This window comes from Kribbella sp. NPDC000426, from assembly GCF_040300265.1.
Classification (GTDB): Bacteria; Actinomycetota; Actinomycetes; order Propionibacteriales; family Kribbellaceae; genus Kribbella.
Map to the genome: position 1 here is coordinate 575,248 of NZ_JBEPDK010000003.1, position 53,516 is coordinate 628,763.

Annotated in this window: 64 protein-coding genes, 2 tRNA genes and 1 pseudogene (2 of these 67 only partly in view); 38 read left to right on the forward strand and 29 right to left on the reverse strand. The window is 67.9% G+C overall.

All coding sequences use genetic code 11. The features are described from left to right. Positions 1–557: the 5' end (the start) of a DUF6986 family protein gene (locus ABT313_RS16505; RefSeq protein ID WP_350853626.1), read on the reverse strand. The gene continues 631 nt to the left of window position 1, outside the view; 557 of the gene's 1,188 nt are visible here — the first part of the coding sequence; its start codon is at positions 555–557; the stop codon falls past the left edge of the window. 112 nt (positions 558–669) lie between these two features. Between ABT313_RS16505 and ABT313_RS16510 the strand changes: the two genes are divergently transcribed. Continuing rightward, positions 670–1,434 (forward strand): IclR family transcriptional regulator, encoded by a 765-nt coding sequence (locus ABT313_RS16510; protein WP_350853629.1) that lies wholly within the window; start codon positions 670–672, stop codon positions 1,432–1,434. On the opposite strand, the gene ABT313_RS16515 is transcribed toward ABT313_RS16510, so the two are convergent. Together ABT313_RS16515 and fgd are read right to left on the reverse strand one after the other, a co-directional pair. Next, entirely contained in the window at positions 1,431–2,012 is a 582-nt protein-coding gene (locus ABT313_RS16515; protein WP_350853632.1) for a GNAT family N-acetyltransferase, read from the reverse strand. The two genes, ABT313_RS16510 and ABT313_RS16515, sit on opposite strands and share 4 nt — an antisense overlap. Positions 2,013–2,043: 31 nt before the next feature. Further along, positions 2,044–3,048, reverse strand: a complete 1,005-nt coding sequence (gene fgd, locus ABT313_RS16520) for a glucose-6-phosphate dehydrogenase (coenzyme-F420) (protein WP_350853635.1) — start codon at positions 3,046–3,048, stop codon at positions 2,044–2,046. A gap of 91 nt (positions 3,049–3,139) precedes the next feature. Here fgd and ABT313_RS16525 point away from each other — a divergent pair, with 91 nt between their 5' ends. From ABT313_RS16525 to ABT313_RS16535, 3 genes are all read left to right on the forward strand, one after another. After that, the gene (locus ABT313_RS16525) at positions 3,140–3,508 is read left to right on the forward strand and encodes a hypothetical protein (protein WP_350853638.1); all 369 of its coding nucleotides are present in this window, start codon (positions 3,140–3,142) and stop codon (positions 3,506–3,508) included. 384 nt (positions 3,509–3,892) lie between these two features. Further along, positions 3,893–4,726, forward strand: a complete 834-nt coding sequence (locus ABT313_RS16530; protein ID WP_350853641.1) for a carbon-nitrogen hydrolase family protein — start codon at positions 3,893–3,895, stop codon at positions 4,724–4,726. 37 nt (positions 4,727–4,763) lie between these two features. Continuing rightward, positions 4,764–5,264 carry a methylated-DNA--[protein]-cysteine S-methyltransferase gene (locus ABT313_RS16535; RefSeq protein WP_350853644.1) on the forward strand — a complete coding sequence of 167 codons (501 nt, stop codon included), beginning with the start codon at positions 4,764–4,766 and terminating at the stop codon, positions 5,262–5,264. Positions 5,265–5,282: 18 nt separating this feature from the next. On the opposite strand, the gene ABT313_RS16540 is transcribed toward ABT313_RS16535, so the two are convergent. Then, positions 5,283–5,741 carry a hypothetical protein gene (locus ABT313_RS16540; RefSeq protein ID WP_350853647.1) on the reverse strand — a complete coding sequence of 153 codons (459 nt, stop codon included), beginning with the start codon at positions 5,739–5,741 and terminating at the stop codon, positions 5,283–5,285. A gap of 19 nt (positions 5,742–5,760) precedes the next feature. Further along, positions 5,761–6,603, reverse strand: a complete 843-nt coding sequence (locus ABT313_RS16545; protein WP_350853650.1) for a DUF72 domain-containing protein — start codon at positions 6,601–6,603, stop codon at positions 5,761–5,763. An 18-nt stretch (positions 6,604–6,621) separates the two neighbouring features. Between ABT313_RS16545 and ABT313_RS16550 the strand changes: the two genes are divergently transcribed. After that, positions 6,622–7,560, forward strand: a complete 939-nt coding sequence (locus ABT313_RS16550; RefSeq protein WP_350853653.1) for a phosphotransferase — start codon at positions 6,622–6,624, stop codon at positions 7,558–7,560. Here ABT313_RS16550 and ABT313_RS16555 read toward each other — a convergent pair. After that, on the reverse strand, positions 7,557–7,931 hold the full coding sequence (locus tag ABT313_RS16555) for a hypothetical protein (protein WP_350853656.1): 375 nt from the start codon (positions 7,929–7,931) through the stop codon (positions 7,557–7,559). The two genes, ABT313_RS16550 and ABT313_RS16555, sit on opposite strands and share 4 nt — an antisense overlap. Positions 7,932–7,984: 53 nt before the next feature. Between ABT313_RS16555 and ABT313_RS16560 the strand changes: the two genes are divergently transcribed. Next, a complete protein-coding gene (locus ABT313_RS16560; protein ID WP_350853659.1) occupies positions 7,985–8,365 on the forward strand; it encodes a VOC family protein in 381 nt (126 codons plus the stop codon). Here ABT313_RS16560 and ABT313_RS16565 read toward each other — a convergent pair. Further along, positions 8,362–8,859 carry a hypothetical protein gene (locus ABT313_RS16565; protein ID WP_350853662.1) on the reverse strand — a complete coding sequence of 166 codons (498 nt, stop codon included), beginning with the start codon at positions 8,857–8,859 and terminating at the stop codon, positions 8,362–8,364. The genes ABT313_RS16560 and ABT313_RS16565 overlap by 4 nt on opposite strands. Positions 8,860–8,873: 14 nt before the next feature. Continuing rightward, a complete protein-coding gene (locus ABT313_RS16570; RefSeq protein ID WP_350853665.1) occupies positions 8,874–9,305 on the reverse strand; it encodes a hypothetical protein in 432 nt (143 codons plus the stop codon). A gap of 94 nt (positions 9,306–9,399) precedes the next feature. Between ABT313_RS16570 and ABT313_RS16575 the strand changes: the two genes are divergently transcribed. The 3 genes from ABT313_RS16575 (at position 9,400) to ABT313_RS16585 (ending at position 11,457) form a co-directional block, all read left to right on the forward strand. After that, positions 9,400–9,744, forward strand: a complete 345-nt coding sequence (locus tag ABT313_RS16575) for a ClpX C4-type zinc finger protein (protein WP_350853667.1) — start codon at positions 9,400–9,402, stop codon at positions 9,742–9,744. Next, positions 9,741–10,448 carry a nucleotidyltransferase domain-containing protein gene (locus tag ABT313_RS16580; protein ID WP_350853670.1) on the forward strand — a complete coding sequence of 236 codons (708 nt, stop codon included), beginning with the start codon at positions 9,741–9,743 and terminating at the stop codon, positions 10,446–10,448. The genes ABT313_RS16575 and ABT313_RS16580 overlap by 4 nt, the downstream gene beginning before the upstream one ends. A 97-nt stretch (positions 10,449–10,545) precedes the next feature. Further along, a complete protein-coding gene (locus tag ABT313_RS16585; RefSeq protein WP_350853672.1) occupies positions 10,546–11,457 on the forward strand; it encodes a threonine ammonia-lyase in 912 nt (303 codons plus the stop codon). Here ABT313_RS16585 and ABT313_RS16590 read toward each other — a convergent pair. Genes ABT313_RS16590 through ABT313_RS16600 form a run of 3 tightly spaced genes read right to left on the reverse strand, consistent with a single transcriptional unit; the run spans position 11,416 to position 14,258 of the window. Beyond that, positions 11,416–12,669, reverse strand: coding sequence for a DUF6652 family protein (locus tag ABT313_RS16590; protein ID WP_350853675.1), 1,254 nt, complete (start codon positions 12,667–12,669; stop codon positions 11,416–11,418). The two genes, ABT313_RS16585 and ABT313_RS16590, sit on opposite strands and share 42 nt — an antisense overlap. Positions 12,670–12,700: 31 nt before the next feature. Continuing rightward, on the reverse strand, positions 12,701–13,459 hold the full coding sequence (locus ABT313_RS16595; protein ID WP_350853678.1) for a phosphotransferase enzyme family protein: 759 nt from the start codon (positions 13,457–13,459) through the stop codon (positions 12,701–12,703). Between the two features lie 43 nt (positions 13,460–13,502). Then, positions 13,503–14,258: an SAM-dependent methyltransferase gene (locus ABT313_RS16600; RefSeq protein ID WP_350853680.1), complete on the reverse strand. Its 756-nt coding sequence runs from the start codon at positions 14,256–14,258 to the stop codon at positions 13,503–13,505. 70 nt (positions 14,259–14,328) lie between these two features. Between ABT313_RS16600 and ABT313_RS16605 the strand changes: the two genes are divergently transcribed. The 4 genes from ABT313_RS16605 to ABT313_RS16620 all read left to right on the forward strand — a co-directional run bounded on the left by ABT313_RS16605 (position 14,329) and on the right by ABT313_RS16620 (position 17,549). Then, complete coding sequence (locus ABT313_RS16605) at positions 14,329–15,378, forward strand: hypothetical protein (protein WP_350853683.1); 1,050 nt, start codon at positions 14,329–14,331, stop codon at positions 15,376–15,378. Next, positions 15,375–15,806 (forward strand): NUDIX domain-containing protein, encoded by a 432-nt coding sequence (locus ABT313_RS16610; RefSeq protein ID WP_350853686.1) that lies wholly within the window; start codon positions 15,375–15,377, stop codon positions 15,804–15,806. Before ABT313_RS16605 ends, ABT313_RS16610 begins: the two co-directional genes overlap by 4 nt. Before the next feature lie 117 nt (positions 15,807–15,923). Further along, positions 15,924–16,319 carry a YciI family protein gene (locus ABT313_RS16615; protein WP_350853687.1) on the forward strand — a complete coding sequence of 132 codons (396 nt, stop codon included), beginning with the start codon at positions 15,924–15,926 and terminating at the stop codon, positions 16,317–16,319. A gap of 15 nt (positions 16,320–16,334) precedes the next feature. After that, on the forward strand, positions 16,335–17,549 hold the full coding sequence (locus tag ABT313_RS16620) for an RNA polymerase sigma factor (RefSeq protein ID WP_350853690.1): 1,215 nt from the start codon (positions 16,335–16,337) through the stop codon (positions 17,547–17,549). A 4-nt stretch (positions 17,550–17,553) separates the two neighbouring features. On the opposite strand, the gene ABT313_RS16625 is transcribed toward ABT313_RS16620, so the two are convergent. Both ABT313_RS16625 and ABT313_RS16630 read right to left on the reverse strand, forming a co-directional pair. Beyond that, a complete protein-coding gene (locus tag ABT313_RS16625) occupies positions 17,554–18,060 on the reverse strand; it encodes a DinB family protein (RefSeq protein ID WP_350853693.1) in 507 nt (168 codons plus the stop codon). A gap of 54 nt (positions 18,061–18,114) precedes the next feature. After that, on the reverse strand, positions 18,115–18,501 hold the full coding sequence (locus ABT313_RS16630) for a DUF7668 domain-containing protein (RefSeq protein ID WP_350853696.1): 387 nt from the start codon (positions 18,499–18,501) through the stop codon (positions 18,115–18,117). A gap of 37 nt (positions 18,502–18,538) precedes the next feature. Between ABT313_RS16630 and smpB the strand changes: the two genes are divergently transcribed. The 3 genes from smpB to ABT313_RS16645 are packed head-to-tail and all read left to right on the forward strand — an operon-like array spanning position 18,539 to position 20,003. Next, positions 18,539–19,018, forward strand: coding sequence for an SsrA-binding protein SmpB (smpB, locus tag ABT313_RS16635; RefSeq protein ID WP_350853698.1), 480 nt, complete (start codon positions 18,539–18,541; stop codon positions 19,016–19,018). 26 nt (positions 19,019–19,044) lie between these two features. After that, entirely contained in the window at positions 19,045–19,584 is a 540-nt protein-coding gene (locus ABT313_RS16640; RefSeq protein ID WP_350853701.1) for a GNAT family N-acetyltransferase, read from the forward strand. Between the two features lie 56 nt (positions 19,585–19,640). Further along, positions 19,641–20,003, forward strand: coding sequence for a hypothetical protein (locus ABT313_RS16645; protein WP_350853704.1), 363 nt, complete (start codon positions 19,641–19,643; stop codon positions 20,001–20,003). Positions 20,004–20,055: 52 nt separating this feature from the next. On the opposite strand, the gene ABT313_RS16650 is transcribed toward ABT313_RS16645, so the two are convergent. After that, the gene (locus tag ABT313_RS16650; protein ID WP_350853707.1) at positions 20,056–20,208 is read right to left on the reverse strand and encodes a hypothetical protein; all 153 of its coding nucleotides are present in this window, start codon (positions 20,206–20,208) and stop codon (positions 20,056–20,058) included. Between the two features lie 14 nt (positions 20,209–20,222). On the opposite strand from ABT313_RS16650, the pseudogene ABT313_RS16655 reads away from it, so the two are divergent. Both ABT313_RS16655 and ABT313_RS16660 read left to right on the forward strand, forming a co-directional pair. After that, positions 20,223–20,318, forward strand: a pseudogene (locus ABT313_RS16655) (hypothetical protein); the annotation flags it as partial. A 53-nt stretch (positions 20,319–20,371) separates the two neighbouring features. Next, the gene (locus ABT313_RS16660) at positions 20,372–20,635 is read left to right on the forward strand and encodes a DNA-3-methyladenine glycosylase (RefSeq protein ID WP_350853709.1); all 264 of its coding nucleotides are present in this window, start codon (positions 20,372–20,374) and stop codon (positions 20,633–20,635) included. Between the two features lie 176 nt (positions 20,636–20,811). Here the strand turns inward: ABT313_RS16660 and ABT313_RS16665 are convergent, their stop codons facing one another. After that, positions 20,812–21,261 carry a hypothetical protein gene (locus ABT313_RS16665; RefSeq protein ID WP_350853712.1) on the reverse strand — a complete coding sequence of 150 codons (450 nt, stop codon included), beginning with the start codon at positions 21,259–21,261 and terminating at the stop codon, positions 20,812–20,814. A 241-nt stretch (positions 21,262–21,502) separates the two neighbouring features. Between ABT313_RS16665 and ABT313_RS16670 the strand changes: the two genes are divergently transcribed. From ABT313_RS16670 to ABT313_RS16690, 5 genes are all read left to right on the forward strand, one after another. Beyond that, a complete protein-coding gene (locus ABT313_RS16670; RefSeq protein ID WP_350853714.1) occupies positions 21,503–22,096 on the forward strand; it encodes a PadR family transcriptional regulator in 594 nt (197 codons plus the stop codon). Between the two features lie 117 nt (positions 22,097–22,213). Beyond that, positions 22,214–23,179, forward strand: coding sequence for an ATP-binding cassette domain-containing protein (locus ABT313_RS16675; RefSeq protein WP_350853717.1), 966 nt, complete (start codon positions 22,214–22,216; stop codon positions 23,177–23,179). Beyond that, on the forward strand, positions 23,176–24,021 hold the full coding sequence (locus ABT313_RS16680; RefSeq protein ID WP_350853720.1) for an ABC transporter permease: 846 nt from the start codon (positions 23,176–23,178) through the stop codon (positions 24,019–24,021). The genes ABT313_RS16675 and ABT313_RS16680 overlap by 4 nt, the downstream gene beginning before the upstream one ends. A gap of 102 nt (positions 24,022–24,123) precedes the next feature. Beyond that, positions 24,124–24,546 (forward strand): DoxX family protein, encoded by a 423-nt coding sequence (locus ABT313_RS16685; protein WP_350853723.1) that lies wholly within the window; start codon positions 24,124–24,126, stop codon positions 24,544–24,546. Positions 24,547–24,573: 27 nt separating this feature from the next. Beyond that, the gene (locus tag ABT313_RS16690; protein WP_350853726.1) at positions 24,574–25,407 is read left to right on the forward strand and encodes an alpha/beta fold hydrolase; all 834 of its coding nucleotides are present in this window, start codon (positions 24,574–24,576) and stop codon (positions 25,405–25,407) included. A 364-nt stretch (positions 25,408–25,771) separates the two neighbouring features. Here the strand turns inward: ABT313_RS16690 and ABT313_RS16695 are convergent, their stop codons facing one another. Then, on the reverse strand, positions 25,772–26,410 hold the full coding sequence (locus ABT313_RS16695) for a ribonuclease FAU-1 family protein (protein WP_350853729.1): 639 nt from the start codon (positions 26,408–26,410) through the stop codon (positions 25,772–25,774). Positions 26,411–26,711: 301 nt separating this feature from the next. On the opposite strand from ABT313_RS16695, the gene ABT313_RS16700 reads away from it, so the two are divergent. Then, positions 26,712–27,236, forward strand: a complete 525-nt coding sequence (locus tag ABT313_RS16700) for a P-loop NTPase family protein (protein ID WP_350853732.1) — start codon at positions 26,712–26,714, stop codon at positions 27,234–27,236. A 1,423-nt stretch (positions 27,237–28,659) separates the two neighbouring features. Here the strand turns inward: ABT313_RS16700 and ABT313_RS16705 are convergent. Then, on the reverse strand, positions 28,660–29,232 hold the full coding sequence (locus ABT313_RS16705) for a GNAT family N-acetyltransferase (RefSeq protein ID WP_350853735.1): 573 nt from the start codon (positions 29,230–29,232) through the stop codon (positions 28,660–28,662). Between the two features lie 205 nt (positions 29,233–29,437). Continuing rightward, positions 29,438–29,510, reverse strand: a tRNA-Arg gene (locus ABT313_RS16710). Positions 29,511–29,619: 109 nt separating this feature from the next. On the opposite strand from ABT313_RS16710, the gene ABT313_RS16715 reads away from it, so the two are divergent. From ABT313_RS16715 to ABT313_RS16730, 4 genes are all read left to right on the forward strand, one after another. Further along, on the forward strand, positions 29,620–30,174 hold the full coding sequence (locus ABT313_RS16715; RefSeq protein ID WP_350853738.1) for a hypothetical protein: 555 nt from the start codon (positions 29,620–29,622) through the stop codon (positions 30,172–30,174). A gap of 754 nt (positions 30,175–30,928) precedes the next feature. Further along, the gene (locus ABT313_RS16720) at positions 30,929–31,519 is read left to right on the forward strand and encodes a hypothetical protein (RefSeq protein ID WP_350853740.1); all 591 of its coding nucleotides are present in this window, start codon (positions 30,929–30,931) and stop codon (positions 31,517–31,519) included. Beyond that, the gene (locus ABT313_RS16725) at positions 31,516–32,751 is read left to right on the forward strand and encodes a hypothetical protein (protein ID WP_350853743.1); all 1,236 of its coding nucleotides are present in this window, start codon (positions 31,516–31,518) and stop codon (positions 32,749–32,751) included. The genes ABT313_RS16720 and ABT313_RS16725 overlap by 4 nt, the downstream gene beginning before the upstream one ends. Positions 32,752–33,076: 325 nt before the next feature. Then, positions 33,077–34,966 carry a phosphoenolpyruvate carboxykinase (GTP) gene (locus ABT313_RS16730; protein WP_350853746.1) on the forward strand — a complete coding sequence of 630 codons (1,890 nt, stop codon included), beginning with the start codon at positions 33,077–33,079 and terminating at the stop codon, positions 34,964–34,966. A gap of 57 nt (positions 34,967–35,023) precedes the next feature. On the opposite strand, the gene ABT313_RS16735 is transcribed toward ABT313_RS16730, so the two are convergent. After that, the gene (locus tag ABT313_RS16735; RefSeq protein ID WP_350853749.1) at positions 35,024–35,680 is read right to left on the reverse strand and encodes a phosphoribosyltransferase; all 657 of its coding nucleotides are present in this window, start codon (positions 35,678–35,680) and stop codon (positions 35,024–35,026) included. Between the two features lie 28 nt (positions 35,681–35,708). On the opposite strand from ABT313_RS16735, the gene ABT313_RS16740 reads away from it, so the two are divergent. Beyond that, positions 35,709–36,119, forward strand: a complete 411-nt coding sequence (locus ABT313_RS16740) for a PPOX class F420-dependent oxidoreductase (protein ID WP_350853751.1) — start codon at positions 35,709–35,711, stop codon at positions 36,117–36,119. Beyond that, a complete protein-coding gene (locus ABT313_RS16745; RefSeq protein ID WP_350853753.1) occupies positions 36,116–36,982 on the forward strand; it encodes an LLM class flavin-dependent oxidoreductase in 867 nt (288 codons plus the stop codon). The genes ABT313_RS16740 and ABT313_RS16745 overlap by 4 nt, the downstream gene beginning before the upstream one ends. Positions 36,983–37,115: 133 nt before the next feature. Here the strand turns inward: ABT313_RS16745 and ABT313_RS16750 are convergent. After that, positions 37,116–37,205: transfer RNA gene (locus ABT313_RS16750), tRNA-Ser, on the reverse strand. 264 nt (positions 37,206–37,469) lie between these two features. Between ABT313_RS16750 and ABT313_RS16755 the strand changes: the two genes are divergently transcribed. The 4 genes from ABT313_RS16755 to ABT313_RS16770 all read left to right on the forward strand — a co-directional run bounded on the left by ABT313_RS16755 (position 37,470) and on the right by ABT313_RS16770 (position 41,543). Then, entirely contained in the window at positions 37,470–39,050 is a 1,581-nt protein-coding gene (locus ABT313_RS16755) for an LCP family glycopolymer transferase (protein WP_350853756.1), read from the forward strand. Between the two features lie 76 nt (positions 39,051–39,126). Continuing rightward, entirely contained in the window at positions 39,127–40,086 is a 960-nt protein-coding gene (locus tag ABT313_RS16760; protein ID WP_350853758.1) for a hypothetical protein, read from the forward strand. A gap of 34 nt (positions 40,087–40,120) precedes the next feature. Next, a complete protein-coding gene (locus tag ABT313_RS16765) occupies positions 40,121–40,579 on the forward strand; it encodes a hypothetical protein (RefSeq protein ID WP_350853760.1) in 459 nt (152 codons plus the stop codon). Between the two features lie 4 nt (positions 40,580–40,583). Further along, positions 40,584–41,543, forward strand: coding sequence for an acetylxylan esterase (locus ABT313_RS16770; protein ID WP_350853763.1), 960 nt, complete (start codon positions 40,584–40,586; stop codon positions 41,541–41,543). On the opposite strand, the gene ABT313_RS16775 is transcribed toward ABT313_RS16770, so the two are convergent. After that, positions 41,540–41,998: a hypothetical protein gene (locus ABT313_RS16775; protein WP_350853766.1), complete on the reverse strand. Its 459-nt coding sequence runs from the start codon at positions 41,996–41,998 to the stop codon at positions 41,540–41,542. The genes ABT313_RS16770 and ABT313_RS16775 overlap by 4 nt on opposite strands. 113 nt (positions 41,999–42,111) lie before the next feature. Continuing rightward, a complete protein-coding gene (locus ABT313_RS16780; RefSeq protein WP_350853769.1) occupies positions 42,112–42,699 on the reverse strand; it encodes a class I SAM-dependent methyltransferase in 588 nt (195 codons plus the stop codon). 51 nt (positions 42,700–42,750) lie between these two features. On the opposite strand from ABT313_RS16780, the gene ABT313_RS16785 reads away from it, so the two are divergent. Beyond that, complete coding sequence (locus ABT313_RS16785) at positions 42,751–45,912, forward strand: ATP-binding protein (protein ID WP_350853772.1); 3,162 nt, start codon at positions 42,751–42,753, stop codon at positions 45,910–45,912. An 89-nt stretch (positions 45,913–46,001) separates the two neighbouring features. Then, positions 46,002–47,411: an FAD-binding oxidoreductase gene (locus ABT313_RS16790; protein WP_350853775.1), complete on the forward strand. Its 1,410-nt coding sequence runs from the start codon at positions 46,002–46,004 to the stop codon at positions 47,409–47,411. On the opposite strand, the gene ABT313_RS16795 is transcribed toward ABT313_RS16790, so the two are convergent. Then, positions 47,401–47,637, reverse strand: coding sequence for a hypothetical protein (locus tag ABT313_RS16795; RefSeq protein ID WP_350853778.1), 237 nt, complete (start codon positions 47,635–47,637; stop codon positions 47,401–47,403). The genes ABT313_RS16790 and ABT313_RS16795 overlap by 11 nt on opposite strands. Positions 47,638–47,660: 23 nt before the next feature. Continuing rightward, positions 47,661–48,083, reverse strand: coding sequence for a MarR family winged helix-turn-helix transcriptional regulator (locus ABT313_RS16800; RefSeq protein ID WP_350853781.1), 423 nt, complete (start codon positions 48,081–48,083; stop codon positions 47,661–47,663). Positions 48,084–48,159: 76 nt separating this feature from the next. Between ABT313_RS16800 and ABT313_RS16805 the strand changes: the two genes are divergently transcribed. Continuing rightward, the gene (locus tag ABT313_RS16805; RefSeq protein ID WP_350853784.1) at positions 48,160–48,984 is read left to right on the forward strand and encodes an NAD(P)H-binding protein; all 825 of its coding nucleotides are present in this window, start codon (positions 48,160–48,162) and stop codon (positions 48,982–48,984) included. A 47-nt stretch (positions 48,985–49,031) separates the two neighbouring features. Here the strand turns inward: ABT313_RS16805 and ABT313_RS16810 are convergent, their stop codons facing one another. Then, on the reverse strand, positions 49,032–49,898 hold the full coding sequence (locus tag ABT313_RS16810; RefSeq protein ID WP_350853787.1) for an HIRAN domain-containing protein: 867 nt from the start codon (positions 49,896–49,898) through the stop codon (positions 49,032–49,034). A gap of 232 nt (positions 49,899–50,130) precedes the next feature. Here ABT313_RS16810 and ilvA point away from each other — a divergent pair, with 232 nt between their 5' ends. Further along, positions 50,131–51,405, forward strand: a complete 1,275-nt coding sequence (gene ilvA, locus ABT313_RS16815) for a threonine ammonia-lyase IlvA (protein ID WP_350853790.1) — start codon at positions 50,131–50,133, stop codon at positions 51,403–51,405. Between the two features lie 35 nt (positions 51,406–51,440). Here the strand turns inward: ilvA and ABT313_RS16820 are convergent, their stop codons facing one another. The 4 genes from ABT313_RS16820 to ABT313_RS16835 all read right to left on the reverse strand — a co-directional run. After that, positions 51,441–51,671 (reverse strand): hypothetical protein, encoded by a 231-nt coding sequence (locus ABT313_RS16820; RefSeq protein ID WP_350853793.1) that lies wholly within the window; start codon positions 51,669–51,671, stop codon positions 51,441–51,443. Positions 51,672–51,737: 66 nt separating this feature from the next. Further along, positions 51,738–51,980 (reverse strand): LuxR C-terminal-related transcriptional regulator, encoded by a 243-nt coding sequence (locus ABT313_RS16825; protein ID WP_134121400.1) that lies wholly within the window; start codon positions 51,978–51,980, stop codon positions 51,738–51,740. A gap of 5 nt (positions 51,981–51,985) precedes the next feature. Beyond that, complete coding sequence (locus ABT313_RS16830) at positions 51,986–53,407, reverse strand: rhamnulokinase (protein ID WP_350853797.1); 1,422 nt, start codon at positions 53,405–53,407, stop codon at positions 51,986–51,988. Positions 53,408–53,415: 8 nt separating this feature from the next. Beyond that, positions 53,416–53,516: the 3' portion of a bifunctional aldolase/short-chain dehydrogenase gene (locus ABT313_RS16835; protein ID WP_350853800.1), read on the reverse strand. The gene runs 1,939 nt beyond the window's last position; the window shows 101 of its 2,040 coding nt (coding positions 1,940–2,040); the start codon falls outside the window, past its right edge; it ends in the stop codon at positions 53,416–53,418.

Below are 53,516 nucleotides of genomic sequence, written 5' to 3' on the forward strand. Positions count from 1 at the left end.
GTCTCCAGGACGAGCACCATCGCGTCGACCTGCTCGACCGACGTCACCTTCGGGAGCGTGATGACGAAGCCGTCGGTGATCGTGGCTTCCTTGAGGAACAGCTCGAGCGTGCGGACCGCGCGACGCCGGGTCGGGGCCTCGAGCGACTTGATGCGCAGACCGTAGAAGGGCGTCCCCGGATGGGTGTGCGCGGCAGCGATCGCGGCGGCGTCCTCTTCGTCGTCCGGGCGGTTGCCGTAGCCGTCCTCGAAATCGATCCGCAGGTCCTCGATCGGCTCGCGCTCGAGCTTCGCGCGGACCCGGTCGTACACGTCGGCGGCGAACTCGTCCGGGAGGTCCAGCACCTTCGCGAGATCCGCGGCCGATCCGCCGTACTCGTCGAGCGCCGCGCGCGCCTGCGCACCCCAGTCGCCTACCGTGCGTACGTCGTACCGATCGGCCGGCACGTACACCGTGTGGATCGGCTGGCGGACGCCGCGATCACCTCGGTAATCGGCGGCGAGCGCCGCGTCGGCGGCGGCCAGGCGTCGGTCCAGCTCAGCCAGCAGGTCGTCCATAGGGCCTCCTTTTCCGTATTGTGGAGACTAATCTCTACAGTGCGGAAGACACAAGCATCTAGCGTTTCCACGATCTGGCGCTAAACTTCCGTCATCCGGAAAGGCGGTCTTCATGGCGGAGACGAACGGCGGCAAGGGCCGTACTGGCAGTGTGCAGTCCATCGAGCGCGCCTTCGGGCTGCTCGAGACCATGGCCGACGCGGGCGGCATGATGGGCCTGTCCCAGCTGGCCACGGCCTCCGGCCTGCCGCTCCCGACGATCCACCGGCTGGTCCGAACCCTCGTCGACCTCGGTTACCTGCGTCAAGAGCCGTCGCGGCAGTACGTGCTGGGTCCGAAGCTGATCCGGCTCGGCGAGAGCTCGTCGCACATGCTGAGCGTCTTCGCCCGTCCGCACCTCGCACACCTCGTCGACGAACTCGGCGAATCCGCCAACATGGCAATGCTCGACGGCGACCAGATCGTGTACCTGGCCCAGGTCCCTTCTCGTCACTCGATGCGTATGTTCACCGAGGTGGGCCGGCGCGTCCTGCCGCACTGCACCGCTGTCGGGAAGGCGATCCTCGCGCAGTTCCCGGAGTCGGAGGTCCGTGAGCTGCTGCACCGTACCGGCATGCCTCAGCACACGGACAACACGATCACCACCGCCGACGCCTTCACCGCCCAACTCCACCAGACCTCGGACCACGGCTACGCCATGGACGAAGGCGAACAGGAGGTCGGCGTCCGCTGCGTCGCCGTCGCCGTCCCCGAGGCCCCGACCCCGCTGGCGATCTCCATCTCAGGCCCGGCCGGCCGGATGACCGAGGACCTCGTCGAACGCGCCGTCCCACTCCTGACCCAAGCCGCCAAGTCCCTCTCCGAAGACCTGCACTAGCTATCGGGTGCGTATGTGCGCCAGTGCTCGGTGAGTTCGTAGCCGAGGGACTGGTTGGCCTGGAGGCTGGCCTGGTTGGCGGCGGCGCCGCCGGTGGAGAAGCGCTTGATGCCGATGTCGAGGAAGGCGAGGATCGAGGCGGCCTTGACGGCCTGGCCGACGCCGCGGCGGCGATGAGTGGCGAGGACCGAGGTGAAGAACGTGTCGCCGAAGCCGTCCTTCTGGCGGATCGCCGTCGCGCCGACCAGCCGGTTGCCGTCGAACGCGCCGAAGACGCGGTAGCCGGGCCACAGCGCGCGGATGTCGGCGAGCTCACCCACGACCCGATGAGTCGCCGGCGTGTACGGGTAGTCGGGCTCGTTCGCCTTCTCGAGCTTGTGCAGGATCTCGGCCGACTCGGGCCCGAGCTCACGGATCGTGAGTCCGCCGGCGGTCACCCGGCGTACGGCGGACTCGAGCAACTCCCGGTCCGGGTCGAACAACCGGACCGCCCACGACTCGGCGACCACGCGGTAGCCGGCTGCTTCCAGCTCGGCGCACCGCGGGTCGTCGTCGCGGACGATCTGATAATCGGGCACCCGCTGATTGTCGACCGCCCGACTCCTCAGCTCAAGACAGTTTGCGCAGCAACGGCAGAACGTCTTCGGTGAACTGTGTCAGGAACCGCTCCTGGTCGTGCCCGGGACCGTGGACGACGAAGTGGTTGAAGCCGGCGTCCAGGTACGGCTGGAACTGCTTCACGACCTCGTCGGGGTCGGACGCCACGATCCACCGCTTCGCGACCTGCTCGATCGGCAGCTCGTCGGCCAGCCGCTCCATCTCGGTCGCGCTCGTCACACTGTGCTTCTGCTCCGGCGTGAGCGACAGCGGCGCCCAGAACCGGGTGTTCTCCAGAGCCTGGTCGGCGTCCCGGTCGTACGAGATCTTCACCTCGAGCATCCGGTCGACGTCCTCGAACTTCTTCCCGGCCTTCTCGGCGCCCTCGCGGACGGCGGGCATGAGCTTGTCGGTGTACAGCTCCATCCCCTTGCCGGAGGTCGCGATGAACCCGTCGCCCGCACGCCCGGCGTACTTCGCGACGAGCGGTCCGCCGGCGGCGACGTACACCTTGATCGGCGTCTCGGGGCGGTCGTAGATGAACGCGTCGACGGTCTTGTAGTACGGCCCCTCGGAGCTGACGCCGTCCTTCGTCCACAGGTCGCGGATCAGCTGCACCGACTCACGCAGCCGGGCGAACCGCTCCTTGAACTCGGGCCACTCCATCCCGGACACGGCGATCTCGTTCAGCGCCTCGCCGCTGCCGACGCCGAGCATGACACGCCCGGGGTACAGCACGCCGAGGGTCGCGAACGCCTGCGCGATCACGGCCGGGTTGTACCGGAACGTCGGCGTGAGCACCGACGTACCGAGCAGCACCCGGTTGGTCCGCTCACCGACCGCCGCCATCCAGGCGAGCGCGAACGGCGCGTGGCCGCCCTCGTGCCGCCACGGCAGGAAATGGTCCGAAACGGTCACACTGTCGAGCCCGAGCTCCTCGGCCCGGACGGAGTACTCCACCAGCTCCCGCGGCCCGAACTGCTCCGCCGAAGCCTTGTACCCGACTCGAATACTCACCCTCTGCTCCAAACGTCGTCTGCACGTACTCCGGAGGACAACCGCGTGCAGGTCCGACTTTATGCCGCCCCTGGTCGCTACCATCCTTCGCGTGTATACGGACGACGCCCGCGTGCTGGGCCTGATCGGTACGACGTTCCGCACGGCCGGACTGCCCGCCATCCGGGTCACCGTCCCGGCCGCCCTCGCCGAACGCGCCGTCGCCGCGTGGCAACAGGACACCTGGGAACAGAACGCCGCCGCGCTGGACCGCGGCGGGCTGGACGACGCCCGGGTCCTGCCGCGCGCCGAGGACCCAGCCACACGCCTGCAACGACACCGCGCCGGAGCGCTGGCGCTGATCGGTCTGTCGATCACCGAGTCCGGCAAACTCGACGCCGACGGCAACACGGTCGTCGACCTCAGCCCCGAACTTGTCGGCGTAGCCATGGACGCCGCCGCGGACCACCTCCGCCGCTGAACACCCGCCGTACCATACGGTTTGGTATGGCGTACCAAACCGTATGGTACGGACGGAATGGGTATGCCTGCGTGGGCGGCGAGTCCGATTGACTCTGCAGCGGGGGCTCGGACAGGATGTGGGTCCGGCGCGGTCCGCGCCTCACCTTCGTCGACCGGCCCCAGCGCGGTCACAGCGAGAAGGCAAAGGGACTTCCTGTCTCGGGCCGCTCGTCCTGGTCATCCGCCTCGACGGGATCGCTGGGGGATCGCGTGCGAGTGCGTGGAAGGCCAGATGACAGCGCACAGGAACTTCAAGCAACGGGTCCGAGCCCGCGCCGCGAAAACCGGTGAGTCCTACACGTCTGCCCTCCGGCACTTCCGTCCGACTCCACCAGGAGAAGACATGCCGGAAACCTTACGAATCGCCGTCGCCCAGAGCACCGTTCACGAGGACCCGACGAACCCCACGCTGCTCCGCGAGAGCGGCGCCGAGGTCCGTCGCCTGATGCGGGACGCCGCGGCCGCCGGAGCGCGCCTCGTCCACTTCACCGAGGGCGCGACCTGCTTCCCGAGCAAGCGGGTGATGTCCTCGCTCGGCCCGGACGAGGTCGGTCCGTCCGACTGGACCAAGGCGAACTGGACGGTCCTGCAGGACGAAGTCGACCAGATCGTGGCCCTGTCCCGCGAACTCAGGATCTGGACCGTGCTCCCGGCGGTCCACAAACTGCCCGACGCCCGGCCGCACAACAGCATGTACGTCGTGTCGGACCAGGGAAAGGTCGTCGCCCGGTACGACGAACGCATGCTGTCGACGACCAAGGTCACCTGGATGTACACGCCGGGCACGGACCCGGTCACATTCGAGGTGGACGGGTACCGGTTCGGGCTCGCGCTCGGGCTGGACGTGCTCTTCCCGGAGGTGTTCACGGAGTACGACCGCCTGGAGACCGACGGCGTCCTCGTGTCGTACTGCAGCAACGGCAACAACCGCAACGACCACATCGGGATCCAGGCGCGTGGGATCGCGGCGATCCACACGTGCTGGATCAGTCTCGCCGTTCCGGCCAATCCGAACGCCGGGCTCGACGCGGGCGTGATCAACCCACGTGGCGAGTGGGCCGTCCAGGGGCCGTCGGACAGTACGCCGGCGGTTGTGGTCACCGACGTCGACCGGGCCGACTTCAGCGAGATCGGCCGTGCGTTCCGGAAGCGGACGCGGGAGCGCGTCGGCTCGTAGGCCCTCACAAGTCCGGGTGCTGGCGCGTTCTACCTGTATGAACAGGCACGCGATTGTCAGCACCCGGATTGGTGACCTCACGGTGGTCGCCGACGACGACGTACTGGTCGGCATCTACTTCCCACATCACTGGGTCAAGCCGACCGCGGAGACGCTGGGTGAGCGGGTCGAAGCCACCGACCCGTTCATCGCCGCGGTCGTCGAGCAGTTGGAGGAGTACTTCGCCTGCGGCCGGGCGAGCTTCGACGTTCCGACCCGGCTGCACGGTGACGAGTTCCAGCGCCGCGTGTGGACGGTGCTGGAGGAGATTCCGTACGGCGAGACCACGACGTACGGCGAGATCGCCGCGCGGCTCGGGGAACCGGCCCACGCGGCACAGGCCGTCGGCAAGGCGGTCGGGCAGAACCCGTTGTCGATCGTGGTCCCGTGTCACCGGGTGATCGGGAAGAACGGCTCGCTGACCGGATACGCGGGAGGGCTGAAACGGAAGCAGTTCCTGCTCGACCTGGAGCAACCGGTGGGCGCTCGGCTGTTCTAGTAACTAGTTCGGTTGTGACTAGTCCGTTTGTGACTGGTCGCCGACCTGCTCGGCGTACCAGTCGAGCTCGGTCAGGTGTTCGGCGATCTGGCGGAGAGTCCAGTTCGGGCTGCGGTCCTTGTCCCACTCGGCCGGGTCGAGGGCGGCGTAGCGCAGTACGAAGGTCTGCCCGAGCCGACGCAGCCGCTGTTCGGCCTCGCGTACGTCCTCTTCGGAGAACGGCGCGAGGTCGGCGGCGGACATCAGCGCGCTCGCATGCCACTCGTCAGGCTGCGTCGGTACGCCGGCCAGCAGCGCCTCGACCTCGGCGAGGTGATCGACCATGTGGTCGCCGATCCGGCGGACCGCCTTGTGCGGGGTGAACGTCCGCCCGTCATCGGAGGTCAGCGGCTCACCGTCCCACGCCGGCCAGGTGACGACCAGCTTGAGCGACCGCTCCACCGCTTGCTCGACGAGCTCTCCAGGGTTCTCAGTCATGCCGCCGACGGTAAGCCCGTCATACTTCGGCGTCGGCCGAACTGATCCCGAGCCGACCCGCCAGCCGTTCCGCGTCGTACGGCGCGTGCACCTTCACGTCGTTGTCGAAGTACACGTAGGTATCGCACTTCCACGAGCGGATCTTCCGTGCCCAGCGGTCGAGCGACTTGTCGTCGTACCCGCTGACGTAGAGCTCGTCGGCGCCGTGCAAGCGGACGTAGGCGAAGTCCGCCGTGACGTCCTCGAACATCGGCCACTTGCCGGCCGTGTCGGCGCACACCACCGCGATGTCGTGCTCCCGGGCCAGGTCGACGAACTCCCTGTTCTTGAAGCTGTTGTGGCGTACTTCGATCGCGTACCTGATCGGGATGTCGACGGCACATTCGAGCAACGCGCGACCTTCCATCCGCTCATCGTGGCCCTTGGCAACCTCCGCCGCAGCAGACGTTGACCGCGGCAACTGAGCGAAGAAGGTGGTGCACCGCTCGGCGTCGTACTGGAAGTTCGGCGGTAGTTGCCACAGCACCGGACCGAGCTTGTTGCCGAGCGCAAGCACTCCGGAGGCGAAGAAGTTGGCCATCGGCGCATCCACGTCGGCCAGCCGCTTCATATGCGTAACGAAGCGCGGGCCCTTGACCGAGAAGACGAAGCCGTCCGGCGTCTCGTCGTACCAGCGCTGGTACGACGACGGCCGCTGGAGGGCGTAGAACGAGCCGTTCAGCTCGATCGAGTTCAACCGGCTGGACGCATACTCGAGCTCGGCGCGCTGCGGGAGGCCGTCGGGGTAGTAGACCTTGCGCCACGGCGGGTAGCGCCACCCGGAGATGCCGACCCTAAATTGAGTGTCCGGCCAGCGGGTCATCCCCTGATTATGGTCCCTGTGCAGATCGACCGCGGGGCGTACCCGGATGCGCAGACACCCTGGGAGGACCTGTCCTGGCGCTCCGCGGCCCTCGATTGGCTCGACCGGGAGCTCGAGGCACTAGGTGTCCGCGAGGCGGGCGAGCGCCGGGTGCGGCTTCGGCCGTGGTCGGTGATCGTGCGGGTCTGCGGTGAGCGTCCGATCTGGTTCAAGGCGACGTCGCCGGGCAGCGCGTTCGAGCCGGCGCTGGCCGAGGCGTTGTCTCGTTGGACGCCGGAACACGTGCTCACGCCGTACGCCGTCGACTGCGCCCGCGGGTGGTCGCTCCTCCCGGACGGCGGAGAGCTGCTGCGTGCGCAGACCTTGGATGCGCGGCACTGGGAAGAGGTGCTCGCGCAGTACGCCGAGCTGCAGCGGGCGCTGGTGCCGCGGGTCGATGAGCTGCTGCGTCTCGGCGTACCTGATGCTCGGGATCTGGTGCGGCTCTTCAACTCGACGGTGGCTGACAACCAGACGCTTGGTGTGGGGGATCGTGAGCGGCTGGAGGCGTTCCGGCCGCGGTTGGTGGAGTGGTGCGCTGAGCTGGACGGGTTCGGGATCGCTGCAACGCTCGATCACGCGGATCTGCACGACGGGCAGATCCTGGTCGCAGGCCCGGCGCGGTACACGTTCTTCGACTGGGGTGACGCGAACGTCGCGCATCCGTTCTGCAGTCTGCTCGTCGCGATCGACCGCGCGGCCGAGCAGCTCGGACCGGACGTCGTACCGCGGCTCGAGGACGCGTACCTGGAGCCGTGGACCGCGGAGCACCCGCGCTCGGATCTGCGCCGAGCAGCCACGCTCGCCCGCCGCCTCAGCCACCTCACCCGCGCCAGCTCCTGGGGCCGCCTCTTCCCCGCAACCACCCACATCGGCGACCCCGAGCGCGCCGCCGCGCTACTGCGACTCCTGGACTAGGTCGGGATCCAGGTGGGCCACCACGGTGGGACGTTGCCCGGGCAGGTGCCGGGTGAGCCGGCCGGGGTGCCTTGCCAGGAGAACAGTGCGAGGTCGGCGATCGCGATCGCGATGGCGGCTGCGATCAGCGAGAAGAGGAACGCCTTCCCGGCGTACCGGAAGACGATGGTGAACAGCACCAGGTTGACGATCAGCGCGAGCGGCAGTCCGAGGAACAGCAACGTCAGCCCGTTCGGCACGCTGCCGGTCACGTCGACATGACACGCCTTCCACGCCCGCGACGTCACCACGATCAGCCCGAACGCGGCCCCACCACCGACCACCACCGCAAGGAACGACTCTCCCTTGCTCCCCTTCGCAGCAAACGCCATGTATCTCACCGTAAGTGATCCACCTGGCCACTTCGGCGGTCAGACTGGCGTGTATGGACATCAAGCACCGGATGATCGTCTTCGACGCAGCCGACATCGAGACCGAGAGCGCGTTCTGGGCCGGCTTCCTCGACGGCACCGTCGAGAACTGGGGCGATCACTGGCGCGCGATCTGGGCCGACGGCGGATGGGCGCTGGGGGTCCAGCTCGCGCCCGATCACGTGCCGCCGGAGTGGCCTGACGGCGCGCCGCAGCAGATTCACCTCGACCTGTACTTCGAAGGTGTCGACGCACACACCGCCGCCCACGAGAAAGCCATCGCCCTCGGAGCGCGGCTCCTCAAACCCGCCGACGACCCCGCGGCCGCCCGCGGCGTCCAGGTGTACGCCGATCCCGCGGGCCACCCGTTCTGTCTCTGCTGGGTCCCCGCCTAGCCGTCCAGTGGGTGTAGATCCACCGGGGTGAGCACCCAGCGGAAGCCGTACTTCGGGCTCGCCGCACGGTCGACCTTGTCCGGTGCGAAGTACTCGCCGACCAGACTCAACAACCGCTCGTGGAACTCCGCGACCCGTTCCCCCGGCACCCGCCCGGCGTGCTCGCCCATGTCCTGCACGTACGCCGTCCCGAACATGCCGGCCGCCGCATCGGCGTACGCCTGGACGTAGTCCTGCGCACTCGTCCCGGGCAGCTCGGTCCTGCCTTCGTCGTCCGTCGTCGGGCTCGCGGCGAGCTCCGCCCCAGCCGGCGTACGCCGCCACACGCCGGCGTCCTCGACGACCCGACCTGTGTCGCGAAGCTTGCCGAGGTACCAGAGCACCCGCGCGTCCGTCACTTCGAGCCGGTTGGCGATCTCGCCCAACGCCCGCGGCTCCGCCAGCAACGTCACGATCCCGCGCGGCAACTCCGAGGCTTCCCATTCAGCTGTCATAGGACGTACCACTATCAGTCTGCTTTACGAGGTGGAAGCCACATGAACGTGGTCGCCTTGGTGAGGTCCTCCGGCTCGTGCGGTACGACGACCACCTGGTGCGGATCCTCGTAGAGGACGCGCCCCGGGGACGCGGAGGTGTAGCGCTCGCACGGAAGGTTGTGGGCGGCAAGGATCTTGAGGTAGCCGGGGATCGGCTCCAGCAGATGCCGGGCCGTCGGGATGAACCACGCGGCGGCGTGCGGATTGTCCTCGTAGATCGCCGGATCGACGCTCGACGGGTTCACGTACGTCGCGTCGTACCAGGCGTTCGTCGTACGCCGGAACTGCTCCTCCTCAGCACTCAGCCACCCGCGATTGCCCAGCATGTTCACCAGCCCGAAGATTCCGATCCGCCGACCGCGTCGATCGGGCACGGGGCTCTGGTACCGCACGTACGTCGCCATGCACGGATTCTCCCCGACCCTTGACCAGTCCCGCTTGTCAGGCATAGCCTGACAAGCGTTGTCAGGACGGACCTGACAAATCTCGGGAGGCAGGATGTCGGACAACCTGATGCGTTGCTCGTTCTGCGGCAAGGTCAAGGACGAGGTGGAACATCTGATCGCCGGCCCCGGCGTCTTCATCTGCAACGAGTGCGTCGGTCTCTGCGACCACTTGCTCAGCGGCAAGCCCGTGCCGAAGTTCCCACCCCTGGACGGCAAGAGCGATGAAGAACTCCTGGCCGACATGGCCCGCATCAACGCCTCCCACAGCCAGGTCGAAGCCGCCGTCCAGGACCGCGTACTCCGTCTCCGCTCCCGCTCCGTCACCTGGGCCCGAATCGGCGAATCCCTAGGAATCAGCCGCCAATCCGCCTGGGAACGCTTCTCCGGCGAAGAATGACCACGCACTCAGCCGACGAGACCACACCACCCGAACCCCGCCTGGCCGGCATCCGGGACCGATGGCTGAGTGCGGTGACCGCGGCTCTCGAGCACGATCCGTCGGTGGTCGGCGCTGCGCTGGTTGGGTCGCTGGGTGCGGGGCGGGCCGACGACTGGAGCGACGTGGATCTGTTGCTCGTTGTGGAAGACGAGCAGCTCGACGACTACGCGGTACCTGATCGCCTGCCCAGCGGACCCGGTCGCCGAGTGTTCGCGATCGATGCTCGCCACAACGGCCCGGTCGGCACACGAGCGGTCAGCGCGCAGTACGTCGTGGACGGCCTGCCGCTCTGGGTCGACTGGTACATCCATCCCGTCTCGCGGGCGACCTGGCCACCCGACAGCACCGTGATCTTCGACCGACGTGGCATCAACCGATCCCTCTCGGAGTACAGCGGCGACCTCGAGTCCGCCACGCACAAGACCCCGGACGAGCACGACGCGCTGCGGCTCGCGCTCATCCCGATCGCGGCCAAGCAGCTCGCCCGCAACTCAGCCGACGCACCGCGCACGATCGAGTTCCTCGGCGGCGACCCCGAGGGCACCTGGTCCGACCACCTCGCCGCGCTGCGCCAACTCCTCACCCAGTTCGACCCGCTGACCCACCCGGAAAGCCTCGCCGCCGCCAGTGCCTACCTCGACCTCCTCGAGACCCCGCATTAGCCTCCGTGCCCGTGAGTGCCGGTTAGGGTTTTGGGTTGTGGGTGAGAGTCGGGTTGATACGGGGCGGGTTCGGGCGGCTCGTGGGTTTATAGATCCGGTGTTTCTGGATACGCCGCAGTACCGGTGTGAGGCGTTGGAGGGGGAGCTTGGGTGTGGGGTAAGTATCAAGCTCGAGACGGCGAATCCGGTGCGCAGCTTCAAGGGGCGCGGGACCGAGCTGGTTGCGAGTCAGCTGGCTGAGGCGGGGGCGCGGGCGGTTGTTTGTGCGAGCGCGGGCAACCTCGGGCAGGCGCTCGCCTGGTCCGGTCGGCGGCGCGGGCTTGACGTCACCGTGGTGGCTTCGCGGTTCGCGACCAAGGCGAAGCTTGATCGGATTCGTGCGCTGGGAGCCGAGTTGGAGCTTGTCGACGGCGACCACGAGCTGGCGCGTGAGCGGGCGGCGGCGATCGCGCAGTACGAAGGAATTCGTCTGCTCGAAGACAGCCTCGACCTCGAGACCTGTGAGGGTGCGGCGACGATCGGGCTCGAGCTGATGGAGGGTACGCCGACGTTCGACACCGTGCTGATCGCGCTCGGAGGCGGAGCGATGGCGACCGGCGTGGGTCAGGTGGTGAAGGAGCTTGCGCCCGAGATCGATGTGATCTGCGTACAGCCGCACGGCGCGCCGGCGTTGACCCGCTCGTGGCACCAGCGCCGCGTGATCACCACCGAGTCGACCAACACCATCGCCGACGGAGTGGCCGGCCGCTTCCCGATCCCGGAGGTCCTGGACGACCTGCTCCTTGTCGCCGACGACGCCGTACTCGTGCAAGAGCAGTCGATCATCAACGGCATGCGCCTGCTCTACAACCAGGCCGGCCTCATCGTCGAACCCTCCGCCGCACTCGGCCTTGCCGCGGTCCTCGAAGACCCGACCCGCTTCGCCGACCGCCACATCCTCACGATCATCTGCGGCAGCAACGTCGACCTACCCGCGTACCACCGCTGGATCGGCCTGCAGGGCGGGTGACGGTGCCGCCATGAGTTGGCGGGCGCGGTGGGCGACGACGAGGGTGCTGACGATGTCGGCAACGAAGACGAGGTGCAGGACGGCGTGGAGGGCGCAGAACCTCGGGGTGATGGCTCGGTGGCGCATCAGTAGGGCGAGCATCGTCAGGCCGTAGACCGAGGTTGGCAGCATCATCAGGTACGTCGTGATGACGGCCCAGACGAGACCGGTCGTGCCGAACGCGCCGAGGAACACCAGCGCGCCGGGACCGAGCAGGATCAGCGTCCCGCGGGTGGCGACGATCGGGAGGAATGTGGTCGCGAGTACGGCGATCGCGCAGAGGACGAAGTTCTGGACGAACAGCGGGATCAGGGCCAGCTTGACGATCCGGGCCGACCGCCGCAGAGCGTCGAGGTCGTCGGTCAGCAACAGCCGTACGGCGGTCCGGAACGTGGCCAGCGGCACGACCGGCACAAGCACCAGCAGGACGAACTCCACCGGCGATGCGATCGTGAGCACGTAGATCGCATCGCGGACGAACGTCCCGGGCGGATCCAGCAGCCAGAAGATCGCAACGCAGGCGAGCCAGACGACGGCGACCGACGAGCCCGCGATGAGGACGCCGGCCAGCAGGTTCCTCGAGAGCGTCCCGGCGCGGCGGGTGGCGCCGAGGCGGTCCCGAGCGACCTCGACCACCGCGATCGTGCTGGGGACATCGACGACGAACAGGAACTGCAGCACCAGATTCAGGCCGAAGAAGATCCGCCCGATCTGATCGTTCCGCTTCATCAGCAGCAGGCACGCCACGCCGTACGCCGACGTCGGCAGGAGCACGACGTACGTCAGGATCACGAACAGCACCGCGACGAGGAATCCGTCGAGACCGAGCCGGTCCCGGTCGTTGACTCCGACGATCGCGACGACTTCGGTCAGTGCGACGAAGTTGAGCAGGAAGTACGGGACGGCGACGAGCTTCACGAAGTTCGCCGACTCCTGAGCGGCGCCTAAATCGCCGCGCCGGGTCAGCCGCGTGGCATCGGCGACGGCGATGAGCGCGAGGACTAGGTACATCACGAACCATGCGCCGAGGACGGCGTACACGATGGGCAGGTCGCCCGAGTCGATTCTGAACGGCCACTCCGGCCCGATGCCCAAGGCAACGGCGGCCATCAGTACCGCGCCCACGATAAACCCCGCGCCAAGCAACTTGGCCGGCCCCGTGATGCTCCCCATGCCCAGCATCCTCGCGGCTGAGCAGGTCATCTCACTTGACTAGTGCTGCCACCCAGGCGTCGTGGTGCTCGGCAATGTACGCGGCGGCCGGGCCCCAGTAGTCGCCGTGGCCCTCGTCGTAGAGGCGTGCCCATGGTTGTTCGCCGGTCTCGTGGCCGCGGATCAGCAGGTCGTACATGCCGCGCGTGCGGGCCGCGATCCGCGCCGGAAAGGCGCGGCGCTGTTCCGGGTCGAGGCCGTAGCCGTCCACGAGTGCGCGCAACCGCGGGCCGTCGACGTCCACCGCGCCTCCCGCGACGAACGGGAGGAACGCGGTTGCGGCGTACCCGAGATCCCAGAGTCGCGACGAGGGGCCGGCGTTGTCCCAGTCGATGAAGACCCAGCGCTCGTTGTTGCGGACCAGGTTCCAAGGCGCTAGATCGTTGTGACAGATCAGGTCGCCGCCGGCCGGGTCGGGGACGAGCACGTTCCAGGCGGTGTCCGAAGGCGGCTCGAAGCTCTCGAGAGCGTCGTGCAGCTCGCGAATCAGCCGACCGACACGGTGCAGCTCATCCAGGGTCGACGGCGGCATTGCGTGTGCGAGTTCTCCATGTACGTACTCGAGGACGTGTCGTCCCCTGTCGTCACGCCCGTACGTACGCGGCGCACCGTCGAACTGCCGCTCGGCGAGGAACTCGAGCACAGCCTCAACCCCAGCCGTCTGCGGAAGCGCCGGCTTCCGCACGGTCGCCCCGACCCGAACAACCCGATCCGCAACATTCCCGCCCGTCAGCACCTCTTCGCGCTCCACCCCAACATCCTGCCGGACTTATGCTCCACCGGCACGGCATTAGTCAGTTGCGCCGGGCAACTAATCGGACTAGGCCGAGGGATTGGGCGGCGTCGGTTCGGAGCATTTGGGCTTCTTCGCGGCCTGGCTCGCCGGCGTCCTGGTCGCAGGCTTCGTTCCATTGGAGCCAGTCGTGCCAGCCGTTGGGGAGTTGGTCGGCGAGGTCGACGGTGACCAGGCCGGTCTTCTCCCAGTGGCGGCGCCACCACGCCGGGCTGTGCCAGGCGCAGAAGTCCCATTTCCAGTACGGCGCGAGGTGCGGCGGCGGAAGCGTCTCGTACTCCGCGACCAGGCCCGGCTGGATGATGCCGAGCTGACCGCCGCGTTTCACGAAGCGTGAGTAATAGCCGAGGTACAGGTCGTCGGTGCCGAAGTAGTGGTACGCGCCGATGCTGACGAGCGCGTCGAAGAAGTCCTCGGCGAAGGGCAGGGCGTGGGCCTCGGCGTGGATCGGGTGGACCTGGTCTTCGAGCTGAGCGTCGGCGACGCGGCGCAGGTTCTCGTCGGGCTTGATCCACAGGTCGGTCGCCCACACCTCAACGCCGTACTCCTTGGCCAGAAAGATCGAGCTGAGCGCGGCGCCGCACCCCATGTCGAGCACCCGCATCCCGGGCTCGAGCGCCATGACCTCCCCCAGCGCCTCCGCCTGCCAGACAGGGTTGGGCCCCATCCCGCCGTCAACCATCCAGCGGCCCGAGTACGCCGCCGACCGCGGGTAGCGCTCGTTCTTCAGCAGCACGTCCAGCTCGGCATCATCCATGCGACCGCAGTCTCCGAGACCGGTCACGCTCAGGCAACCGGATATTCGCGCGCCCGGTAGCGTGCCGTGGATGCACGAGCCGCCGCCCGCCAGACCGCTCGGCCCTGACGCCGCAGGCCAATGGGTCCGCCGCTGGACATCGCCCGAGTGGACGCAGGCCGCGGACGCCTGGGTCGGTTGCCGACTCGCCGAGCTTGGCCGCCGGATCAGCGGCGTACCCGTCACCTACCGGGCCCGCTTTTGGTCCGTCGTACGGTGCTATCCGACCGTCGAGGGCCTGGTCTGGTTCAAGGAGAACAACCCCGGCCATCCGTACGAGGCCGCGCTGGTCGCCGCGCTGGCCCGGCTCGCGCCGTACGACGTCATCGTGCCGCTCGCGGTGGATCACGAACGCCGGTGGCTGCTCACGGATGATCAAGGTACGACGCTCACGCATGCCGAGGTCGCCGATCAGCGGGTCCGTTGCAGCGTCGTACGCGCGCTGGCCCGCCTCCAATGCGCCGTCCTCGGCCGTCTCGACCCGACCGCGTACGACGGGATCGTCGAGCTCGCACCCCACGCCGCTGGAGACCGCGTGCGCGCCGTGGCGGAGGAGTGGGCGCCGTTGCGGTTCGACCCGGAGCTGTTGCGACGAGTCGCGCGCGCCGCCGACGTACTGGACCGGCGAACCGCGTCCGTCAGCGACACCGTCCCGCTCGACCTGGAGATCAACGACATCTACCCGGCGAACATCTTCGCCGACCGCTCGACCGGCGTACTCCGCCCGCGCTTCTTCGACTTCGGCAACGCCCTGTGGGCCCACCCGTTCGTCTCCCTGCACGGCTTCCTCGACGCAGTCGCCGACTGGACCCGCGCCCCGCTACCCGGCCCGGACCGCGACGAACTGTTCACCACCTACCTCACCGTCTGGCGCGACCACCTGGACGCAGACCCCGACGTACTCCGCTCCGACCTCACCGCCACCCAGCCCCTGACCAACGTCCACCGCCTCGTCTCCTGGCACCGCCTACTCCCCCACGCCGACCCCCTCGAACTCCGCGCCCGAGCCGAAATCCCCCACTCCTACCTCACCGCAATCACGGCGCTGGCGGAGTCTCGCGATGGTGAACTAGGCGAGTGACGGAGCATTTCGGCGTCTACGCCGTCTGGCGGCAGGAAGAGCGGATCGTTCTCGTGCGAAAGGCGCGCGGCCCGTACGACGGACTTCTGGACCTGCCGGGTGGTTCTCCCGAGCCTGGCGAATCCGAGGTCACGACGCTCCGGCGCGAGCTGCGGGAAGAGTGCGGGGTGGAGCTTGTCCGGGTGGTCGACGGAGCTGCGTTCGAGTTGCAGGTCGACCAGGACTCGTCCGGTCAGCCCATCGACTTCACGCATTCGGGGGTGATTTCGCGGGTGGAGGTGGCGGGCGACGTCGTACACGGGATCGTGGCGGAGGATGTTGGAGGGGTGGTGCTCGCGACAGCGGACGATGCCCGGATGTTCTCGCCATTGGTCGTCGAAGCACTCCGCCGGTTTCCGGAGCTCGATCCTCGCCCCGGGGCAGGGTGATTCGGACGTGTCGTGAGGCGAGAGAAGATTCTTCGGGGTGTTGTCGATCTGGGGGTTTGTCGTTCGACCTGGGGGTAGTGCGGGCCGGGAGGCGGTTCGTGGGACGAGGAGAGCGCGATGGCGAAGTACATGCTGATCATGCGGGGTACGGACGAGTCGAACGCGGCGGTGATGGCTGGGTTCGAGGAGTTGGCGGCTTCGACGTACCAGTTCATCGAGGAGTTGATGAAGGCCGGGGTGTTCATCGCCGCGGAGGGGCTGGACGACGCGGCGGAGAGTGTCGTGATCGACTTCAGCGGCGAGGCGCCGGTGGTGACGGACGGGCCGTACGGCGAGACGAAGGAGCTGTTCGGGGGCTACTTCATGCTCGATGTCGCGTCGAAGCAGGAGGCGGTCGAGTGGGCCAAGCGGCTTCCGTCTGTCGCCGGCTCGAAGATCGAGGTACGCCGGGTCGCGGGCGAGGACGAGCGGCCACCGGGCCACGAGGAGCAGGCGGCGGTCGGGTCCGATTGACGACGAGGCGTTCTGATGGATGCGGCGGATGTCGAGGCGGTCTGGCGGATCGAGTCGGCGCGGATTGTTGCCGCGCTGACCCGGTTCACCGGCGACTTCGCGCTGGCCGAGGATGCTGCGCAGGAGGCGGTGGCCGAGGCGTTGGTGTCGTGGCCGCGCACCCCGCCGGACAGCCCGGCCGGCTGGCTGATGGCCACGGCCCGGCGCCGGGCGATCGACGCGATCCGCCGCCGTACTGCGCTGAAGGACCGGTACGCGATGCTGGCAGCCGACCCGGTCGTCGACGAGGACATCGACCCGGACCGCATCGACGACGACGTTCTCGCGCTCATGTTCATCAGCTGCCATCCGGTCCTCTCGCCCGAGGCCCGGGTGGCGCTGACCTTGCGCCTGGTCGCCGGGCTGTCGTCCGAGCAGATCGCCCGCGCGTTCCTGGTGCCGGTGCCGACGGTGCAGGCCCGCATCACCCGGGCGAAGAAGACGATCGCGGCAGCCGGCGTACCGTTCGAGCTGCCACCGGCCGACGAGCGCCGCGAGCGGCTGGGCGGCGTACTCAGCGTCGTCTACGTGATCTTCACCGAGGGCTCGACGGCGACGTCCGGTGACCTTCTGGTACGCCGGGACGTCGCGTACGAGGCGATCCGCCTGGCCCGCACCCTGGCCGCGCTACTGCCCGACGAGCCGGAGGTCCACGGTCTGCTCGCGCTGTGCGAGCTGACGGCCGCGCGCTTCCCGGCCCGCACTGGCGCCGATGGTTCGCCGATCTTGCTCGAGGACCAGGACCGGCAACGATGGGACTTCTCGGCGATCCAGCGCGGGCTGGAGGAGCTGGCCAAGGCGTCGGTTCGCGGGCTCGGTCCGTACGGCCTGCAGGCCGCGATCGCCGCCGTACACGCGTCGGCTCCATCCGTGGAGGCAACCGACTGGGACCGGATCGTCCTGCTGTACGAGGCCCTCGGCCGCGTCGCGCCCTCGCCGATCGTCGAGCTCAACCGCGCCGTCGCCGTTGCGATGGCGTCCGATCCGGCTCAAGCCCTGGCCTTGGTCGACGAGCTGATCGCCTCGGACCGGCTCCCCGGCTCGCATCTCGTTCCGACCGTACGCGGCGAACTCCTCACCCGCCTCGGCCGGCTCCGCGAGGCCCGCGCCGAGCTGGAATTGGCAGCCCGCCTCTGCACCAACGACCGCGAACGCTCAGTACTACTGAACAAAGCAGCAGCCCTGGACTGACCAGCTATTCGCCCGTGGCGCCGTCGATGCGCTCGCGGAGGAAGTCCGCGTGGCCGTTGTGGCGTGCGTACTCCTCGATCATGTGCAGGTAGATCCACCGCAGCGTGTAATCCTCACCCGGGCTGACCGCGTCGAGGCTGAGCCCCGCCACCGCCGTACGTGACCGGGCGACACTCGCCTGATAGCTGGCCAGGTCGTCCGCGGCCCGCGTGATGTCGACGATGTCGCCGCTGTTCCTCGAGCCGGGCACGTAGTCCCAGAAGTAATGGTGGTCCGGCTGACCGTCGTACGCGTGGAACCACGCCTCAACGCCGGACAGATGCCGGACGAGCCCCAGCAGCGACAGCGTCGAGGGCGGCACCGACCGCACCGCGAGCTGCTCCGGCGTCAGCCCGCCACACTTCTGCAGCAACGTCGTGCGCTGAAACTCGAGCCGGTCATCAAGAGCAGACCGCTCGTCAACCGGGTTGATCGGTGGCTCGACCCGCTCGGGCATGCTCCATGTCGCCATGCCGGCGACATTACGTCCGCCCCAACCTCCCGGGCCACCGAGTTAGGCACTGACCTATGGGACGTACACGAGATAGGGGCGAAATCGGAACGCCGTCTCGCCTTCCTCGGCGACCGCGACCTCGAGGACGAGGTCGCTGCGACCTTCCTCGGCAGTCCAGAGGTCGACGAGACAGTCCCAGTGGTTGCCTTGCCACATCGCGACCGAGGTGTCCCATGCGGCCTCAGGCAGCTCGGTCAGAGTGACCGATCCATAGTTCGTGACAACTTCACGGCATTGGTCCGAGACAGCTTCTGAGATCGGATCAACGTTCTCGATGCCTTCGCCGATGCGGGCGTCTCCGCGCACGATGGAGCGGACGATCTCGCCGAGGACGTCCCGCCAAGCATGCGGTACGGGAGTCTGGACTTCGTCCTTGAGGGGCATCACTTCCGCGGCCATCTGAAAAAGGGTAGTGCGGACGGGGGACAATCGATGGGTGAAGAAGTCTGAGGTCGAGCCCGTGGTTGCGCGCAACCGGAAGGCTGCGCATGACTATCAGCTGGGCGAGTCCTGGGAGGCGGGGATCGTGCTGGAGGGGCCGGAGGTCAAGGCGCTCCGGGCCGGGCGGGCCTCGCTGGTCGGCGGATTCGCCCAGATCGAGAACCGGGAGATCTGGCTGCACGGCGTACACATCCCGCAGTACTCGCAGTCCCGCTGGTTCAACGGCGGCTCCCGCCGCAAGCGCAAACTGCTGCTGCACCGCGCCCAGATCGACAAGATCGAGCGCAAGGTCAACGAGAGCGGCCTGACGATCGTCCCGGTCCTCCTGTACTTCAAGGACGGCCGCGCGAAGGTCGAGATCGCCCTTGCCCGCGGCAAGAAAACCTGGGACAAGCGGCACGCCCTCGCCGAACGCGAGGCGACCCGCGAGGCCGAGCGCGCCCTCCAGCGCCGCCTGAAAGGCCGCTCCGACTGATCCTCGCCATTTGTTAGCGTGCGCCGATGGAACCCCTGGACCTCGCGACCTGGCCGCCGGCACCGATCAAGACCGAGCGCCTCGTACTGCGTGAGTCCGAGGCACGCGACCGTACGACGTTCATCGACCTGCTCGCCTCACCCGAGGTCAACGAGTACCTCGGCGGCCCCCGCCCACGCACCGAACTCGAACGCGAGCTTCCCACGATCCCCGAGCGCTGGCCCGGCAGCTTCGTCGTCGAACTCGACGGCGCCATGATCGGCCACATCCTCCTCAGAAGAGCAACCACCCACCGCCGCCCCGCCGCCACCGGCAAGGCCGACCTCGGCTACCTCTTCCTCCCACACACCTGGGGCGCCGGCTACGCCACCGAAGCCTGCACCGCCGCCCTCACCTGGTTCGACCAGACCCTCCCCGGCGAACCCATCATCCTCACCACCCAATCCGCCAACACCCCCTCAATCCGCCTAGCCACCCACCTAGGCTTCACCGAACTAGAACGCTTCGAAGCCTGGAACACCGAACAATGGCTCGGCCTCCGCCCGCCCGCCGAGCAGCGAAGATGACGGCACGTTCAGCGAGGATCGCTCACGCCCTGCAGGTTGCGCACGAGCATCGGATCATGACCGCTCCCGCCACCGCGACAGCCATACGTGAGGCAACCGACGAAGACTGGGCCTGGCGCATGCTCCTCCAGGGTTGCGATCATCTGCGACTACTCCTCTCCCGCCGCGACGGCTCCGAAGCCGCCTGGGAAGCAGCACCAGGCCCGACCGGTCACACCGGTTTCGACACACTCCTCGCCGCCCTGGCCGCCCACGAATTCCAGGCCGCCGGCAGAGAACCACCCAGGTCGATCCGCTCCCGAACCCCGTGGGTTCCCAAGCACCCATTCCTGGACCAGGCCGAGATCATCGAGCAAACACCCGACTACCTGGCAAGGCTCAACGTCTTCGTCCCCAACCGCGACCTGACAACGGCGTGAGTGGGACGCGGATCGTCCGCCCTGACTCAGCCAGGCGAGTGCGCGGCGATGTCTACTTACGACCCGCTGCCGACTGCACCACTGACTTCCTCGGCAAGGTCTCGGCCCGGCGTACGGTGGCCGGCCGCATCTCCGGAGTGATCCACGACGTCGACTCGTACCCGGCCTTCGTCGACAACGTCCACCACGGGAACAAAGAAGACACCGCGCACCGCCATCATGTGGGAACCAGGAGGCGTCGCGTACGTCTACCTGATCTACGGGATCTGGCACCAGTTCGCTGCCGTCGTAAACCAGGCCGACATCCCAGACGTAGTCTTCATCCGGGCCGTCGACCCCGTAGAAGGCATGGACCTAATGGCCGCCCAATGGGACAACCCCACCCCACCACCGCCCTGGCCAACTCCCCAGGCAAGCTCTGCAAGTCCTTCCAAATCACCAAAGCCCTGTACGGCGCAGACCTCACCGGCGAAGACCTGTTCCTCGATGACTGGGGCTTCCCGGTCACCCCACCGGACATCCACACCACCACCCGCATCGACCTCAATCCCCACCACGACGGCCACGCCACACCCCTCAGACACCACCTCACGCCTACGAGAGATCAGCCCGACACCGCAGGCACGGAGTAGCCAGCACCGGGTCGGTTAGCAGCCTCATCGGCTCGCGCCACGTCACGGCGCTTCACATGAATCGCAAACTGGTGGCGCTACCGAAACCTCGACTAGCTCCCTGCCGCCACGAGCGATACACCACACAGCTGGCAGTCACGTGCCCGACTTGGGCGATCGTCGGGGTCGGGCTCGGTTCACACCGAAAGCAGCGCGAGGCACACGATCCCGACAATCAGTACAACCTGACCGGCTCTCGCCCGCCGGTACTCACCGTTGCTAAGTGCCTGGTATCCGTGCTCCCGCTCAACCAGGTCCGTTGCGATCAGCAGAGGCCGACCGAGCGTGCCGATGATTGCAAGCAGATACACGCCGGCCGCGGCCCACGCAGACATCGCCAGCGGATCTCTGACGATCGAGCCTCTCAACAAACCCAGCGGAGCCAACGCGCACCAAGCACCCGCGACCACGCCGGCCAAGCCCTTGTGTGACCGGGCGACAGGATCGACGGCGATCAGCAGGCACACCAAGGCGAGCATCGCACCCATAGCGGCCAGGCCAAGCTCATTGTTGCCCAGTGCACTGTTGATCATGATGCTCGATTGTCCGATGTTCGCTGGTGTGATCTTGGAGGTCTCCACCAGCACCGCAAGTGACTGTCTGAGAGCGCCTACACCATGGCCGATGATCCGGGTTCGTGGCGAACGGTCCCCGATCACCTCAAGATGCGCGCCTAATCAACCTTGACTAGACGTTTCTTCCTCGTGTACTTTGGCCAAGTAGTCAAACTGGACTAGTCTCTGCCAAGCCGTTCGCAACACGGGAGAAGGAAGCGAACCCATGGGAAAGCTCGCGATCGAGACGAGAGGGTTGAGCGGAGGTGGGCGTGTGTCGGCGACGAAGCTCCTGGTACTCGGTATCGTGCACCTCTCCGGCGGCGCGCATGGCTACCAGGTGCGGTCCGAACTACAGAGCTGGGGTGCGGAGAGTTGGGCCAAGATCAAGCCCGGCTCGATTTATCACGCGCTGAAGAAGGCGGCGGCCGATGGCCTCCTCACCGAACACGCCGAGCCGGGCAACTCCGGGCCGGAGCGCGTTCTGTACCGCGCGACAGCTCGGGGACGTGACGAGATGGTCGAACTGGTCCGCGACGGTCTGCGGCGCACCCACGACCCGGACATGCTCAACGCGTCCATCGCCATGTTGCCCATGCTGACCAGGACAGATGCCATCGCGCAGGTTAACGAGCGGGTCGCGCGCCTGGAAGCGGAGCTCGTAGTGCAGGCCGAGTGGCGGGAGCACCCCAATAGGGACGCCCCCGAGCACGTCCGCGATCAGGCAGAACTGTGGGCGGGACAGGCACGCACCGAACTGGAGTGGGCGAAGAGCCTGAGCAAACGACTGTCCGACGGCGCCTACACCATGGCCGATGATCCGGGTTCGTGGCGAACGGTCCCCGATCACCTCAAGATGCGCGCCTAATCAACTTGACCAGAAAGTTTCGTCCTCGTCCGCTCTGGCCAAGTAGTCAAACTTGACTAGCTCACCAATCCGTTCGCAACACCGAGAGAAGCAACACCGAGAGAAGGAATCGAACCCATGAGAAAGCTCGCGATCGAGACGAGAGGGTTGAAGAAGAGCTTCGGCACGACCCACGCGGTCGCCGGTGTGGACCTGGCCGTGAGCGCCGGGGGCGTGTACGGCGTGCTCGGTCCGAACGGGGCGGGCAAGACCACCACGATCCGCATGCTGGCCACGCTCCTGCGCCCCGACGCCGGAGAGGCGCAGGTGCTCGGCTACGACGTCGTGCGTGACGCCCGGGCGGTGCGGAGCAGGGTGGGCCTCACCGGGCAGTTCGCGTCGGTCGACGACGACCTCACCGGGGCGGAGAACCTGTTGCTGCTCGCCAGGCTGCTCGGCTACTCACGCCGCCGAGGCAGGGAGCGGGCGGCCGACCTGCTCGACGCGTTCGGTCTTGCCGAGGCGGCCGACCGGCAGGTGAAGAAGTACTCCGGCGGGATGCGCAGGCGCATCGACATCGCGGCGAGCCTGGTCGTCACCCCCGAACTGATCTTCCTCGACGAGCCCACGACCGGGCTCGACCCGCGCAGCAGGAACCAGGTCTGGGAGATCGTCAGGGGCATGGTCGCCGAGGGCGCCACCGTGGTGCTGACCACGCAGTACCTCGACGAGGCCGACCAGCTGGCCGACCGGATAGCGGTGATCGACCACGGGAAGGTCATCGCCGAGGGCTCGAGCGGCGAGCTCAAGGCGTCGGTCGGCGCCGGCTCGCTGCACGTACGGCTACGTGCGCCCGAGCAGCGGGCCGAGGCAGAGCGGGTCCTCGCCGGCGTCCTCGAGGTGCCGGCTGAGCCGTCCGCTGACCCGGCCGCGCTGTCCGCGCGGGTCTCCGACCCCGAGCGGGTCGCCCGTTCCCTGGCCGAGCTGTCCCGCAGCGGCATCGACGTCACCGAGTTCGCGCTCGGTCAGCCGAGCCTGGACGAGGTGTTCCTCACCCTGACCGGACACGCCGCCGAGGAGACACCCGAGGAGGATGCCGCATGACCGCCACGTCCGCGGAGCAGGCGTCGGCGCCGGTCACTGAGGACGCGCTGCGCAGCGTGCTGTTGGCCGGTGAGCGGCCGTCTCGCCCCGGCCCGGTGCGCACCTCGTTGACATTCGGCTGGCGCGCTCTGCTGAAGATCAAACACGTCCCGGAGCAGCTCGTCGACGTGACCATGTTCCCGATCATGTTCACACTGATGTTCACCTACCTGTTCGGTGGCGCGCTCGCCGGGTCGACTCAGGAGTACCTGCAGTTCCTGCTGCCCGGGATCCTGGTGCAGGCGAACGTCATGATCACCATGAACACCGGCATAACGCTGAACACCGACATCCAGAAGGGGGTGTTCGACAGGTTCAGGTCACTTCCGGTGTGGCGACCGTCGCCGCTGGTCGGCGCCCTGCTCGGCGATGTGATGCGCTACTCGATCGGGTCGGCGATCGTGATCACGCTCGGACTGGTCCTGGGGTTCCGGCCGGAGGGTGGCGCCGTCGGGGTGGTGCTCTCGGTGGTGCTGCTGCTGGTGTTCTCGTTCTGCCTGTCGTGGCTGTGGACGATGCTCAGCCTGATCCTGCGCACGCCGAACTCGGTGGCGGGGGTCAGCATGATGGTGATGTTCCCGCTGACGTTCGGGAGCAACATCTTCGTGGACCCGAAGACGATGCCCGGGTGGATGCAGGCGGTCGTCGAGGTCAACCCGATCACCCACCTGGCGACCGTGGTACGCGGCCTGATGCACGGCTCGGTGCCCGCCGGGGAAATCGGCTGGGTGCTCGTCTCGTCAGCGCTGCTCGTCGCGGTCTTCGGTCCCATCACCATGGTCCTCTACCGCAACAAGAAGTAGATGCCGCTCCCGCGAGCACTTGGTCGAATCAACTCCGACAACCCGGCCCATTCGGCCAACGCCATCACCGGTACCAGGCCCGGACACGACGAGGAGAGCCGAATGAGCACCATCCCCAAGAACAACTCGGCAACCGTTGCGCACGCGCTCGGGCGGGCGAGCAGCATCGGGGTCTGGATTCTGCACGTCGTGCTTGCGGCGGTAATCGCCGGCGGCGGAATCTCGAAGCTGGCCGGCGACCCGGTCATGGTGGACATGTTCGCCGTCATCGGGGCTGGCCAGTGGCTCCGGTACCTGGTCGGAGCGCTGGAGGTCGCGGGAGGGGTTGGACTTCTGATCCCGGCTCTGGCGGGCCTGGCCAGTCTTGGGTTGGCGGCATTGCTGACCGGTGCTGTGATCACCGATCAGTTCGTGCTCGAGCAGAGCCCTTGGCTGCCGCTCGCCTTACTCGTCGTGGCGGCCGTGATCGCAAGGACGCGGTGGTCGCGCACCGAGGCCGTCGTCGGCACGCTGCTCAGGCGCTGAGACAAACCTCTCGAACGGAGATGTGAGATGAACGAGATGGCCTTTCGCGTGACATCAAACGATGGCACCACCATCGCCTACGACCGGAAGGGAAGCGGTCCGGCCGTCATTCTGGTGGGCGGAGCACTCGACGAGGGGGTGGAGAACGCTCCCTTGGCGCCGGCTCTCGCCGAGCACTTCACGGTCTACAACTATGCCCGTCGGGGACGCGGCGCGAGCGGCTTCACCGAGCCGTACGCCGTGGAAAGGGAGATCGAGGACCTGGATGCGTTGATCGCGGAGGCGGGCGGCTCGGCACACCTGTTCGGGGCGTCCTCTGGTGGCGCGCTGGCGCTGGAAGCGGCCGCGGCCGGGTCAGTCATCGACACGATCGCCGTGTGGGAGGTGCCCTACGCGGTCGGGGACGACATACGCCCACGATTCGAGGAGTACGTCGCGGACACCCGACGCGCCTTCGACGCCGGGCGAGACGAGGAGGTTCTCGAACTGTTCATGCGCTTGAGCGGCGCCTCCGACGACAACATCGCGGCCAGGAAAGCGGCAGGCAAGCAGACGGCGCATTGGGCGGATTCGGTCGCCCTCGCGCCCACGCTGGTCCACGACAGCGTCTTCCTCAACCGCTACCAATTGCCGGCCGATCGACTGGCAACGGTCACCCAACCGGTCCTGGTCACCACCGGAGGGCCGATCACGGTCCCTTATATGGCAGGCCTGCCCTCGGACTTCTTCGACCGCGCAGCCGACGAGCTTGCAGACCAATTACCCCACGCTCAACGGGAGACCCTCGACGGGCGGGATCACGTCGTCGATCCACAGACCGTCGGCCCGCTGTTGCTACGGTTCTTCAGCAGCGAACGCTGAGGGGCCTGCGAGGTGTTGCGGGAAGACCGATTAGGCACCGCGCACGCAGATCTTCGTCGCGCCAGCGACACCGGGGCGGACAGGTGGTGTCGAGGTTGATGTCGTCGGCGGCATCACAGGCCTGGTCCTGGGCGTGCTCGTCACCAACGTCTTCGTCACCACGCAAGGCCGGGCCGTCGTACTGACCTGGGCTTCAGTGGGACTCGACCGGGCCTACTCGCTGCTCATCGGCTCCGTCGCCAGTGGTCATAGCTAGCTGCCCACGGAGCCGATCGCCGTACAGCAGCCCGACGATGCCCATGTCCTTCGGCATCCCCAGTTGCTTGGCCTTCCGCCATCCGGATCGGACACCTGCCGCCGACGATCAGCGGGACGCCACCTCGCAGTCCCAGTACGGCGGCAGGTCGGCTGGTGCCCACGACGGGTCGGGACGGAAGTCCGTGTACTGGCCGTCGAACGGAAACCGGCCCGCCTCGATGTCACCGGTGATGCGCTCGCCGGCGGCGCGGATGCGGTCCGCCTCGGCTGCCGTCCAGTACGCCGGATGACCGATCCGCTCGTCCAGCTCGTCCTCGTCTTTCAGCGACCAGCTGCGATCGGGCGCGACCAGGATGTCGAGCGCGTGATCGAGGATGTCGGTGCCTGCCGACCAGCGACGTACGGGCGACTCCAAGTTCACGTACCAGCCTTCGAACCGCATCTCCAGGTCGAAGAACCACCACACCGAATGGTCGGCCCCGGGCTCGGTGCGGATCAGCACGTGCCGGCCTTCCCACTGCCGCGGCCACAGCATGGACGGCGTACGGTCGCGCTCTGCCAGCGACATCTTCCGGATCAACGCACCGTCCCGAGTACCGCGCAGCATGCAATCCGATCCAGCCGCAGTCCACGTGAGCAGCGCCTCCGCATCGTCCCGCACGACCCGCGTGGTCTGCACCGCCGCGATCATCCCGTTCAGGTGAACGTCGCGACGAGCAATCGACCGACCAGGAGCAAAGAACATCGAGCCAGAGTACGGCCGATCCACGGGCATCTAGGCAGTGCATGGGCGCCCCGTCGTCCATCGCTGTGCACCCGCATCTCGACACGGTGTTGCACTCCCCGTTCGCTGCCTGTCGCGACGTCCTCGCGTGGTGATGCGCGACCCAGGTCGGTGCGGTCTTGCTGAGCCCAATCTCACCTATCGTCATGATGACCACGGATAAGACGTTTGCAGTCGTCACGCGACTACCTGCTGATCCAGACCGTGCTCGGCCCGACGGAGCGTTGAGCTACAGAGCATTTAGGCATGAGAGGAGCGCCGGGTGGGGAATGAAGCCGTTGGTTCGAGTTCGACACGGCTGATTACTTTGCGAGGCAACAGCGGGTCGGGGAAGTCGGTGGTGGCCGCCGCCATCCGTGCCGCGCGCCCATCCGGCACGGTTGCCATCCTCGGCCAGGACGTCATCAGGCGCGACATCCTGGGAACCGGGGAAGACGCAGGAGGCCACCCGATCGGGCTCATCGACCTTGCCGCGCGATACCTCCTCGATCGAGGCTTCGACGTGATCATCGAGGGGATCCTGAACGCCATGTGGTACTCGCAGGCCCTGCCGGACCTGGTTGCAGATCATCGCGGCGTATCCCGCAGCTACATCTACGATCTGTCCTTCGAGGAAACCGTCCGCAGGCACTCGACAAAGCCAGTCGCAACGGCCTTCGGCGAAGCCGAGATGCGCCAGTGGTACCGCGGACTCCAACCAATCGCGAACCTCGACGAAAGCATCATCACGGCCGACGACAGCCTCGACGCCACAACCGCCCGCATCCTCAACGACTGCTGGCCGTAGGACTCCCGAGCGTCTGCATGGGATGTAGGTGTGAGGACTCGGCCTCCCAACTGCGCCGACATCCATACTTGCCCGGTCCTCCTGATAGTTGCCAACCCAGGTCAGCGCGGCGCACGTCAAGAGTCGACTTGCCGATCCGCGGGACGCGAAGCGCTCTTGACGTGTGTCGTGGTGGCTGGAGAATCGAGCGACCAGGGGAACGTGGCTAACCGGCGGCCAGACGCCAGGACCTGGAGTGCACCGGACGCCCCTGCGAACAAGAGTCCTCGGTGCCGATCTCCGCGCTGGGTGGGCGAGGTTCGGCAGGAGGGTGCATGCGCTCGCCCACCCTGCGCCGAAGGCGCGCCTCTGATCCATAAGAGGCCAATCCTGCACCCGCGACAGGCAAGGCTGTGTCCTCCGTCGACACGTTCGTCCGCCAGGTCATCTGCGACAGTAGGAAGCTGGACCGGATCGCGGCAGGTGCGGCAAACCCGGGCGCGCAACGGTTGGGTGGTGACGAGCGTCTTTATGGATGTGACAACGAACTCGAGCACTACCCCGGCGCTGCTGGCGGTCGTGTGTCTAGGTCTTGGCGCGTGTAGTGCCCCTGCCAGTGACTCCACGCAGGGTTCGACGACCGCCCTGGTCTCATGCGCGAGTGCTCCCTTGTCAGTCACCTTCGCTGATCTCACCGTGAAGGCAGTCAACACGGGCACCAGCACGTGCAACCTTTCCGGGAGTCATCCGGTGGAGCTGCCGTGGTGGCGCATCGTGGGCCCCGGACCCTCCCCTGCTGCCGGTGCACTACCTCCGGGCGCTGCTTTGGTACAGGCCTACAAGCTCGAAGGCACCAATGGTTGTCCATGGCCCGGTACACCGAGTGGTGCCGCCCAACTCACCGTGTCTGTCGAGGGAAGGGCTCACTTGCTGAGCATGCCTTCGAGGGACGTGCATGAGATTACGGAGTGCGACATGGCCTCGGTCCTGTCGCCGACCATTGAGCCTCCGGCTCCCTCAGCTGGTCGCTAGTCGTCTAGCTTGTCGCACATCAGTTGGCGGAAATGTGTCGCGGATCTGTTGGCCGATCACATCCACGGGCCACGTTGCAGCCAGCGGCGTACTGTGCCGCCGCGCTCCTGTCGAACCACTCCAAGGACAACTCCGTCGTGCCGGAGATGTCGCAGTTCACAGCCGCGTCCGTCAGGGACATGTCGGGGTTCAGCAGCGAGAAGGATTGCCGGCTGTCCAACTTCGTCCTGAACACGCTGCTACAGGTCGACGTGGACGAACACGTGCGGCAGACGCTATTAAACTTCTCCGGCGTACGCAGTTCGCGTTCCGCGAATACGAGTTGGCACGCGCAGAGACTCTGACTTATCTCAGGAACAGGCATGCAGTTCCGCCCCGATCCTCGTGAGCATATTGGGCACCCACGCCGAAATCAGCCAGCAGCGGATCGGGACAGGTCAACACCCAACATCGAGTACATGATCATGTCCCGGCGTTCGTCGCCCACCTGCTGCCAGCTGCGGAGCAGGCCTTCTCGCTGAAAGCCGACGCGCTCAGCTGTCCGCCGAGACGCCGCGTTCCATGGCTCGACGTACAGCTCAAGACGAGGCATCCGCAGGTCACTGAGGGCCCAGCGGACAACCGCGTGGAGGGCTGCCGCCGCAACCCCTTGGCCACGGGCCGACCCGACGAGCCAGTACCCGAGCGACGCCCGTCCCTGGCCCTGGTCCTTCAGCCAGAGGCCGACCATCCCGAGCGGACGTTCGTCCTCGACCCGCACGATGACGAACGGATAGCCGGCACCACTGGACGCCCGTTCCCACTGCCGTCGAACGAAGGCTTCGCCCGCGGCCCGCGAGTACATCGAGGGAATGGTCGTGACCAACGGGATGTAGTTGTCGGCCGACGCCTCCTGAACAAGCGGCAGATCATCGAGGCTCCAAGCGCGGAGTACGTGCCTGTCCCCAGCAGCCAAGCGAGGGACGTCCAAGGGCGCAGCAACCATGCAGGCATCCTGCCGGGATCACCGCCTCAACGCACATCCCTTTCGTCGCCGCGCCGGGATCCCTCTTCGGGGAGCCGGAGGGGTGACGTTGGGGTCGATTCTGGGGGGTTCAAAGGGCGGGGAGCATGACGGCCGCCCTCTTTGCCGTTGCCTCCAAACACACAAAAGCCCAGGTCAGAGAGTGTCTGCCTGGGCTTTCACGAAGCGCGCTCGGAGGGATTCGAACCCCCAACCTTCTGATCCGTAGTCAGATGCTCTATCCGTTGAGCTACGAGCGCTGGACAACGTCGAGTAACGATACATGGAGGGGGTGGGTGTAGGCCAATCGGCTCTGGGGGGCGGCGCGGTGGCGGGTACTGCGGGGGTTGTGAGCCCTACGATCCGCGCATGGGTATCGAGGATTTGCTGGGCGGGCGGGATCTGGGGGACGTCAAGAAAGCGGTCGGGTTCGTGATGGAGAACTCGGACGACTTCAAGAAGGTGCTGGAGTTGGTGAGGGGGTTGCCGGACGGGGCGGTTGGGTTCATCGGGCAGTTGCCTGAGCTGCTGAAGACGATCGGGACCGGGCTGGCCGAGGCCGGTGAGCAGGCGGCTAAGGCGGCTGGGGCGCTGGTCGGGGATGACGGCGAAGGTGGCGCGCGGAAGGCGCTGACCGGCAGTGCGGGCACGATGAACGCGGCCAAGGACCGGCTGAAGGATGCGGCCGGGATGCTGGCCGGGCTCGCGGGTGAGCTGGACAAGATTCCCGGGATCGGGGACGCGGCCGCGAAGAGGCTCAACGACGGGAGCGGGCAGATCGGCGGGGTCGCGACCGAGGTCGAAAGCCTGGCCGGCAACCTGCAGGACCTGTCGGACATCCTCGGCACGGTCGGGGATGCGCTGAAGGGCCTGGGCACGAAGCTCACGGAGTCGGGCGGGTCGGTCAAGACGCTGATGAGTTAGCCGGACGCCGGGGCGCGCGTGAGGTTCCTGCACGTCGGGAGCGCGCCGGGCGGATCCCGCGGTCTGGCGGGGCCGCGCAGTCGGGTGCCATCGGCAACCATGTCCGGGACGGCTAAGCGGACACGAACGGCCCTCACGGACAGCTCGCCCATCACGAGCACGCGGCAGCAGACGACAGACTCGGCCACAGCCGCAGTCGTGCGAGGTGGGGCTCGAGTCGGCCTCAACGCGGGTGGGAGCGTGCGGTCCGGCACGGCGACGAAGGAGCCGCGCGCGTGGAGGACACCAACTCGTAGCTCACTCACCAGCAGCAGAACCCACCACGCCACAGTCGACGCGGCGGCAGCCGCCCACTGCGTGGTAGCGCGCAACACCGGGCGGGAGCGAGCGCGCCAGCACAGCGACAAGAAGCCTCGCGTAGCGCACGCGTGGGAACCGTCCCCACCATCCCCACCAGCAGCGCCCAACCACCCCGCACTCGACCCGGCGGCACCTCAAGTTCACCGACCAGGAGCACAACTCACCGCGCCGTAGTCGACGCGGCGATGGCCGTGCACCGCGCGATAGCGCGCACCACCAGGGCGGGCGGGAGCGGGCGCCAGCACGGCGACGAAGGAGCCGCGTGTAGCGCACGCGCGGGGACATCCCACCACCTCCACCTCACCCGGGGCGGGAACCGGGGTAGAGGGGTCTGCGTCTAAGGGGGGTTGCCTGATGGGTTAGGGAGGACCTCCGCGTGGTTAAGGTCGCGGGCATGGGTAGTCGACTGGTGCGGGGTACGGCGATCGGGTGTGGGGTGGCTGCGATTGCGGGTGGGGGGATCGGGTGGGCGGTCGGTCAGCCGGTGACGCCTGCGGACATCGTGCCGGTGCGGACGATGCCGGCGGATCTGTGTGCGCGGATCGGGGACATCTCCAGCCTGTTGCCTAAGGCATCGAGTGGGCCGGTGACGATGACACAGGTCGGCAGTACGACGATCACCTGCGAGGCGGGCAGCTCCCGGGCCAAGGTCCGCGCCTACACCTCCGCGGGCGTGAAGGTCACGATCACGCCGTACGGCGGGCAGGACGCCGGCGCCGGCAACAAGCCGTTCACGCCGACGCAGACCGCGAAGAAGGTCTTCACGCGGTCGCCGATGAAGACGCTCGACGAGGACCGGCCGTACCCGACCAAGATCAGCCGGACCGCCAGCGGCATGGCCGGCGAATCGTGGGCTGTCCGCGCGCTCGTGCAGCGCGCGGACGTTGTCGTACAAGTGGAGTACACAGCCAATCCGGTGGCAGCCGAGGTCGCGCAGAAGGCGGCCCTGGCGCTGGCGGATCGCGCCATCTGGGAGAGCAAATGAGTACGCCGGAGATCCCCGGCTACCAGCTGGATCAGCGACTGCTCGAGCACCCGCTCGCCGAGCTGTGGCACGGACGCACGTTCACCGGCATGGAGATCATCGCGCTCGTGCTGAGCGAGGACGGCGCGCGCGACGAGACCGTCGTGGAGCGGCTCGCCCGTGCGAGCCGCGACGCCGCGCTCGTGCCGGGCCAGCAGGAGACGCCGCTGTGGGCGGCCAACTTCAACTCCAGCCGCCCGTACGCGGTCACCCAGCTGATCCCGGGGCAGACCGGCGCGGAGCGGCTGATCGACCCGCTCGACGGCATCATCGGGAACGACGACGTCTCCCTCCAGGCGATCCGCCGGCAGCTCAGCGGGTACGGCGCCATGCCGCCGACCCTCCCCATCGCTGACACGACAGCTGGCACGACGGGCCACGCACCAGGCAGCACCGCCGCCATCCCGTCCTACGCCGACCGCCCCGGCCAGCCACCTGCCCAGACGCAAACAGAACAGTCCAAGATCGACGTCGCCCGCCAGTACAGCCGCAAGATCGGCTCGTGGATCTACGCCGTCGTCGCGGTCGTCGTCCTGATCGTCTTCAGCATCACGTACTCGATCGGCTCCGCGATCGGCAGCGCCGTGAAGAAGGACGACCCGGTCGAGGTCGCGGCGCCGGCGGTCAGCCCCGAGCCGTTACCGGCCAAGGTGCTGATCCCGCCGATCAACATCGTCACGACAGCGCCGTACAAGCGCCCCGACGGTTCGGCCGGCATCTTCGGCGCGACGTACGCCGCCGGCGCCGATCTCCAGGTCGTCAACACAGCCGAGTTGCCGTTCGCGCTCGGCTGGCCGCGGCCGCCGCAGGTGATCCGGCAGGGTGAGTCCTCGCAGCTGATCCTGCGGAAGATCGTCACCGCGACCGAGTACGACCCGGCGAACGGCCTGAAGAACTCGTTCCAGGCGCAGCTCGCGCTGCATTCGTGCGTGAGCCTGGCGCAGTGCCTGGCCGACCGGCCGTCGTTCGACCAGCTGTGGACGAAGATCTACAAGACGACCGCGCCGGCGACCGCGAAGGACGCGCGGACCTGGCTGACGGTGTCGACGAAGGCGCCGTACACGATCACGATGACGCACGCGTTCCTGAGCGGCGGTCAGTGGTGGCTGGTCGGCGCGATGGTCTACGGCCAGGTGGCCGAGGCGCCGGATGTCCAGCGGGTCGTCAACGACATCTGGCGGCAGACCAGCTGATCGACCGAAAAATCTGCTGCAACGGCCCGCGCGAACAGCGCGGGCCGTTCTCATTTTCACAAGCGACACCGGAAAGCGATTGTCGCGAAAACTTTGTGACCGGGTTCACGTTCTGGCGGTTCACAGCCCCCGGGTCGTTCGCGTACCGTAGTACCACTTGCACACTGGTATACGTCCACTGGACTCACTGGTATGCGAGCGACTACACCGCCAGCCAGCTGCATCGAACCGCCGGAGACCCCGGCGGCCGTCGCCGTACCGCCTTTCAGCGTCGAGGGGCCGGGCGAGTGCCGGGCCCGACCAGCCGAGAGGGAATGAGCCGCGAATGACGACAACCGCCAGCCCGACCCATACCGAGACCGCCACCTCAGCAGCCGCCAAGGATCCCCTCCCCGGCGAAAATTCGACGCGGTACGACCTGACCACGGCCCCGACGCAGCACGCCCACCTGCTGAACTGGGTGGCCGAGGTCGCCGAGCTCACGCAGCCCGACCGGATCCACTGGGTCGACGGGTCGGACGCGGAGTACGCCACGCTGACGAACGAGCTGATCGCGGCCGGCACCATGGTCCGGCTGAACGAGGAGAAGAAGCCGAACTCGTTCTGGGTCCGCACGGATCCGAGTGACGTGGCGCGGGTCGAGCAGCGCACGTTCATCTGCTCCGTCGAGGAGAAGGACGCCGGTCCGACCAACAACTGGATGGACCCGGCGCAGATGAAGGCGCTGATGACGGAGCTGTACCGCGGTTCGATGCGCGGCCGGACGATGTACGTCGTCCCGTTCTGCATGGGCCCGTTGACGGCCGAGAAGCCGATGTTCGGTGTCGAGATCACCGACTCGGCGTACGTCGTCGCCTCGATGCGGATCATGTGCCGTACCGGCGCCGAGGTCCTGGAGAAGCTGGGCGAGGACGCACCGTACGTGCCCTGCCTGCACTCGGTCGGAGCCCCGCTGCAAAAGGGCCAGCAGGACGTCCCGTGGCCGTGCAACGACGAGAAGTACATCGTCCAGTTCCCCGAGGAGCGGGCGATCTGGTCCTACGGCTCCGGGTACGGCGGCAACTCGCTGCTCGGCAAGAAGTGCTACTCGCTGCGGATCGCCTCCGCGATGGCCCGCGACGAAGGCTGGCTGGCCGAGCACATGCTGATCCTCAAGCTGATCTCGCCGGAGAAGAAGGTGCACTACGTCGCGGCCGCGTTCCCGAGCGCCTGCGGCAAGACCAACCTGGCGATGCTCGACCCGACGCTGGACGGCTGGGAGGTCGAGACGCTCGGCGACGACATCGCCTGGATGCGGTTCGGCAAGGACGGCCGGCTGTACGCCGTGAACCCGGAGTTCGGCCTGTTCGGCGTTGCCCCCGGCACCGGCTGGAAGACGAACCCGAACGCGATGCGGACGATCGAGAAGGGCAACTCGGTCTTCACCAACGTCGCGCTCACCGACGACGGCGACGTCTGGTGGGAGGGCTACTCGCCGACCCCGCCGGACCACCTGACCGACTGGAAGGGCCGGGAGTGGACGCCGGACAACGGTGAGCTGTCGAGCCACCCGAACAGCCGGTTCTGCACGCCGATCAAGCAGTGCCCGATCATCGCCGACGAGTACGACGACCCGAACGGCGTGCCGATCTCCGCGATCATCTTCGGCGGCCGCCGCGCCACCACGGTCCCGCTGGTGACCGAGTCGCGCGACTGGGGGCACGGGGTGTTCATGGGTGCGACGCTGTCGTCGGAGACCACCGCGGCCGCGGTCGGCCAGGTGGGCGTCGTACGGCGCGACCCGATGGCGATGCTGCCGTTCCTCGGGTACGACGCCGGCCAGTACTTCGACCACTGGCTGACCGTCGGCAAGCAGCACGACGCGGCGCAGCTGCCGAAGATCTTCTACGTGAACTGGTTCCGCAAGGACGAGGCGGGCAAGTTCGTCTGGCCGGGCTTCGGTGAGAACAGCCGCGTGCTGAAGTGGGTCATCGACCGGATCGAGGGTCAGGCCGACGCGATCGAGACCCCGATCGGCCGGGTGCCGGCCGCCGGCGCGCTCGACGTCGCCGGGCTGGACCTGACCGCGCAGGACCTCGAGATCGCGCTCGACGTCGACGTCGAGGAGTGGAAGGCCGAGATCCCGCTGATCGAGGAGTGGTTCGCCAAGCTCGGCGACACCGTCCCCACCGAGCTCAAGGTCGAGCTCGACAACCTCAAGGCCCGGCTGGGCTAGTGACGTCTGGCCGCCGAGTCGGAAGCCGGCGGCCGGACCGACAGCGCGGTGCCCCGGTCACCTGCCGGGGCGCCGCGCTGTGCTTTCTGCGAGCACTCGCTGGACCTCGTCGTCGCTCACCGAGGAGAAGTCGCGGTACGCCTGGCCGACCGCGGTGAAGTACCGCGGGATCCACACGCACACCACCTGATCGGCGATCCGCGCCAGCCGCCGGCAGCTCTCCACCCCGCCCACCGGTACGGCGACGATCACGCGCGCCGGCTGCTGGCGTCGTACCGCCTCCACCGCGGCGCGCATCGTCGAGCCGGTGGCCAGCCCGTCGTCGACGAGGATCACCACCCGGTCCCGGACGTCGATCGGCGGCCGGTCCCCGCGGTACGCCGATTCGCGGCGGCGCAGCTCCCGGACCTCGCGCTGCCGCACCTCCTCGATCACCGCCTCGTCGACCTCGCGCGCGATCGGTTCGTTGCGTACGACATGCAGTTCCTCGCCGACGCCGGCGATCGCGCCCATCGCCAGCTCCGGCTGCCCCGGCAACCCGAGCTTGCGCACGATCAGTACGTCGAGCTCCGCATCGAGGGCGTCCGCGACCGGCGCCCCGACGGGCACGCCGCCGCGCGCGAGCCCGAGCACCAGGACCGGACCGGCGACCTGGCCGAGCTCGTCGGCGAGCACCTCGCCGGCTGCCGTCCGATCGAAATACGGCCTCCTCATCCCGCCATGATCCAACTACGTTGACCCCATGCGAATCCCTGAGAGCGCGCGAGCCGTGCTCGAGTCGAACGCCCTCGGTCATCTGGTGACGATCAACCCCGACGGCAGCCCGCAGGTCTCGGTGATCTGGGTCGGTCTGGACGGCGACGAGATCATCGCCGCCCACATCCCGAACAACCAGAAGGTGAAGAACATCCGCCGCGACGGCCGGGTCGCGCTCACGCTGGAGACCGGCAACCTCAACGAGATGGGCCTGACGGAGTACCTCGTGATCACCGGCACCGCGCGGATCACCGAGGGCGGCGCCGCCGACGTACTGCGGAACCTCGCGAAGACCTACATCGGCCCCGACGCCGAATTCCTGCCAGGCGACACACCGCCCGGCTACCTGACCCACATCACCGCAGACAAAATCGGAGGCGTAGGACCATGGGCATGAAACTCGGCGCGATGCTCCCCCCCGGCGCCGGCGACGGCCCCGACGGCGGTATGCCCACCTGGAACGACGTCCGAGCAGTGGCCGAGGCGGCCGAACAGGGCGGCCTGGACTCGGTCTGGATCGCCGACCACTTCCTCTACCGCGACCCCCAGGACCAGATCTACGGCATGCACGAGTCCTGGACCCTGCTGACCGCGGTCGCCGCAGTCACCTCCCGGGTAGAACTCGGAAACATGGTCCTCTGCGCTTCATTCCGGGACCCCGGCCTGACCGCCAAAATGGCGGCCACCCTCGACGAGGTATCCGCCGGAAGACTGATTCTCGGCGTCGGCGCCGGCTGGCACGACCCCGAATACGAAGCTTTCGGCCTACCCACCGACCACCGAGTAAGCCGTTTCGAGGAATGGCTCGAAATCGTCGCGCGCCTGGTGCGCGGAGAAACAGTCACCTACAAAGGCACGTACTACGAGGTCCGCGAAGCAAACCTGGATCCAGCCCCACCCCACCGCATCCCGATCCTGGTAGCCGGCGCCCGCCCCCGCATGATGCGCCTGACCGCCCAATGGGCCGACATGTACAACACCGCCTGGTACGGCACCCCCAACGAAAAACTCGACGAACGCCTAGCAGCCCTAAACCAAGCAACAAAGACAGCAGGCACCTCAGTAACCCCCACCGCCGGAATCATCGTCAGAGACCCAAACCAAGAAGTACCCGAACCAAGCAAGAACGCAATCCCAGTAAAAGACCTACCAGCAGCAATCGAGGCCTACGAGCAGCGCGGAGTAGAACACCTCATCATCTCCCCAGAACCGATGACCCCAAAAACAATCGAGCAAATCGCACAATCAAAGGGCCACTAACAACAAACCCAGCCACGCACCCACCGGGGGGTCCGGGGGGCGGAGCCCCTCCGGGCGGGGCCCGGGGGTTGCACCCCCGGAAAAGGCCGGAGCTCCCCGCCCGCGCTTTCCAGCGGGCAGGGAGCTCCCAGAGCGGAGGCGGCGGGATTTGAACCCGCGAGAGGGGATTACCCTCAACCCGCTTAGCAGGCGGGCGCCATCGACCGGACTAGGCGACGCCTCCTCCGACGATCCCCACGCGGGGGACACGACGACGGCCAAGACTATCTGCTCGACCGGCCCGGCGGCAAAGCGGGTGGGTCGACACTCTCGGTGGCCGGGGCGGCACGTTGGGGCAGTAGCCCACGGCCCCTGTACTGTGGCGACATCGACGGGGGTCGCCAGCATCACGCGTCAACCAACTGGGTGTGGTAGGCGTCTGAAGTACCGTGGGCCGCTGCGTGCGGCCGATGCAGGGTCGCCACGTCGTCGATCAGGGAACGGAGCCATGTCGCGGAGTACTCGCGCAGCCGGTCGGAGGGCAGCGCCTCGTGCCAGCCGGTCCCGGGCCCGTTCGCACCGGGCCAGGACGGCCTCGAAGGCGATCGGCCTCACCCTGCTCAGCGCCCTGGTGCCGGGTTCCGGCCTGTTGATGGGCGGCCGGAAGAAGCTCGGCGCGTTCGTGCTGACGATCAGCGTCGGCCTGCTGCTGATCGCGGCGTACGTCGGTCTCACCCAGCGCGACTCGGTGCTCGCGCTCGCGGTGTCGCCGCGGCAGCTGCTGATCGCCACCGGCGCCGTCGTGCTGCTCGGAGTCCTGTGGATCTGGGTCGTGGTCGCCTCCCACAAGCTGCTCCGCCCGGTGAGCATGACCTACACGAGCCGGCTGGCGGGCTCGATGTTCGTCGGGTTGCTGTGCTTCGGGATCGCCGTACCGACGACTGTCGCCGCGCAGACCGTGATGGCGCAGCGCGACCTGGTCGGCAGCGTGTTCCAGTCCGAGGGCAACTCCAAGAGCGCGACCCGGCCGAAGGTGACCAACGCGAGCGACCCGTGGGCGAAGACCCCGCGGCTGAACCTGTTGCTGCTCGGCGCCGACGACGGCGTGGGCCGGACCGGTGTCCGCACCGACACCGTGATCGTGGCGTCGATCGACACGAAGACCGGTAACACGGCGCTGATCTCGCTGAGCCGGAACTGGATGCGGATGCCGTTCCCGGAGGACTCGCCGCTGCACAAGATCTACCCGGACGGCTACTGGGACCCGAGCAAGGGGAACGTGGAGCAGCCGGACTACTACTTGGACTCGATGTACGACAACATCCCGAAGCAGCACCCCGGGGTGCTCGGCCAGACCGACAACATGGGCGCGGACGCGGTGAAGCTCGCGGCCAGCGCGGCGCTCGGGCTGGACATCGACTACTACATGCAGGTCAACCTGGCCGGCTTCCGGCAGATCATCGACGCGCTCGGCGGTATCACGGTGAACGTGAACTACCGGGTCCCGATCGGCGGCGACTACGGCGAAGGCCCGGGGACGAACGGTCACCACCTGCCGTCGGGGTACATCGAGCCGGGTCCGAACCAGAAGCTCGACGGCTACCACGCCCTGTGGTTCGCCCGCGGCCGGTACGGCCTGAGCGACCCGTCGCGGCAGGAGCGGCAGCGCTGCACGATCCACGCGCTGGTCAGCAGCGTGAACCCGGCGACCCTGGTGACGAAGTACCAGCAGATCGCCTCGGCCGGGAAGCAGCTGCTGCGGACCGACATCCCGCAGGAGATCCTGCCGGCGTTCATCCAGCTCGGGCTGAAGGTGAAGAGCGCCAAGGTCACCAACATCGACCTGGACAAGGACAAGAACTTCCCGACCGGCAAGAACCCGGACTACACGGCGATGCAGGAGATCATCCAGAAGGCGCTGAACGCGCAGACCAACCCGGTCGCGTCGACGCCGACGGCCAAGCCGACCAAGAAGCCGACCTCCGGATCGACGAAGAAGCCGACCCCGTCGAAGACGACGGCCACTCCCGGCGCCGCACAGAACCTGAACGACGCCTGCGCCTACAACCCGAGCCAGACCGGAAACTGAGACAAATTCGGTTGGTTGAACCCCCGCAGCGGAATCATTACGACTCAACGAGATCGAGTCACACCTGGGGGTGACTGTGAGGCGTTCGCTGGCGGTTGCGGTCAGTGCTGCGGTTCTGGCGTGTGCGGGTTGCAGCAGTGAGCCGGACAAGGGCGCCGCGCCGGCCCCCGGCGGTACGACGAAGACCAGCGCACCGCCCACGTCGGCGGCGCCCAAGCCCACTCCGAGTGCGGTCGCGCTCTCGGTGCCGATATACCAGCGGGCGCTGACGAATGTCGAGAAGGTGCTCAAGCCGTCGATCGGCCGGGTGATGAACGCGCAGACGGTCGCCGCGTTCGACGCGTCCCGGGCCTACCTCGCGAAGGCAGTCGTCCTCGAGCGGGGCGAGCTGGCGAAGATCACTCCGCCGAAAGGGCTGGCGACCGCGCATCCCGCCGTACTCGATGCCTTCGACGCGTACGCCGGGGACGTGGCCACCGAGCTGACCAGGGCCGGCGGGACGAAGACCGGCTGCGGGTTCCCGAAGTCGCTGGAGGTCCGGCTGTACGAGGCGAAGAGCGGCCTGCGGTTCGCGTACTCCGAGCTCGCGCAGAGCGTGCAGAAGTCGATCGGCAGGGGTGTGAAGTACGGCGCGCTGTCGGTGCCGCCGAAGTTGGCCCAGCCGGCCGTGATCGCGGGCCGGGGCGAGAACGGTGACGTGTTCCAGCGGTCCGGTTCGCGCGGATCGGGCTCGCTCGAGATCAAGAACGCCGGCGACGACGTGGTGATCGTGATTGCCGGCAGCAACCCGCGGCAGCCGCAGGCCTCGATCTACGTCCGGGCCGACAAGACCGCGACGCTGAACGGGATCCGCAGCCAGGACTACTGGGTCTACTTCAAGTCCGGGACGGACTGGGACGCGAGGAACCACCGGTTCACCGAGAACTGTTCGTACCAGAAGTTCGACGACGTCTTCGACGGGTCGTACAACTGGACGATCAGCCTGGCCAAGACGCCGCTCGGCAACGCGTCGTCCTCGGAGACGGAATCCTTCTGACGTGGTCACCCGGGGCGGATGAGATCCTGTGTCGATGCGTACGACGTACCGGATGCGGTCGGGACGGTTCCTCGGGATCCTGGCCGCCGGGCTGATCATTCTCGGGGTGGCCGCGGTGCTGTGGGCACTGGGGCTGCCGTCCGTCGCCGTCTCCGTGTTCGTCACGCTCGGCGGGGTGATCACGCTGGCCGGCCTGTGGATCCTGGCCCGGCCGCCGAAGGTCGCGCGGCTGCGGGACAGCGATATCGAGGTGCGCGGCGTACGGACGCCGTGGACCGACATCACCGAGGTCGGCCGGGTGGAGACCACGCACGGCGAGGCGATCGTGCTGCGGACCAAGCAGCCCGACCACCCGATCCTGCTGCCGCTGTCCTGGCTCGCTCCGAAGCAGGTCCCCTCTCTGGAGACCACGCTGCGCGACAAACTGAACGCGGCCCACGGGTACACGATCTGGGACGGGACTGTGCCGGAGGACACCGGCAGCGCAGAATGATCCGGTGCTTTCCTTCGAGTTCTCGTACGACGAGCTACTGACCTACCAGGGCACGAACCCGCGGCCTGCGGACTTCGACGAGTTCTGGGACAAGGCGCTGTTGTCCCTGGAAGAGGTCCCTGCCGATGCGGAGTTCGTGGACGCGACCGACTTCCCGCTGACCACGGCGACCGCGCAGCACCTGTACTTCACCGGGACCGGCGGGTACCGGGTCCACGCGAAAGTACTGCGGCCGGCCGAGCCGACCGGGCCGGCGGTGCTGCTCTTCCACGGGTACGGCGGTGAGCAGCCGAAGTGGGTGGAGCTCCTGCCCTACGCGGCTCGGGGGTTCACGGTCGCGGCGCTGGACGTGCGGGAGCAGGTCGGCTTCCGTACTCCGTCGCAGGAGGGCAACAGCTTCTCCCTGCAGCACCATCTGGTGCACGGGCTGGATGCCGGGCCGGACGGGCTGCTGTACAAGCACATCTTCCTGGACACGCGGCGGCTGGCCGACCTGATCGGCGGTCTGCCGGAGGTGGATGCCACGCGGATTGCCACCACCGGTTGGAGCCAGGGTGGTGGGCTGTCGTTGGTGGCAGCCGCGCTGACGCCGTCGATCAAGTACACGGCCAGCGTGTTCCCGTTCCTGTGCGACTACCAGCGGACCTGGGACCTGAACCTCGAGACCGGCCCGTACGACGAGATCGTCACGTGGTTCCGCAAGCGCGACCCCAGGCACCTGCGGCAGGACGAGGTGTTCACGACGCTCGGCTACATCGACGTACAGAACCTGGCTCCGCGGATCCAGGCCGAGGTAACGCTGTTCGTCGGGCTGGAGGACCAGGTGTGTCCGCCGTCCACCCAGTTCGCCGTCTACAACAAGCTCACGTCGGTCAAGGAAACCCGCCTCTACCCCGACTTCGGCCACGACGACCTGCCGGGCGCCCACGACGACATCTACCAACTTATCGGCGCCAAGCTCTAGCCGTAGAGCTCGAGGTTGATTCGCGGGTCGTTGAGGTTGTTGACGGCCTGGATCAGGGTCGCGGCGTCTGGGTGGTTGCGGTCGAGGACCAGCCCGACGCGGTTGGCGCTGTAGTCGACGCCACCGCCGAGACCTGAGGTGCCGGTCCACGCCGGCTGGTGTTCGAGCAGCCGGGAGGAGAGTTCGCGCAGCTCTTCGGCGGAGTACTGGACCTGCACGAACAGGACACGCAGCCAGGTGGGGCTGGTGACCAGTAGTAGAAGGCGTGCCTGCTGGAGGGCTTCCTCGGTCGTCATCTGGATCGTCAGCGTCGCTGCCTCGAAGTCCCACAGCATCGCGCCGTTGTAGGCACGCAGAGGCTGCAGCAGTGCGCGGATCCGGTCCCGCTCCTCGGAGTACCGCGCATCCCCGGTGATGTCCAAAGGCAGCCAGCCCCCACCAACCTTCTTCTCCACAACCAGATGCTAGGCAGCGACCTACAACAGGAACCAGTAGTTAACGGTCGGCGTCGCGGTTCAGGAAGGTGTGGACGGCGCGGGTGAGGAGGGCTGTGTCGGGGGTGACGATCTCAGGCACTGGGGCGGCTCCAGAGGATTGAGTAGCGGTAGAGGAGGTGGCGGCGGTAGGTCGAGCCGGGGAGGAGTTCGGCGGCCAGGGCCTGCATGTCGGGGTAGGTGACGGGCGGCGGCCACACGATGGGTGAGGGGTGGTCCCACTTGCCTTTCACGACGCGGTGGGCGGTACCCACGGCGGCAGCGGCGAGAGCGAGAGGCAGGTCGCGCGGCATCGACTCGCGGGCCAGACCGACGACGGCCAGCACCCCGCCCGGACGCACCAGCGAGCGCATGCGCAGCAGGCCTGCCCGGGCGTCGACGTGGTGCAAGGTGGCGACCGACGCGACGACGTCGTACGCCGGTTCGAGCGGGTACTCCAGGAAGTCGCCGCAGACGTAGGAGATGTCGTCGCCGTACCCCCGCGCCAGCTCCAGGCTCGGCGTATCGAGGTCGATGCCGGTGACGGCCGGTACGACGCGGCGCAGCTCGCGGGCCAGCATGCCCTCGCCGCAGCCGATGTCGAGCGCGGACGAGGCGCCGGGCGGGACGGCGCGCAGGATGCGCGGGTGGTAGTGGATGTTGTGGTTCCACCGCTGGCTCATCCGCCCATCCTCGCCGAAGGTGGGGCCTACGATCGGTGGGGGAGGCTGAAGGTGCGGATCCAACTGCTCGGTGGTTTCGCTGTCGATCGCGGGGGGCGATCCGTCGATCCGACGGTGTGGCGGCTGCGGAAGGCGCGGACGCTGGTCAAGCTGCTCGCGTTGACGCGCGACCAGCGGCTGCATCGCGACGTACTGCTCGAGGCGCTCTGGCCGGACCGGTCGTCGACGTCGGCGGTCAACAACCTCCACCAGGCGCTGCACGTCGGACGGCGGGCGCTCGCGGGTGACGAGCCGAGCAACGGTCTGCTGGAGTTGCGCGACGACTTCGTGGTGCTGCTCGCGGACGGCCTCGTCGAGGTCGACGTACGGACGTTCGAGCGGCTGGCGGCTGTGGGCCGGACCAGCGGTGACCTGGCCGACCTGCGCGCCGCAGTAGGTGCGTACACAGGCGATCTGCTGCCCGAGGACAGGTTCGAGGACTGGGCTGTCCGGCCGCGTGAGGAACTCCGCGCGACCTTCGGCAACCTTCTCGTCGACTTCGCGGACGCGGCGGCAGCGGATGGACATGAGGCCGAGGCGCTCGACGCCCTGACGCGCGCACTCGCCATCGATCCGCTGCACGAGCACGGCGTCCGAAGCCTGATGCGACGGCTCGCGGCAACGGGCCGTTCGTCGGAAGCGCTGGCGCAGTACGAACGTCTGCGAACCGACCTGCGTACGGCGTACGGCACCGATCCCGACCCCGATACCCAGCGCCTGTACCAAGAACTGCTCACCGGCACGGTCACCGCCGACAAGCAACCGCGGCACAACCTCGCGCCCGCGTTGACCAGTTTCGTCGGCCGGGAGCGCGAGATCGCCGACGTCCATCGCCTGATGGAACAGGGCCGCCTGGTCACCCTCACCGGCGTCGGCGGCGCCGGCAAGACCCGCTTGGCCGAGGAGGCTGCGCGACGGCTGGTCGACTCGTACGCCGACGGCGTCTGGATCGCCGACCTCGTACCGGTGGCCGATCCGCACCTCGTCGCCGACAGCGTCGCAGCCGCGCTAGGCCTCGACCCGGCAGCCGGCTCGGACTCGACCCGCACCCTGATCACCCGCCTCGCGCCCCGCAATCTCCTGCTGGTGCTCGACAACTGCGAACATCTCCTCGCCGCCTGCGCCGGCCTGGCAAGCGCCGTACGACGAAGCTGCCCCGGCGTCAGCCTGCTCGCGACCAGCCGCGAACCCCTGCACGCGCCGGGCGAGGTCACCTTCCGCGTGCCCTCTCTCGAGCTTCCCGAGCCAACGGATTCACTTGACCGCCTGCAAACGCTGTCGTCGGTCAGACTGTTCGTCGACCGAGCCCAGGACGTGCGCCCCGGCTTCGTCCTCGACGCGACCAACGCATCCGCCGTCGTAGAGATCTGTCGCTGCCTGGACGGCATCCCGCTCGCCCTCGAACTGGCCGCCGCCCGCGCCTCGCACCTGGAGGCCGCAGAGATCGCCGCGCGTCTGGGCGAGGCGCTTTCGTTGCTCGGCCGTCCCGGCGAGGTCACCCGCCACGCGACGCTGCGCGCGACCCTCGAGTGGAGCCACGCCTTGCTGTCCGACGACGAGCAGGTGCTGCTGCGCCGGCTCGCGGTCTTCTCCGGCAGTTTCTCGCTCCGTTCCGCCGAGCAGGTGTGCGCCGACGAACGGCTGCCCAGCTCGGACGTTCTGGACATCCTCGGCCGCCTCGTCGACAAGTCCCTGCTGCTGGTCGACCACGACGGGCAGCGTTCTCGCTACAGACTCTTGGAGACCATTCGCCAGTTCGCGCGCGAGCGTCTGGCCGCGGCGCACGAGGCCGCACCGATGGACGCCGCGCACTGCAGGCACTTCCTGGAACTCGCCGCCGACGAGGATCCCGAGCGGGCCGGCGTCGTCGTCGAGCGTCCCCAGTTGCTCGACGCCGACCACGACAACCTCCGCGCCGCGCTCAACTGGGCGCTCCGCCACGATCACGAGCGGGCCCTGCTGCTCGGGCTCAGCCTGTCGCCGTACTGGCTGGCGCGCGGTCACTTCTCTGAAGGCGCCGGCTGGCTCGAACGCGTTCTCGACGTCGCGGTCGAACCGTCCCGCGAGCGAGCGCGGGCCATCTTCGCGCTGGCGATCCTGCTCGCCCGGAGCGGGCTGGCCGACCGGCTCCCACGGCTCGGCGACGAGGCGGTCGCCGTCTCCTATCAGTCCGGAGACCAGGTCGACCTCGTGACCACCCGGGTACTGCGCGGCACGCTGCTGCTCGGGAGCGGTGATCTCGACGAGATCGAACAGACTGCGGAAGACTCGCTCGCGGCGGCCGACTCTCTCGGAGCCGACCCCCTCGCCGCGGCCGCCCAGAGCCTCGGCGCGATGACCGCCCTCTTCCGCGAGAACGCCGGACTCGCGCAGGAGCGTTTCGAAGAATGCCTGCGCCGGCTCGGGCAGATCGATCCGAACACGACCCGGTTCTTCCCGGCGGTCACGATGTGCCTGCCGCTCGCGCCGATCCACGACTCGTGGATCCCGGTGTTCGAGGAGACCTTCCTGATCGGCCGACGGGTCGGCGCCGTCCAAGGCACCGGCTACGCGCTGTCGGGCCTGGCCGACGCTCACCGCCTCACGAGAAACCTCGACGCCGCACACGACGCCGTACGGCGGTCCGTCGAGACCTTCACCGCCATCGACGACGCGTCCGGGCTCGGCCACGCCCTCAACCACCTCGGTTGCATCGAACGTGACCAAGGACTGTTCGGTCCGGCCGAGAAGCACCTGCGCGAGGCGCTCCGGATCCGCGAGCAGCTGGGCGATCGCCGCGGGGAGAGCCTGACGCTGGCCAATCTAGGTCTGCTCGCCGCGGCGGCCGGCGATCCCGGGACCGGACGACGGCTCACCCGGGCAGCCCTCGATCGAGGCGAGGCGGTCGACGATGCACCCGCAGCGGGCGGCGCTCTGCTGAACCTGGCAGTCGTCGAGCTGTACGCCGGCGAGCGCCGTACGGCACGGATCCTGACCGAGCAGGCGGTCGAAGCCTTTCACCCGCAGGGCTATCTGCGGCTCGAAGCCTGGACGCGGCTGCTCGCGGCGGAGCTCGCCGTCGCGGACGGTGACACTGAGGTAGTGGAACGGCACGCCTCGGCAGCGTTGGAGGTCTTCACCCGCCTCGACTGCCGCATCGGTACGCCGCGCGCCGCCCTGCTCATCGGACGCTAAGTCACGCTAAGCGATTGCGAAGCAGTCCTTCCTAATGTCGTTGGCAGGCCGGGAAACGTCCCGGCATGGGGAACGAATCAGGAGTGGAAATGACAACGACGCAAGCGCGGCAGGACAGCCTCGGGGAGGCCACACTCGGTGAACTCGCCGAGGGACTTCGTGGCGAGCTGATCCGCCCGTCCGACCCGTCGTACGACGATGCGCGGTCGATCTGGAACGCCGCGCATGACAAGAAACCGGCGCTGATCGTCCGGTGCAAGGGGGTGGCCGACGTCATCCGGGCCGTGGAGTTCGCCCGGAGCGAGGGGTTGACGTTGGCCGTCCGGGGCGGCGGTCACAGCATCCCCGGGTTCTCGACCACCGACGGCGGCATCGTCATCGATCTCGCGCCGATGAACTCGGTCCGGATCGATCCCGACCGACGCCGGATCGTGGCGCAGGGCGGGTGCACGTGGGGAGACGTCGACGCCGAGGCGCAGGCCTTCGGGCTGGCCGTCACCGGCGGTCTGGTGTCGTCGACCGGTGTCGCCGGCTTCACGCTCGGCGGCGGGATCGGCTGGCTCGTCCGCAAGGCCGGCCTGGCCTGCGACAACCTCGTCGGCGCCGACGTCGTCACCGCGGACGGCCGGTACCTGCACACGAGTGAGACCGAGAACCCCGAACTGCTGTGGGCATTGCGGGGCGGCGGCGGCAACTTCGGTGTCGTCACGTCGTTCGAGTTCAAGGCGTACGAGGTCGGTCCGACAGTCTTCGCGGGCCTCGTCTTCTACCCGGGCGATCGGGCTGCCGACGTACTGCGTGGCTTCGGTACTGCGGCCGCGGGCGCCCCGGACGACCTGTCCCTGGCGATCAACCTGACGACCGCGCCGCCGTTGCCGTTCCTGCCGGAAGAGGTCCACGGCAAGCCGATCGTCGCCGTACTGGGGATGTGGTCCGGGCAGCCGGAGGCGGGCGACGCCGCGACCCGGCCGTTCCGCGAACTCGCGCCGGTCGTCGCGGACCTGTTCGGGCCGATGCCGTACAACGCGATGCAGACGCTGCTCGATCCGCTGTTCCCGCGGGGCCTGCGGAACTACTTCCGTTCGGCGTTCTTCGCCGACCTCGGTCCGACGACCGTCGACGCGCTGGTCGCCGCGCACGCCGCAGTACCGAACGGTCTGTCGGAGCTCCACGTCCACCACCTCGGGGGTGCGATGGGCCGGGTTCCGTCCAACGCGACGGCGTTCGGCACCCGCGACCGCGAGTACATCCTCAACGTCGTCGCCCGGAGCGAGGATGCGGCCGGGTACGACGCGGCCGTCGACTGGGCTCGCTCAGCCGGGAGCTCGCTGGACCCGAGCGCGGCGTCGTACGTGAACTTCACCGGCGAGACCAACGAGGACATCGTCCGGGCGTCATACCCGGCGGCGACCTACCAACGGTTGGTGAGCGTCAAGAACACCTACGACCCGACGAACCTGTTCCACCTGAACCAGAACATCAAGCCGGCTAGCGCCTAGCGTCCTGCATGGCAGCGTCGATGGCGGCGATGAGAACGTCGTCGTCATCGGCCTGCCACGTGTGTGACTGCGGGCAGATCCACTGATCCGGATCGGCGGGTACGACGCAGCCGAACAGGCGGACCTTGCCCGCGGCTGCCGCTTCGCGGGCGACGCGGGTCGGGAGGCCGTACAGGATCGGCACTCCTCTTTGCCCGCAAACCGGGCACTCCGGTGCATTCGCCATGTCCCCAGCCTACGCGGCCGGGCTCAGGCGAGGTCGGACAACAGCTCCTGCTGGATCTTCGTCAGGACCTTGATGAGCTGGGCGCGTTCGGTCTTCGTGAGGGTCGCGGTGATCCGGTCCTCGAGCGCTTGGCGTTCGGCCTCGATCGGCTTCTGCAAGGCTCGGCCGGCCGGCGTCAGCCAGAGCCGGACGAGGCGGTTGTCGTGTGCATCGGGGCGCCGCTCGAGCAGGCCCGCCTCCGCGAGACGGGTGGCGAGTTTGGTGACGGCGGGGGTGGTGACGTTGACGGCGGCGGCGATCTCGCCCGGCGTACGTCCGTCCTCGGCCCACAACGCCGCGAGCAGATGATCCTGCCCGAGCCGCAGCCCGTGCCGTTGTACGGCGGCGTCCGCCGCGGCGCGCAGCAGCTTGGACGTCTTGCTGTGCAACTCGAGGAACTCGGGCATCGACGCACTCCTTGACGATCAGATCGTTTACCGGTTAACGTTTTCGAGAAATCGTTAACCGGTAAAGGAGTCTGCCATGCTACTCATCACCGGCGCCACCGGGCACATCGGCCGTCGCCTCGTCGACGAGCTCAACACCCGCGGCGCCGACTTCCGCGCCCTGGTCCGCAGCGCGCGTCCGGAGCTGCCTGCGGAGCAACAGCTCGGCGACCTGGACGGACCGCTCGATCTGCGCGGCGTCGACAAGGTGTTCCTGCTCGTCCCGGGCACCGGCCTCGACCACACCGTCAATGTCGTCGCCGCCGCCCGCGAGGCCGGCGTACGGCAGCTCGTCTACGTCTCGTCGTACGCCGTGCTCGGCGAGCCGGTCCCGGCGATGGGGCGCTGGCATCACGAGCGCGAGCAGCTCATCCGCAACTCGGGGATCCCGGCAACGTTCCTCCGGCCGACCGGCTTCATGACGAACGCGGTCGACTGGCTGCCGACGATCCGCGCCGGCGGCTACGTGCTCGACCCGATCGGCCCGGGCCGGTCCGCACCGATCGATCCGGCGGACATCGCGGCCGTCGCGGCGACCGTTCTCACCGCGGACGGGCACGAGAAGCAGGAGTACACGCTGACCGGGCCGGAGGCGTTCACGCTCGCCGAGCAGGTCGCGATCCTCGGCGACGCGATCGGCCGCAGGCTCGACGTACGCCCGATCGAGACCCCGGAAGAGGCCGTCCGCTTCCGCTACCCCGACGGCGCACCGCCGGACCTGGCAGCCGCGATCGTCGAGGGGCTGCAGCTCATGCGTGCCGACACGGTCGGCCTCCGCACGGACGCCGTACGCCGCCTCACCAGGCGCGAACCACGAACGTTCGCGGCCTGGTGCGGCGACAACCTGCAGTTGTTCAAGTAGCTCCGCAGTACCGGCCTGGTGAGGCATGGTCAGTACTGCGCAGCCGCCTAGTTGGCTTCCTTGGTTGCCCAGTAGTGCCATTGCGGGGAAGCGACTGGGGAGCGGGCCAGCCCGTCCGGCCAGGTGGCCGGGAGGTCATGACTCCGCGCCGCGTAGAGAATCACCTCCGATGCGGTGCGATCGCCGCGGACGGCGACACGTGCGGCGGTCTCGGCTCGCATGTCGGCGAGGTAGTGGATCGCGGGCAGGAACTCGGCGCTCAGCCGTGGACTGAGCCGGCCGACGGGTTCGTCGTCGAGCCGGATCTCGACCACGATCCGGTGCCGGTCCTGGATACCGTCCTCCTCCTCGACCGCATGCATGGTGGCGTACACCCAGCACTCGCCTTCCGCCCGGAAGAACGGCGCCAGTACGTCGGGATGCACCTCGCTGCCCGGTACGACGATGCCGCTGCCGGGCGGTAGCAGGTGGAAACTGCCCGGTGGGGGCAGGTTCACCGGCACGAGCATGTGCGGCTGCCCGAGGGCGACCGCGACACTGGCGTGGAACTCGGTGCCCTGGACGCCCTTGCCGTCCCAGTCCGCCGGCTCCCACTCACTGACCCACAGGTGACACGGGACCTGCGGTTGCAGGCCTTGGGCCACCAGTTCTGACAGCACCGGGTGGTACCGGTGCGCGTCGTCCCTCGGCAGATAGCCGACAACCTTGCCCTGCACCCGGACGGCGATCGACCGCGGGTCGAAACGGTTGTGCGGTTCCGGGACGAGGTCCGCCTCGGTGTCCAGATCTGCGCCACGCGCTGGGATGGGGTCGGGGAACAGGCTACGGATCGCCTGCTCGTGCGGAGCCTCCCGCACGACCTCCTGACCACACCACAGGGCGTCTCCCCACAGACTGAACGGAATCAGTTCCATTCTTGCCCTCCAGTCCTCACTGACCGGCTTTACTCGGCTCATCTGTTCCAGGGACCTGGTCGTTACACCGAGTGAGCGTATGAAAACTAGACTGCCCAGTGAAAGGCTCTTTCACGCATGGTGCAAGAGTCTGATGCGCAATGGGTATCCGCCGGTCCGGACTGTGGACGCGGATCGTCTTGTGCAGCGAGCGAATCGGGGAAGATCGTGCAGATGCACGGGAAGGAACGTCATGCAGGGCAGTAGTTCAGTCGCTCGATCGAGCGCCGTTGACGCGGCCGCGATCGAGGCGGCGGTCGACCGTTTGGACGGTGTCGCCGTACGCACACCGTTGCAACGCAACCTCCGCCTGTCGGAGCGCACCGGCGCGCAGGTCTGGCTGAAGCGGGAGGACCTGCAGATCGGCCGTTCCTACAAGCTGCGCGGCGCGTACAACCTGATCGCCCAGCTCGACGACACCGCGAAGGCGGCCGGTGTGGTCTGTGCGAGCGCAGGCAACCATGGTCAGGGGTTGGCGTATTCGTGCCACATCCTCGGTGTCCAGGGCAAGGTGTTCGTCCCGCGCACGACGCCACGGCAGAAGCGGGACCGGATCGCGGCCCTCGGCGGCAAGCAGATCCAGGTGATCGTCACCGGCGACACGTACGACGACGCCGCGGCGGCGGCTCTTGCCGAAGGCCGCGCGACCGGGGCAACGATGGTGCCTGCCTTCGACGATCCGCGAACCGTTGCAGGACAGGGGACCGTGGCCGTCGAGCTCGTCGACCAGCTCGGCCACGCGCCCGACGTACTCGTGGTTCCGGTCGGCGGCGGCGGTCTCGTTGCAGGGGTTGCAACGTGGATCGCCTCACGACATCCTGGCGTGCGGATCGTCGGGGTCGAGCCGGGTGGCGCGGCGAGTATGGCGGCGGCGTTGGAGGCCGGCGAGCCGGTGACATTGCCGCACCTCGACAGCTTCGTCGACGGCGCCGCCGTACGGCGGGTGGGTGAGGTGACCCTGCCGCTGGTGCAGCAGGCCGGTGTGGAGCTGATGTCCGTGCCCGAGGGACTGGCGTGCTCGGAGATGCTCGAGCTGTACCAGACCGACGGGTTGATCGCGGAGCCCGCGGGCGCTTTGTCGACAAGTGCCCTGGGCAACGGTCTCGACGTACGGCCCGGCGAGACCGTCGTGTGCCTGCTGTCCGGCGGCAACAACGACGTCAGCCGGTACGGCGAGATTCTCGAGCGCTCGTTGGTGTACGAGGGGCTGAAGCACTACTTCCTGGTGACGTTCCCGCAGGAGCCCGGTGCCCTGCGCACCTTCCTCGACGGCGCCCTCGGCCCGGACGACGACATCACCCTCTTCGAGTACGTCAAACGCAACAACCGCGAAACCGGCGTAGCCCTCGTAGGCCTCGAGATCAGCAACCGAGCCGACCTCCCCGGCCTCCTCACCCGAATGGAAGCCGCCCCCCTCGACATCGAACGCATCAACCCCAACTCCCCCGAATTCAGATACCTGATCTGACCAGAGACAAAGGCGACGGCAGGAAGATCAGCCCGCTAGTGCTTGGTGTGTTTGGACTGGCGTGGGTTGGGCGGTGGGTCGTCGTTTTCGGGCCATAGGTTTTGGGTTGGGTTGGGGCGTTGGTGGTGGTCGCTGCGGTCGGGGGACGGTGGGCGCGCCTCGGCCCGGGGTTTGGGGGTTTTCGACTGGGCGCCGGCGAGTAGGGCCGCCACGATCACCAGCGCGGCGGCTGCGACGACGATCCAGATGATGGTTGTTCCGTTCATCGCTCCTCCTCGGCTCGATGATCAGAACCCCCGGTACCCGGGCCGGGCGCGGGTTAACGGCGTACGTCAGACCAGGCCGCGGCGGGCCGCCCAGACGATCGCCTCGATCGCGGTGCTGAAGCCGAGGCGGTCGCAGATCAGCCGGGTACGGCGGCGGACCGTGCGCTCGGAGAGTTCGAGCCGGCGGGCGACCGCATCGACCGGCAGTCCGGTGGCGAGCAGACGGAGGAGTTGGAGATCGTCATGGCTGATCTCGCGCGGCGGCACCCGTCGCGCGAGCGGTCGAAGTTCTTGGGGGAGAACGGTCATACAGATCACCTGGTTCCGAACATCCGGGACTCGGCGGCGTCCCAGTCGGCCGGTTTGCCCTGCGGGGTGTAGGTCCGCAGGCGATGGGTGGAGCGGACCAGCGCGCGCATGGCGGCCAGGTCCGGCAGGGGCTCGCCGAGAGCGCGAGCTTGGACGAGTACGTTGCCGAGCGCGGACGCCTCGACCGGCCCGGCCAGGACCGGCAGCCCGCACGCGTCGGCGGTCAGTTGGCACAGCAGTTCGTTCTGGGAGCCGCCCCCGATGACATGCAGTACGTCGACCTCGCGGCCGGCGATCGACTGCGCCGCACGCAAGGTACGCCGATACGCCAGCGCGAGGCTCTCCAGAATGCAGCGCACCATCGCACCTCGCGACCGCGGCGGCTCCTGCCCGGTCGCGCGACAATGCTCCTCGATCCTCGCCGGCATGTTGCCCGGGGCAAGGAATTCGGGTGCGTCCGGATCGACGAGCGTCGCGAACGACGGGGCGGCGGCAGCGGCTCGCAGGAGCCCGTCCAGGTCGTCGTCGCCCCAGACCCGCTGGCATTCCTGGAGGATCCACAGGCCCATGACGTTGCGCAGGAACCGGATCCGCCCGTCGACGCCGCCCTCGTTGGTGAAGTTGGCCTCGCGCGCTTCATCGGTCAGCACCGGCGCGTCCAACTCGAGCCCGACGAGCGACCAGGTCCCGGACGAGATGTAGGCGAACCGTTCATCCGCAGCAGGCACAGCAACCACAGACGAAGCCGTATCGTGCGACCCGACCGCAATCAGCGGGATCCCCGGCGCCAACCCGGTCTCGTCCGGCAGCACAGTCCCGATCACATCACCCGGCTCCCGCAGCTCCGGAAATACCCGGCGTGGAAGACCCACCCGCGAGATCAGCTCCTCGCTCCACTCCCGCGAGCGCACGTCGAACAGCTGCGTGGTCGAAGCGTTCGTCCGCTCCACCCCGATCTCGCCAGTCAGCCAGTACGCAAGCAGATCAGGAATCATCAGCAGACTGGTCGCACCCTCGAGCGGCTCCGCGGCCAGCTGGTAGATCGTGTTGAACGGCAGTTGCTGCAGACCTGTCGCGACGTACAGATCCGCGGCCGGCACCTTCTCCAGCACACGCTCCATCACGCCGTCGGTGCGGGAATCGCGGTAGTGGACGGGGTTGTGCAGCAGCTGGCCGTCGGCGTCGAGGAGGCCGTAGTCGACCGCCCACGAGTCGATCCCGATTCCGTCGAGGGCGCCGGCCGCCAGCAACCCGTCCAGCGTCGACCGATACAGGTGCAGGATGTCCCAGTGCAGCCGCCCGTGGACGCGCACCGGGCCGTTCCAGAACCGGTGCACCTCGCGCAGCTCGAGGACGTGCGCGCCGACCTCGCCGAGCATCACCCGACCGCTCGACGCACCCAGATCCACCGCCGCGACCCGCTTCATGGCAGCGCCTACCGCAGGAAGGCGGCTGCCACGCCGGCGTCGACAGGCACGTGCAGACCGGTCGTGTGGGTCAGGTCGCCGCCGGTCAGCGCGAACACCGCGGCCGCGA

What these genes read in the sequence shown, in the direction of transcription:
- ilvA (WP_350853790.1), top strand. Translation starts at nt 50,131, where the DNA reads ATGCAGGGCAGTAGTTCAGTCGCTCGATCGAGCGCCGTTGACGCGGCC.
- ABT313_RS16660 (WP_350853709.1), top strand. Translation starts at nt 20,372, where the DNA reads ATGGGACAACCCCACCCCACCACCGCCCTGGCCAACTCCCCAGGCAAG.
- ABT313_RS16820 (WP_350853793.1), bottom strand. Translation starts at nt 51,671, where the DNA reads ATGAACGGAACAACCATCATCTGGATCGTCGTCGCAGCCGCCGCGCTG.
- ABT313_RS16565 (WP_350853662.1), bottom strand. Translation starts at nt 8,859, where the DNA reads ATGACAGCTGAATGGGAAGCCTCGGAGTTGCCGCGCGGGATCGTGACG.
- ABT313_RS16780 (WP_350853769.1), bottom strand. Translation starts at nt 42,699, where the DNA reads ATGAGCCAGCGGTGGAACCACAACATCCACTACCACCCGCGCATCCTG.
- ABT313_RS16730 (WP_350853746.1), top strand. Translation starts at nt 33,077, where the DNA reads ATGACGACAACCGCCAGCCCGACCCATACCGAGACCGCCACCTCAGCA.
- ABT313_RS16510 (WP_350853629.1), top strand. Translation starts at nt 670, where the DNA reads ATGGCGGAGACGAACGGCGGCAAGGGCCGTACTGGCAGTGTGCAGTCC.
- ABT313_RS16580 (WP_350853670.1), top strand. Translation starts at nt 9,741, where the DNA reads ATGACCACGCACTCAGCCGACGAGACCACACCACCCGAACCCCGCCTG.
- ABT313_RS16575 (WP_350853667.1), top strand. Translation starts at nt 9,400, where the DNA reads ATGTCGGACAACCTGATGCGTTGCTCGTTCTGCGGCAAGGTCAAGGAC.
- ABT313_RS16790 (WP_350853775.1), top strand. Translation starts at nt 46,002, where the DNA reads ATGACAACGACGCAAGCGCGGCAGGACAGCCTCGGGGAGGCCACACTC.
- ABT313_RS16645 (WP_350853704.1), top strand. Translation starts at nt 19,641, where the DNA reads ATGACCGCTCCCGCCACCGCGACAGCCATACGTGAGGCAACCGACGAA.
- ABT313_RS16535 (WP_350853644.1), top strand. Translation starts at nt 4,764, where the DNA reads ATGAACAGGCACGCGATTGTCAGCACCCGGATTGGTGACCTCACGGTG.
- ABT313_RS16560 (WP_350853659.1), top strand. Translation starts at nt 7,985, where the DNA reads ATGGACATCAAGCACCGGATGATCGTCTTCGACGCAGCCGACATCGAG.
- ABT313_RS16735 (WP_350853749.1), bottom strand. Translation starts at nt 35,680, where the DNA reads ATGAGGAGGCCGTATTTCGATCGGACGGCAGCCGGCGAGGTGCTCGCC.
- ABT313_RS16530 (WP_350853641.1), top strand. Translation starts at nt 3,893, where the DNA reads ATGCCGGAAACCTTACGAATCGCCGTCGCCCAGAGCACCGTTCACGAG.
- ABT313_RS16555 (WP_350853656.1), bottom strand. Translation starts at nt 7,931, where the DNA reads ATGGCGTTTGCTGCGAAGGGGAGCAAGGGAGAGTCGTTCCTTGCGGTG.
- ABT313_RS16590 (WP_350853675.1), bottom strand. Translation starts at nt 12,669, where the DNA reads ATGGGGAGCATCACGGGGCCGGCCAAGTTGCTTGGCGCGGGGTTTATC.
- ABT313_RS16695 (WP_350853729.1), bottom strand. Translation starts at nt 26,410, where the DNA reads ATGTTCTTTGCTCCTGGTCGGTCGATTGCTCGTCGCGACGTTCACCTG.
- ABT313_RS16615 (WP_350853687.1), top strand. Translation starts at nt 15,924, where the DNA reads ATGGCGAAGTACATGCTGATCATGCGGGGTACGGACGAGTCGAACGCG.
- ABT313_RS16690 (WP_350853726.1), top strand. Translation starts at nt 24,574, where the DNA reads ATGAACGAGATGGCCTTTCGCGTGACATCAAACGATGGCACCACCATC.
- ABT313_RS16685 (WP_350853723.1), top strand. Translation starts at nt 24,124, where the DNA reads ATGAGCACCATCCCCAAGAACAACTCGGCAACCGTTGCGCACGCGCTC.
- ABT313_RS16755 (WP_350853756.1), top strand. Translation starts at nt 37,470, where the DNA reads ATGTCGCGGAGTACTCGCGCAGCCGGTCGGAGGGCAGCGCCTCGTGCC.
- ABT313_RS16810 (WP_350853787.1), bottom strand. Translation starts at nt 49,898, where the DNA reads ATGGAACTGATTCCGTTCAGTCTGTGGGGAGACGCCCTGTGGTGTGGT.
- ABT313_RS16625 (WP_350853693.1), bottom strand. Translation starts at nt 18,060, where the DNA reads ATGGCGACATGGAGCATGCCCGAGCGGGTCGAGCCACCGATCAACCCG.
- ABT313_RS16545 (WP_350853650.1), bottom strand. Translation starts at nt 6,603, where the DNA reads ATGACCCGCTGGCCGGACACTCAATTTAGGGTCGGCATCTCCGGGTGG.
- ABT313_RS16540 (WP_350853647.1), bottom strand. Translation starts at nt 5,741, where the DNA reads ATGACTGAGAACCCTGGAGAGCTCGTCGAGCAAGCGGTGGAGCGGTCG.
- ABT313_RS16675 (WP_350853717.1), top strand. Translation starts at nt 22,214, where the DNA reads ATGAGAAAGCTCGCGATCGAGACGAGAGGGTTGAAGAAGAGCTTCGGC.
- ABT313_RS16805 (WP_350853784.1), top strand. Translation starts at nt 48,160, where the DNA reads ATGCTACTCATCACCGGCGCCACCGGGCACATCGGCCGTCGCCTCGTC.
- ABT313_RS16765 (WP_350853760.1), top strand. Translation starts at nt 40,121, where the DNA reads ATGCGTACGACGTACCGGATGCGGTCGGGACGGTTCCTCGGGATCCTG.
- ABT313_RS16600 (WP_350853680.1), bottom strand. Translation starts at nt 14,258, where the DNA reads ATGGATGATGCCGAGCTGGACGTGCTGCTGAAGAACGAGCGCTACCCG.
- ABT313_RS16705 (WP_350853735.1), bottom strand. Translation starts at nt 29,232, where the DNA reads ATGGTTGCTGCGCCCTTGGACGTCCCTCGCTTGGCTGCTGGGGACAGG.
- ABT313_RS16740 (WP_350853751.1), top strand. Translation starts at nt 35,709, where the DNA reads ATGCGAATCCCTGAGAGCGCGCGAGCCGTGCTCGAGTCGAACGCCCTC.
- ABT313_RS16745 (WP_350853753.1), top strand. Translation starts at nt 36,116, where the DNA reads ATGAAACTCGGCGCGATGCTCCCCCCCGGCGCCGGCGACGGCCCCGAC.
- ABT313_RS16605 (WP_350853683.1), top strand. Translation starts at nt 14,329, where the DNA reads ATGCACGAGCCGCCGCCCGCCAGACCGCTCGGCCCTGACGCCGCAGGC.
- ABT313_RS16570 (WP_350853665.1), bottom strand. Translation starts at nt 9,305, where the DNA reads ATGGCGACGTACGTGCGGTACCAGAGCCCCGTGCCCGATCGACGCGGT.
- ABT313_RS16725 (WP_350853743.1), top strand. Translation starts at nt 31,516, where the DNA reads ATGAGTACGCCGGAGATCCCCGGCTACCAGCTGGATCAGCGACTGCTC.
- ABT313_RS16800 (WP_350853781.1), bottom strand. Translation starts at nt 48,083, where the DNA reads ATGCCCGAGTTCCTCGAGTTGCACAGCAAGACGTCCAAGCTGCTGCGC.
- ABT313_RS16830 (WP_350853797.1), bottom strand. Translation starts at nt 53,407, where the DNA reads ATGAAGCGGGTCGCGGCGGTGGATCTGGGTGCGTCGAGCGGTCGGGTG.
- ABT313_RS16620 (WP_350853690.1), top strand. Translation starts at nt 16,335, where the DNA reads ATGGATGCGGCGGATGTCGAGGCGGTCTGGCGGATCGAGTCGGCGCGG.
- ABT313_RS16825 (WP_134121400.1), bottom strand. Translation starts at nt 51,980, where the DNA reads ATGACCGTTCTCCCCCAAGAACTTCGACCGCTCGCGCGACGGGTGCCG.
- ABT313_RS16680 (WP_350853720.1), top strand. Translation starts at nt 23,176, where the DNA reads ATGACCGCCACGTCCGCGGAGCAGGCGTCGGCGCCGGTCACTGAGGAC.
- ABT313_RS16630 (WP_350853696.1), bottom strand. Translation starts at nt 18,501, where the DNA reads ATGGCCGCGGAAGTGATGCCCCTCAAGGACGAAGTCCAGACTCCCGTA.
- ABT313_RS16640 (WP_350853701.1), top strand. Translation starts at nt 19,045, where the DNA reads ATGGAACCCCTGGACCTCGCGACCTGGCCGCCGGCACCGATCAAGACC.
- ABT313_RS16795 (WP_350853778.1), bottom strand. Translation starts at nt 47,637, where the DNA reads ATGGCGAATGCACCGGAGTGCCCGGTTTGCGGGCAAAGAGGAGTGCCG.
- ABT313_RS16720 (WP_350853740.1), top strand. Translation starts at nt 30,929, where the DNA reads ATGGGTAGTCGACTGGTGCGGGGTACGGCGATCGGGTGTGGGGTGGCT.
- ABT313_RS16715 (WP_350853738.1), top strand. Translation starts at nt 29,620, where the DNA reads ATGGGTATCGAGGATTTGCTGGGCGGGCGGGATCTGGGGGACGTCAAG.